50 protein-coding genes (2 of these 50 cut by a window edge) are annotated in these 57,671 nt (G+C 41.1%); 30 read left to right on the top strand and 20 right to left on the bottom strand.

Annotated elements, in window-relative coordinates:
* From E0F88_RS07965 to E0F88_RS07985, 6 genes are all read left to right on the top strand, one after another.
* Positions 1-438 carry the end of an efflux RND transporter permease subunit gene (locus E0F88_RS07965; protein WP_131957714.1) on the top strand. Its footprint begins 2,667 nt before the window's first position, so the window shows 438 of its 3,105 coding nt (coding positions 2,668-3,105); its start codon lies beyond the left edge, outside the window; it ends in the stop codon at positions 436-438.
* 52 nt (positions 439-490) lie between these two features.
* Positions 491-1,822 carry a TolC family protein gene (locus E0F88_RS07970; protein WP_131957715.1) on the top strand — a complete coding sequence of 444 codons (1,332 nt, stop codon included), beginning with the start codon at positions 491-493 and terminating at the stop codon, positions 1,820-1,822.
* Between the two features lie 377 nt (positions 1,823-2,199).
* Entirely contained in the window at positions 2,200-4,599 is a 2,400-nt protein-coding gene (locus E0F88_RS07975; protein ID WP_131957716.1) for a TonB-dependent receptor, read from the top strand.
* Between the two features lie 50 nt (positions 4,600-4,649).
* Positions 4,650-5,489: a CvfB family protein gene (locus E0F88_RS07980; protein ID WP_131957717.1), complete on the top strand. Its 840-nt coding sequence runs from the start codon at positions 4,650-4,652 to the stop codon at positions 5,487-5,489.
* Positions 5,490-5,533: 44 nt separating this feature from the next.
* The gene (locus E0F88_RS34025) at positions 5,534-5,704 is read left to right on the top strand and encodes a hypothetical protein (RefSeq protein WP_220466259.1); all 171 of its coding nucleotides are present in this window, start codon (positions 5,534-5,536) and stop codon (positions 5,702-5,704) included.
* Entirely contained in the window at positions 5,701-6,255 is a 555-nt protein-coding gene (locus tag E0F88_RS07985) for a hypothetical protein (protein WP_131957718.1), read from the top strand. The genes E0F88_RS34025 and E0F88_RS07985 overlap by 4 nt, the downstream gene beginning before the upstream one ends.
* Positions 6,256-6,319: 64 nt before the next feature.
* Here the strand turns inward: E0F88_RS07985 and E0F88_RS07990 are convergent, their stop codons facing one another.
* Complete coding sequence (locus tag E0F88_RS07990) at positions 6,320-7,639, bottom strand: amidohydrolase family protein (protein WP_131957719.1); 1,320 nt, start codon at positions 7,637-7,639, stop codon at positions 6,320-6,322.
* Positions 7,640-7,675: 36 nt separating this feature from the next.
* Positions 7,676-10,696 (bottom strand): amidohydrolase family protein, encoded by a 3,021-nt coding sequence (locus E0F88_RS07995; RefSeq protein ID WP_131957720.1) that lies wholly within the window; start codon positions 10,694-10,696, stop codon positions 7,676-7,678.
* A gap of 168 nt (positions 10,697-10,864) precedes the next feature.
* On the opposite strand from E0F88_RS07995, the gene E0F88_RS08000 reads away from it, so the two are divergent.
* The 4 genes from E0F88_RS08000 to E0F88_RS08015 all read left to right on the top strand — a co-directional run bounded on the left by E0F88_RS08000 (position 10,865) and on the right by E0F88_RS08015 (position 13,165).
* On the top strand, positions 10,865-11,152 hold the full coding sequence (locus E0F88_RS08000; protein WP_131957721.1) for a hypothetical protein: 288 nt from the start codon (positions 10,865-10,867) through the stop codon (positions 11,150-11,152).
* 142 nt (positions 11,153-11,294) lie between these two features.
* Positions 11,295-11,924 (top strand): hypothetical protein, encoded by a 630-nt coding sequence (locus tag E0F88_RS08005; RefSeq protein ID WP_131957722.1) that lies wholly within the window; start codon positions 11,295-11,297, stop codon positions 11,922-11,924.
* 5 nt (positions 11,925-11,929) lie between these two features.
* Positions 11,930-12,676: a DUF3307 domain-containing protein gene (locus tag E0F88_RS08010; protein ID WP_131957723.1), complete on the top strand. Its 747-nt coding sequence runs from the start codon at positions 11,930-11,932 to the stop codon at positions 12,674-12,676.
* A gap of 120 nt (positions 12,677-12,796) precedes the next feature.
* Complete coding sequence (locus E0F88_RS08015; protein ID WP_131957724.1) at positions 12,797-13,165, top strand: DUF4890 domain-containing protein; 369 nt, start codon at positions 12,797-12,799, stop codon at positions 13,163-13,165.
* 69 nt (positions 13,166-13,234) lie between these two features.
* Here E0F88_RS08015 and E0F88_RS08020 read toward each other — a convergent pair whose 3' ends face one another.
* The 13 genes from E0F88_RS08020 to ligA all read right to left on the bottom strand — a co-directional run bounded on the left by E0F88_RS08020 (position 13,235) and on the right by ligA (position 26,821).
* The gene (locus E0F88_RS08020) at positions 13,235-13,819 is read right to left on the bottom strand and encodes a PDDEXK family nuclease (RefSeq protein ID WP_131957725.1); all 585 of its coding nucleotides are present in this window, start codon (positions 13,817-13,819) and stop codon (positions 13,235-13,237) included.
* A gap of 76 nt (positions 13,820-13,895) precedes the next feature.
* On the bottom strand, positions 13,896-15,491 hold the full coding sequence (locus E0F88_RS08025; protein WP_131957726.1) for a peptide chain release factor 3: 1,596 nt from the start codon (positions 15,489-15,491) through the stop codon (positions 13,896-13,898).
* Positions 15,492-15,824: 333 nt separating this feature from the next.
* Positions 15,825-16,436: an inorganic pyrophosphatase gene (locus E0F88_RS08030; protein ID WP_181956080.1), complete on the bottom strand. Its 612-nt coding sequence runs from the start codon at positions 16,434-16,436 to the stop codon at positions 15,825-15,827.
* Between the two features lie 50 nt (positions 16,437-16,486).
* Positions 16,487-17,473, bottom strand: coding sequence for a glycosyltransferase family 2 protein (locus tag E0F88_RS08035; RefSeq protein ID WP_131957727.1), 987 nt, complete (start codon positions 17,471-17,473; stop codon positions 16,487-16,489).
* 61 nt (positions 17,474-17,534) lie between these two features.
* The gene (locus E0F88_RS08040) at positions 17,535-18,257 is read right to left on the bottom strand and encodes a tRNA1(Val) (adenine(37)-N6)-methyltransferase (RefSeq protein WP_131958407.1); all 723 of its coding nucleotides are present in this window, start codon (positions 18,255-18,257) and stop codon (positions 17,535-17,537) included.
* A gap of 4 nt (positions 18,258-18,261) precedes the next feature.
* A complete protein-coding gene (locus E0F88_RS08045; RefSeq protein WP_131957728.1) occupies positions 18,262-18,906 on the bottom strand; it encodes a ribonuclease H1 domain-containing protein in 645 nt (214 codons plus the stop codon).
* Positions 18,907-18,909: 3 nt separating this feature from the next.
* Positions 18,910-20,145, bottom strand: a complete 1,236-nt coding sequence (gene pepT / locus E0F88_RS08050; protein WP_131957729.1) for a peptidase T — start codon at positions 20,143-20,145, stop codon at positions 18,910-18,912.
* 50 nt (positions 20,146-20,195) lie between these two features.
* On the bottom strand, positions 20,196-20,660 hold the full coding sequence (locus E0F88_RS08055; RefSeq protein ID WP_131957730.1) for a pyrophosphohydrolase domain-containing protein: 465 nt from the start codon (positions 20,658-20,660) through the stop codon (positions 20,196-20,198).
* 84 nt (positions 20,661-20,744) lie between these two features.
* Positions 20,745-21,314, bottom strand: coding sequence for a MarC family protein (locus tag E0F88_RS08060; RefSeq protein ID WP_131957731.1), 570 nt, complete (start codon positions 21,312-21,314; stop codon positions 20,745-20,747).
* An 85-nt stretch (positions 21,315-21,399) separates the two neighbouring features.
* Positions 21,400-22,113: an NUDIX hydrolase gene (locus E0F88_RS08065; RefSeq protein ID WP_131957732.1), complete on the bottom strand. Its 714-nt coding sequence runs from the start codon at positions 22,111-22,113 to the stop codon at positions 21,400-21,402.
* Positions 22,114-22,217: 104 nt separating this feature from the next.
* Complete coding sequence (locus E0F88_RS08070; protein WP_310589719.1) at positions 22,218-23,285, bottom strand: aminotransferase class V-fold PLP-dependent enzyme; 1,068 nt, start codon at positions 23,283-23,285, stop codon at positions 22,218-22,220.
* A gap of 252 nt (positions 23,286-23,537) precedes the next feature.
* Entirely contained in the window at positions 23,538-24,428 is an 891-nt protein-coding gene (gene dapA, locus E0F88_RS08075) for a 4-hydroxy-tetrahydrodipicolinate synthase (protein WP_131957734.1), read from the bottom strand.
* A 302-nt stretch (positions 24,429-24,730) separates the two neighbouring features.
* Entirely contained in the window at positions 24,731-26,821 is a 2,091-nt protein-coding gene (gene ligA, locus E0F88_RS08080; protein ID WP_131957735.1) for an NAD-dependent DNA ligase LigA, read from the bottom strand.
* Between the two features lie 204 nt (positions 26,822-27,025).
* On the opposite strand from ligA, the gene rpe reads away from it, so the two are divergent.
* From rpe to E0F88_RS08140, 12 genes are all read left to right on the top strand, one after another.
* Positions 27,026-27,682 (top strand): ribulose-phosphate 3-epimerase, encoded by a 657-nt coding sequence (rpe, locus tag E0F88_RS08085; RefSeq protein ID WP_131957736.1) that lies wholly within the window; start codon positions 27,026-27,028, stop codon positions 27,680-27,682.
* On the top strand, positions 27,679-28,968 hold the full coding sequence (locus E0F88_RS08090; RefSeq protein ID WP_131957737.1) for an apiosidase-like domain-containing protein: 1,290 nt from the start codon (positions 27,679-27,681) through the stop codon (positions 28,966-28,968). The genes rpe and E0F88_RS08090 overlap by 4 nt, the downstream gene beginning before the upstream one ends.
* 159 nt (positions 28,969-29,127) lie before the next feature.
* A complete protein-coding gene (locus E0F88_RS08095) occupies positions 29,128-31,158 on the top strand; it encodes an OmpA family protein (protein ID WP_131957738.1) in 2,031 nt (676 codons plus the stop codon).
* 93 nt (positions 31,159-31,251) lie between these two features.
* Positions 31,252-33,120 carry a glycosyltransferase family 39 protein gene (locus E0F88_RS08100; RefSeq protein WP_131957739.1) on the top strand — a complete coding sequence of 623 codons (1,869 nt, stop codon included), beginning with the start codon at positions 31,252-31,254 and terminating at the stop codon, positions 33,118-33,120.
* 141 nt (positions 33,121-33,261) lie between these two features.
* A complete protein-coding gene (locus E0F88_RS08105; RefSeq protein WP_131957740.1) occupies positions 33,262-34,089 on the top strand; it encodes a transketolase in 828 nt (275 codons plus the stop codon).
* Entirely contained in the window at positions 34,082-36,076 is a 1,995-nt protein-coding gene (locus E0F88_RS08110) for an NAD-dependent epimerase/dehydratase family protein (RefSeq protein WP_131957741.1), read from the top strand. The genes E0F88_RS08105 and E0F88_RS08110 overlap by 8 nt, the downstream gene beginning before the upstream one ends.
* 28 nt (positions 36,077-36,104) lie before the next feature.
* Positions 36,105-37,025 (top strand): transketolase family protein, encoded by a 921-nt coding sequence (locus tag E0F88_RS08115; protein ID WP_131957742.1) that lies wholly within the window; start codon positions 36,105-36,107, stop codon positions 37,023-37,025.
* The gene (locus E0F88_RS08120) at positions 37,022-38,716 is read left to right on the top strand and encodes a hypothetical protein (RefSeq protein WP_131957743.1); all 1,695 of its coding nucleotides are present in this window, start codon (positions 37,022-37,024) and stop codon (positions 38,714-38,716) included. The genes E0F88_RS08115 and E0F88_RS08120 overlap by 4 nt, the downstream gene beginning before the upstream one ends.
* A gap of 2 nt (positions 38,717-38,718) precedes the next feature.
* Positions 38,719-39,837: an acyltransferase family protein gene (locus tag E0F88_RS08125; RefSeq protein WP_131957744.1), complete on the top strand. Its 1,119-nt coding sequence runs from the start codon at positions 38,719-38,721 to the stop codon at positions 39,835-39,837.
* A 73-nt stretch (positions 39,838-39,910) separates the two neighbouring features.
* The gene (locus E0F88_RS08130) at positions 39,911-40,654 is read left to right on the top strand and encodes a glycosyltransferase family 2 protein (RefSeq protein WP_131957745.1); all 744 of its coding nucleotides are present in this window, start codon (positions 39,911-39,913) and stop codon (positions 40,652-40,654) included.
* An 11-nt stretch (positions 40,655-40,665) separates the two neighbouring features.
* A complete protein-coding gene (locus E0F88_RS08135; RefSeq protein ID WP_131957746.1) occupies positions 40,666-43,350 on the top strand; it encodes a hypothetical protein in 2,685 nt (894 codons plus the stop codon).
* Position 43,351: 1 nt separating this feature from the next.
* On the top strand, positions 43,352-44,374 hold the full coding sequence (locus E0F88_RS08140; protein ID WP_131957747.1) for an alginate O-acetyltransferase AlgX-related protein: 1,023 nt from the start codon (positions 43,352-43,354) through the stop codon (positions 44,372-44,374).
* A gap of 42 nt (positions 44,375-44,416) precedes the next feature.
* Here E0F88_RS08140 and E0F88_RS08145 read toward each other — a convergent pair whose 3' ends face one another.
* Positions 44,417-45,658: a cation:proton antiporter gene (locus E0F88_RS08145; RefSeq protein WP_131957748.1), complete on the bottom strand. Its 1,242-nt coding sequence runs from the start codon at positions 45,656-45,658 to the stop codon at positions 44,417-44,419.
* 460 nt (positions 45,659-46,118) lie between these two features.
* On the opposite strand from E0F88_RS08145, the gene E0F88_RS08150 reads away from it, so the two are divergent.
* The 4 genes from E0F88_RS08150 (at position 46,119) to E0F88_RS08165 (ending at position 50,523) form a co-directional block, all read left to right on the top strand.
* Complete coding sequence (locus E0F88_RS08150; protein ID WP_131957749.1) at positions 46,119-46,805, top strand: hypothetical protein; 687 nt, start codon at positions 46,119-46,121, stop codon at positions 46,803-46,805.
* A gap of 176 nt (positions 46,806-46,981) precedes the next feature.
* A complete protein-coding gene (locus tag E0F88_RS08155) occupies positions 46,982-48,715 on the top strand; it encodes a M14 family metallopeptidase (protein ID WP_131957750.1) in 1,734 nt (577 codons plus the stop codon).
* Positions 48,716-48,894: 179 nt separating this feature from the next.
* A complete protein-coding gene (locus E0F88_RS08160; RefSeq protein WP_131957751.1) occupies positions 48,895-50,040 on the top strand; it encodes a DEAD/DEAH box helicase in 1,146 nt (381 codons plus the stop codon).
* A 174-nt stretch (positions 50,041-50,214) separates the two neighbouring features.
* The gene (locus tag E0F88_RS08165; protein ID WP_131957752.1) at positions 50,215-50,523 is read left to right on the top strand and encodes a rhodanese-like domain-containing protein; all 309 of its coding nucleotides are present in this window, start codon (positions 50,215-50,217) and stop codon (positions 50,521-50,523) included.
* Between the two features lie 34 nt (positions 50,524-50,557).
* Here E0F88_RS08165 and dapF read toward each other — a convergent pair whose 3' ends face one another.
* Together dapF and rplS are read right to left on the bottom strand one after the other, a co-directional pair.
* The gene (gene dapF, locus E0F88_RS08170) at positions 50,558-51,337 is read right to left on the bottom strand and encodes a diaminopimelate epimerase (protein WP_131957753.1); all 780 of its coding nucleotides are present in this window, start codon (positions 51,335-51,337) and stop codon (positions 50,558-50,560) included.
* Between the two features lie 255 nt (positions 51,338-51,592).
* Positions 51,593-51,958, bottom strand: a complete 366-nt coding sequence (rplS, locus tag E0F88_RS08175) for a 50S ribosomal protein L19 (RefSeq protein WP_131957754.1) — start codon at positions 51,956-51,958, stop codon at positions 51,593-51,595.
* 260 nt (positions 51,959-52,218) lie between these two features.
* Here rplS and E0F88_RS08180 point away from each other — a divergent pair, with 260 nt between their 5' ends.
* The 3 genes from E0F88_RS08180 (at position 52,219) to E0F88_RS34230 (ending at position 54,325) form a co-directional block, all read left to right on the top strand.
* Positions 52,219-53,700 (top strand): NAD(P)H-hydrate dehydratase, encoded by a 1,482-nt coding sequence (locus tag E0F88_RS08180; protein WP_131957755.1) that lies wholly within the window; start codon positions 52,219-52,221, stop codon positions 53,698-53,700.
* Between the two features lie 41 nt (positions 53,701-53,741).
* Positions 53,742-53,969, top strand: coding sequence for a DUF433 domain-containing protein (locus E0F88_RS08185; RefSeq protein WP_131957756.1), 228 nt, complete (start codon positions 53,742-53,744; stop codon positions 53,967-53,969).
* Between the two features lie 119 nt (positions 53,970-54,088).
* On the top strand, positions 54,089-54,325 hold the full coding sequence (locus tag E0F88_RS34230) for a DUF5615 family PIN-like protein (protein ID WP_262709876.1): 237 nt from the start codon (positions 54,089-54,091) through the stop codon (positions 54,323-54,325).
* A gap of 85 nt (positions 54,326-54,410) precedes the next feature.
* Here the strand turns inward: E0F88_RS34230 and feoB are convergent, their stop codons facing one another.
* Together feoB and E0F88_RS08200 are read right to left on the bottom strand one after the other, a co-directional pair.
* Complete coding sequence (gene feoB, locus E0F88_RS08195) at positions 54,411-56,546, bottom strand: ferrous iron transport protein B (RefSeq protein WP_131957757.1); 2,136 nt, start codon at positions 56,544-56,546, stop codon at positions 54,411-54,413.
* 31 nt (positions 56,547-56,577) lie between these two features.
* Positions 56,578-56,805 carry a FeoA family protein gene (locus tag E0F88_RS08200; RefSeq protein ID WP_131957758.1) on the bottom strand — a complete coding sequence of 76 codons (228 nt, stop codon included), beginning with the start codon at positions 56,803-56,805 and terminating at the stop codon, positions 56,578-56,580.
* A gap of 241 nt (positions 56,806-57,046) precedes the next feature.
* Between E0F88_RS08200 and E0F88_RS08205 the strand changes: the two genes are divergently transcribed.
* Positions 57,047-57,671, top strand: the 5' portion of a protein-coding gene (locus tag E0F88_RS08205) for a heme exporter protein CcmB (protein WP_181956081.1). It continues 38 nt past the right edge of the window; 625 of the gene's 663 nt are visible here — the first part of the coding sequence; the start codon lies at positions 57,047-57,049; its stop codon lies off the right edge, out of view.

A 57,671-nucleotide genomic window follows, 5' to 3' on the forward strand; every position in this document is an offset into this window, starting at 1 on the left:
GCTTTGGCAGGAGCTCTGTTGAGTCTTTATATATTCAATCTGACAATCAACATTTTCTCTCAGATCGGAATGATCATGCTGATTGGACTTGTAACCAAAAATGGTATTCTTATTGTCGAGTTCGCTAATCAAAAAAGGGAACACGATGGTTTACAGCGAATGGAGGCCGTAGTAGAATCGGCAACACAACGTCTTCGTCCGATTTTGATGACCAGCTTAGCCACTGCTTTCGGTGCACTACCAATTGCACTGAGCCTGGGTGCGGCAGCTACAAGCCGTGTACCGCTTGGGGTAGTAATTGTCGGTGGCCTGACGTTTTCGCTGATTTTAACCCTGTTTGTAATACCAGCCGTTTATACTTTTATTTCGCCCAGGCTGAATAAAAAAACGCAGGAACAAAAGATGGCGGAAGAAATGGAAACCGAAAAAGTACATTAACCTAAGGCACGCCCGAACGTAATTTTAAAAATCTCAACTATTGTTTTTTTGCATGAACCCGCTCACAATTTTATCTGCCAGGTTAAAAGTAATCTTCTTTTTTATACTGTTATCAGCTCCGGCATTCAGCCAGCAGGCAGCAGATAGTCTGAGAATGACACTTGATGAAGCGATTGCTATTGCACTGAAAAACAGTTATGAAATTCAGATTGCTAAAAACAATCTTGATGCCAATGCGATCATGAACAATTACGGTGTAGCGGGCGGATTACCTCTCATAGCAGGTACATTATCCAACACGGAACAGATTACCGATGTAAATCAAAAACTGAACACCGGAGTTGAGATCAGCCGGAAAGGTGCAGTGGGTAACAATACGCAGGCTAACATTTCAGCTGGTATTTTGCTATACAATGGGAACAGGGTTGTTTCAACTAAAAAAAGGCTTGGTGAGCAGGAAAAACAAAGTGCCGAGGTACTTAATTCCCAGGTTCAAAATACAATTGCGCAGGTTATGACCAGCTATTACGATGTGGTCCGCCAGCTAAGTTATGTAAATACACTTCGTACCTCGATCACCGCCTCTCAGCAACGACTTGACATATTACAGGTCAGAAAAGCCGCAGGAATGGCTAACAATGCGGATATTTTTCAGGCACAGATAGATTTGAATACACTGGCACAAACATTACAGGATCAGCAAATGGTGGCACAGGTGGCTAAAACCGAGCTTCTGCGATTACTGACACTGGATATAAAATCAAACCTTGCCATTCGGGATACAATAACCGTTGATCAGACATTGCAGATCACTTCTATCTTGGAACGAATAACTGTAAATGCCGATGTGAAGGCAGCAGACCATCAGATCAGGATTAACGAATTGATTGTTAAAGAGACATTAGCACAGCGATACCCAAGTATCAGACTGAACACAGCCTACAACTTTTCCAGAAACCAGAGCGGTGCAGGTCTTACATTGTTAAACCGGACAGTAGGTCCCAATGCAAGTATTTCGGTGGCTTTGCCAATTTATAACGGTGGTATCTTTAAACGGCAGCAGAGAGTTGCAGAAATCAACACGACAAATGCTGAAATCCAGAGAAATAGTGTTGTCAGAGATTATAATGCAGGTGCTGTTAAAATGTTCCAGACCTATGCAAGTTCATTACAGCAGCTGGAAATTCAGAAAGAAAATTACAAACTCAGCAAGCAGCTCCTGGACCTTACTTTACAGCGTTTCCAGTTAATTCAGGCAACCATTATTGATGTTCGTGAAGCACAAAGAAGTTTTGAAGATGCCGGTTACCGTATGATCAACATTAACTACGCAGCCAAAGCTGCTGAAATTGAACTGAAACGATTGAGTAATACTTTGCAGTAATGCGCTCTCCGATACTTTAAATCAGTTATAATTTTTTAAGGGGTGAAGCAATACTCTTACTGAGAGTATTCCTTCACCCCTTAGTCTTATCCAAAGCTTTTTTTCCGAAATAAGAAATTAGCAACCCATCCAACAAATGAAATAGACGGATCAGTTAGGTCCTGCTTACGTTGATTTGTAGCTTCTTGCATTTTATCCCACTTCAAAAGCTATCCCCAAATAACGCCAAACTTCTGTGGCACAGAATTTTACATTCTACTTCGAATTAAGATTAAAAGCGAATTAAACCCTCCTGTCTCTTTACAGTCCAATTTACTTATTGTCTGTCACTCCTAACCTCCGCATATTCGGCCGGGACATATATAAATTTATACGTTATGAAAATTCTTTTGTTTACTTTATGTCTCATTAATCTTTCGTTTACTTTCGTGTTTGCGCAGGAAGAATCCGGATTTATTATTTCCGGTAAGCTGGAAGACTCAGATAAAAAACCTGTTCTGTTTGCAAATGTGGCACTTTACACCGCTAAAGATTCTGTTTTGACAGGAGGAAATGCCACAGACGAAACCGGCAGATTTCAGTTTCCCGCCAAGCCCGGAAATTATTTCCTTAAGGTCACCTACCTCGGCCTGGATGATAAATTCGTCCCTAATGTAAATGTCGTCTCCGGAAATGTAAGTCTGGGTACAATTACGATGAAAACCAGCGCAAAAGTTTTACAGGAACTGATAGTGCGGGGTGAAAAGAGTCAGATGGAGTTACAGCTCGATAAACGGGTATTTAATGTCGGAAAAGACCTGAGCAATATAGGCAGCAACGCGTCAGATATTCTGAACAACATGCCGTCGGTTACGGTTGACGTGGAAGGAAACGTTGCACTGAGGGGTAGCGGGAACGTCAGAATTCTTATTGACGGAAAACAGTCAGGCATGGTTGGGATGAATCCTGCCGAGGCACTAAGGCAAATCCCGGGCGACCTGATAGAAAGTATTGAAATTATTACCAACCCTTCCTCCCGCTATGATGCAGAAGGTGAAGTGGGGATTTTGAATATTGTGATGAAGAAAAATATCCGGTACGGTCTCAATGGATCTTTCACTGCTACTGCGGGCTATCCTGCGAACTTCGGAGGATCATTCAACATTAATTACAGAAGAAAAAAGGTTAATCTCATTGCCAGTTACGGAAATATGTACCGCGAAGGACCCGGAAGAGGAACATCCCGTCAGGAATATAACAGCGCCGATACCAGCTTTGTTTACGAACAAAAAACGACCAGAAACAGGGGTGGTTATTCCAATAACTTCACTGTTGGAATGGACTATTTCCTGAATAAAAACAATACGCTCACCGGAACATTATCTTACCGGAACTCACAGAACAAAAATAATTCGCAGCTGGAATATCGTGATTTTGACTTTCAAAACAACCTTACGCAAACAGTTGTAAGAAATGAACGGGAAACAGAGCCACGCACCAATGTGGAAGCGGCACTGAATTACCGCAAGACATTTGAAACAAAAGGGCGAAGTTTAAGTTTTGATGCCAAATACATTTTCAGTGATGAAACGGAATCTGCCAAATATGAACAAAGTACGTCCGGAGAAGCAGTGGCTCTGAGACAACGTTCATACAATACCGAGGATGAAAAAAATCTGCTTTTCCAGCTTGATTATATCCAGCCAATTGGCAAAGACGGAAAAGTTGAAACTGGTTTAAAGAGTTCGATCAGGATGCTGGATAATGATTTTTCAGTTCATCAGCTTAATGAAGCAATGAACTGGAGTATCCTGCCCGACTTTGATAACAGGCTTGCTTACGATGAAAAAATACATGCAGCCTATTTGATGGCAAGTAATCAGTTTGGTAAGATCTTTATTCAGGCAGGTTTACGCGGTGAATATTCTGATATCCTTACTGAATTAAAAAAGACAGAACAGGTTAACCACAGAAAGTATTTTAACCTCTTTCCAAGCCTTCATCTTTCCTACAAACTTGAAGAAGATCAGACTTTACAGCTGAGTTATAGCTACCGTCTAAGCAGGCCAAATTTCCGGGATCTTCTGCCCTTTTCAAGTTTTAGTGATTCAAGAGTTTTCAGGTCGGGAAATCCCCTGCTTAATCCGGAATTCACACATTCTTTTGAGGCCGGACATTTACTGAATATGGAGAAAGGTTCTTTGCTTTCGAGCATCTATTACCGACACCGGTTAGGTGTTGTTGAAAATATCACTACCGTTGACTCGACCGGTTTTACACGAATTACGCCGGTAAATCTATCAACTGGGGATTCTTATGGTTTTGAATTTAATCTTACATATGATCCCTTTGCCTGGTGGAAATGGACTGCAAATGCCAATATCTTCCGCGCAATCAATGAAGGATTTTATAATGACAAAGTTTTAAAAAGTGATACTTATACCTGGACAAGCAGGGTGTCGTCACGTGTTACGCTCTGGAAAAATGTCGATTTTCAGACTTCTCTTAATTATCGCGCACCCCGGAAAACGACGCAGGGAAAAGATCTATCGCAGTATTCGATCGACCTGGGATTTTCAAGAGATATACTAAAAGGAAAAGGCACAATTACAGCCAGCGTAAGGGATTTGATGAATTCGAGAAAACAGCGACGGATCGTTGAAAATGCAGGATATTACTCGCAATCTGAATTTCAATGGCGTGCAAGACAGTTTATTGTTACATTTTCTTACAGGTTAAACCGCTCAAAGGAAAAAGAAAGAAACCAGGATACAGGAGATGGCAGTGAAGAACAATGATTCTACGCCTTAAACTGCTACCTTTGCACGACAACATAGCAGAATAGACAATGCTTTTTATAGGAAAATATAACAACCTTACCATCGAGAGGGTCACCAGTGTAGGAATGTTTTTGAGTGATGTAGAAGGAGAAGAAGTCCTCTTACCCAATCAATACCTGACCGACGAGATGAACGTGGACGATAATATCAGAGTCTTTGTTTATCTTGATTCTGAGGATCGCCCGGTGGCCACAACCGAAACGCCAAAGATTATCCGTAACGAATTTGCGTTTCTGGAAGTGAAGGATGTTTCCGAACATGGCGCATTTATGGACTGGGGTTTGATCAAAGACCTTTTCGTTCCTTTTCGGGAACAGAGTGTTCCCATGGAAATTGGCGACTGGCATGTGGTATTTCTTTATTTAGATCAAAAATCTTCCCGCCTGATCGCTTCAACCAAAATTGACCGTTTTCTGGAAAATGACAGACTGACGGTTGCAGAAGGTGACGAAGTGGATTTGCTTGTCTGGCTAAAAACAGATTTAGGATACAATGTGATTGTAAATCAGTATCACAAAGGCCTGATTTATGGTAACGAAGTATTCAAAGACCTGAAAATCGGAGATTCTTTAAAGGGTTATGTCAAAAAAATAAGACCGGAAAATAAACTGGATATTTCCCTTCAGAAAGCCAGTGGTGAACAAATTGAACCAAGTATTCAAAGTATTTTGGATGAATTAAAAAAAGCCGGTGGTTTTCTGAATTTGTCGGACGGAAGTTCTCCGGAAGACATCTATAAAACATTTGGAATCAGTAAAAAGGTATTCAAAAAGGCAATCGGCGGATTGTATAAGCAAGGCAAAATCAGAATTGCTGTTGAAGGTATTTATTTGATTTCGGAGGATTGATAATTTGATTAAAATGAATAACTTCAAGTCTTGATTTTGAATTTATGAAGCGCACAGACTTAAAGAAAATATCAAAAGGTATAAGACTTAACTGGACACCTATTAAAGAGGTTAGTTCTGTCGATATATCTACATGGAACCTTAAAGGAATTGTAGTAAGTGATGCTGTGATTAAGTCAAAAAAAACAAATCCTTCAAAAACGATAATTCCTTGACTTTTGATTATCCCGGATACCCTTTAAGATTTATCCAGAAAGACAAATGTACTGACGAGTCTGCACATCTGTTTACTCATATTTATAAGTTTTATTCACCAGTTACACAATACTTCTACATATTAAGAGCAGACTATCATGAGGAAGATGTCTTTTCTATCAAATTTTACTGTAAAAAAGATAGAAAAAGTGACTTTAAATATTCGAAAATTATTAATAAAGGCGACATAGGGAACATACTTTTATCATGCGCAAACGTAATTCCAAAGCTTTTAACTGATTATCCTGCTGCTTCATTTGCTTTAGTTGGTTCGAGGTCTATTGATAAAATTTCCGGAACTATTGAACCATTCAGTAATAATCAACGATTCAGAATTTATGCAGAAATCATTGCAAAAAAGTTTGGAGCTGTCACCTTTGAACATGTTACCTATCCTGAGGTCAGTGGATATTTATTAATAAATAGAAAATCTGGTGATTTACCTCTTAAAGAATCTGCTATAAAGAGAATGTTTGCATTGACTTATAACAATCTTCCAGATATTATTTGATGGCAAACACAAACAAAAGAGGCACCATAACAGCACCTCTTTTGTTTAAATTAAATTCAGCAAATCATTTCTTGCCATACTTTACTTTGTACTTTTCATAAAGACGTTTTTGTTTATCATCAAGGTTAACTTTCCCGCCCTTGATAAATACCATCTCTACTTCATTGCCACGCATATCCAGGATATCTCCGGCTGAAACCAGAAATGAAGCCTGCTTGCCTTTTTCCAGCGTACCAACCATCTTGTCAATACCTACAATTTCGGCAGCGTTACGCGTGATAAATTGTAATGCTTCATCAGCTGTTACATTTCCAAAACCGGATGAAGTTCCTGCCAGAAACGCAAGGTTACGGGTTCTCCACCATTCGTCAGCATAAGTTACGGCGACTTTCACACCAGCTTTATGCAGCAGTCCTGGTAATTCGTAAGGAAGATAAACGTTTTCATCAACGCGTCCGGGAAGCCGGTGTGTTGGATTTAATACAACCGGCACCTGATTTTCTTTCAAATAAGATGCAACTTTATAAGATTCATCTCCACCAACGATCACTACCTTTTTAACACCAACTTCTTTTGCAAACTTGATCGCTTCGATAATATCCTTTGCATAATCAGCACGAATATACAGGTTAGCAGATCCGTCAAACAATGGTTTCATTGCCGCAAGACGAAGGTTTACAGGAGACGGATTGGCTATTGCAGCATAAGCTTTTGCATCGGCAAATAATGAAACAAACTGATCCAGAACTTCCTGGCGTTTATCATTTCTTTTCATTGTTACCGAAAAATCTTCAAAGTTGAAACTTCTTGCTAAAAACGCCGGCCAGTTGATCCAGATGCCATCATCCTTTTTCAAAACAGCATCTTCCCAGTTCCAGCCATCTGTATAAAAAACAGACGATGAACCCGAAACAATACCGCCCTGTGGTACCGCCTGCGAAAGCAAAATACCGTTACCTCTCAGCGTCGGGATTACTTCCGAGTCGGTGTTATAAGCAACCAAAGCTCTTACATGCGGATTCACCTGCCCGATTTCATCAAAATCCAGCGTTGCACGAACCGAAGCGATTTCCTGAATACCAACCGTAGTGTTCAGCGAAATGATGCCTGGAAAAATGTGTTTTCCTTTTACATCAATAACCTCCGCTCCGGAAGTATTACCCGAACCTGCCGGTCCTACCTGGGTAATAATACCTTTGTCAAAAGACAGAACACCATTTTCAATCACCTGGCCGCTGCCGGTATGAATGGTAGCGCCTGTCAATACGATTGGCCGTGTCTGCGGAAGCGCAGGAGCCGGATTTTGTGCGTTAGCCTGTACGGAAAACGCAATCAGCGCCGTACAGACAATCCGGTTAACTATTTTATATTTTTCTATTTTCATTTGATTTAATATTTACTGTAAGACCAGAACTGCTGACTATTTTCCTTCTGCATGTTCGGCATGAACACCAACAATGTCTTCGCAATGCCACATGCGCGGCTGCGTACCCTGTGCGCGCTGTGTTGGTCTGCCTTCCGCCTTGTCACTCAGCATTTTCTGGATCAGCCTTTCACGCTCAACAGCCATTGTTTTCTGTTTTTCCTCATCCTTTTTACGGTCAAAATAAACAGTTCCTTCGATCATAGTGAATTCAGGACGGGCATATACTGAAAGCGGATTTGCATTCCAAAGTACCAGGTCGGCATCTTTACCTGTTTTTACACTACCCAGCTTGTCGTCAACATGAAGTAGTTTTGCAGGATTTAACGTCACCATTTTCCAGGCTTCCTCTTCCGGAACACCGCCGTAAGTAACTGTTTTTGCAGCTTCCTGATTTAATCTGCGCGCCATTTCGGCATCATCTGAATTGATTGCCACTGTTACACCTTCGTGGTACATCAAAGCAGCATTGTAAGGAATCGCTTCTTTAACCTCCATTTTGTAAGCCCACCAGTCAGCAAAAGTAGAACCGCCGATTTTACGTTTCGACATTTTATCAGCCAGTTTGTAACCTTCCAGAATGTGGGTAAAAGTATTGATATTAAATTTCAATGAATCAGCAACGCTCATCAGCATGTTGATCTCCGACTGAACATACGAGTGACAGGTGATAAACCTTTCGCTGGCCAGAATTTCGGCAAGTGCATCTAGTTCCAGGTCTCTTCTTGGCGCCGCTCCCGTTTTTTTAGCATTGTATGTTTTCCAGCTTTGGGCGTATTCCTTAGCTCTGATGAAGTGATCATAAAATACCTGTTCAACACCCATTCTTGTTTGTGGAAAACGAACACGTGTTATATCACCCCAGTTGGATTGTTTTACGTTTTCACCCAAAGCAAACTTGATTGTTTTAACTTGTGGAACCAGCATTTCTGACTGATTGGCTCCCCATTTCAATTTAATCAGGGCACTTTGTCCGCCAATTGAATTTGCAGAACCGTGTAGCAAATGTGAAGTAGTAACCCCACCGGCAAGCTGGCGGTAAATGTTGATATCATCCGGGTTGATTACATCGCTCATTCTTACCTCAGCAGAACTGGTTTGTCCGCCTTCGTTAATTGTAAAAAGTGCAATGTGAGAATGTTCGTCGATGATACCGTTTGTCAAATGTTTGCCTGTTCCGTCAACCGTTTTAACACCGGAAGGAGCAGAAAGACTTTTCCCGATTTTCGCAATTTTACCATTTTGGATCAGCACATCGGTATTTTGTAAAATACCTTCTTTTTCGTTGGTCCATACTGTAGCATTTTTGATCAGAACCGTTTCCGCTTTTGGAAGCGTTTCATTTCCAAAACCTACGAATGGATAAACAATTGAACCGGTTTCAACAGGCTTTTTAGCAGCCGTATCCTTTGAAGCTACTGCTTTGAAAGGCTCAGAAAGTGTGGCAGTCCAGGGAACAACCGTTCCGTTTGGCATAACACCTTCACCTGTAAATCCTGTTCCGCTCTTCCAGCCTGTCAATCTGATATTCTCCTGGCGTTTTTTGTCAGGCTGATAAGTGATGGTCAGCAGTTCATTGGTAAGCACTGCTTTTGGTGTAATTTTTAAAGTATCCTGCAAAACAACTTTATACTCAGGTTTTTCAGCAGAACCTGTAATTTGCAGTTTGCCTGTGGATTGATTGTTGATCGACAAGGAATAAGTACCGCGCAGATCTGCCGTATTTAATGGAGCCAGCACAAACTTTTTGCCTTGTATCCAGTTTTCATAAATGATGTTGTCTTTACTAAACAGATCCGTAGATGTAATCAGGAAGTTAGCCAGCAAACCAGCTTTCAGACTACCTACCTGTCCTTCTGCCTTAATCAGGCTGGCAGGCAAAGTTGTAAGCGCTTCCAATGCTTTTTCTTTTGACAAACCATAATCGATCGCGGTTCTGATATTTTTCCAGAAGTCGTTTTTGGTTTTCAAACCGGCAGTAGTAAGTGCAAAAGGAATTGCGGCCTTTGCTACTTCCGAAGTGTTTTTTGGTGCAAGTTCCCAGTGTTTAAGCTGAGTCATGCTGATCAGATCTGCATCCCAGGGATCCGCAACATCGTAGGCTTCAGGGAATTGTAATGGTAAAATCAAAGTTGCTTTTGTAGCCTTAATCTCATCCAGACGCTGATATTCGTCTCCACCTCCGCGAATGATGTATTGAACACCAAATTCGTCACCGATTTTATCTGCGCGCAGCAAACTGTATTTATCACCTGTTTCAAAAAACGATGGTAGTCCTTTAAGCTGGTTAAATGCATCCAGTGACAGATTCTTTTCTTCACTTTTGCCACTTTTGCCGTACCACTCAGCATCATAATAATTCTGGCGAAGTAAAGCTACCACACCCATCACAGATGACGGATAAGTTTGTCCGGAAGTACCTTTGCTGAATGAAAAATGAGATGAGGCTTTGCCGTTGAGCATCGCCTTGTTAGGAGATTCGTCGGTTAAGGTCAGTAATGCTCCGCTGCCCCGTACAATTCCATCATGTGAATGACTTAAAACGGTACCAAAACCGATTTTACGAAGATCTTCGGCTTGTTTTGTATTTGGTGCAAAAAGCTGTCCGGCTTCTGTTTCCGGCTGTATGGCCTGGTTCCAGCCAAAAGCTCCTTTTTTATTTGATTCAAGCTGAGGTGCTTGCCTTCCGCCTCCGCGGCGTTCGGTTTTCACTTCCGGCATTCCATAGTCAGAATCCAGGTCTATCAGTGAAGGATAAATGTATTTGCCTTTCAGATCCATTACCACAGTTCCGGCCGGAATTTTTACCTGTTTGCCTACTTCACGGATCATTCCGTTTTCGATGAGCAGCGTTCCGTTTTGGATGGTTGTTTTTGGATCAACGACAATGTTGGCGTTGGTAAAGGCGTAGCGTCCGGTTCGTTCGTCGTAGGCTCCGTTTTTCGGGAAAGTTTCCTGCGCCTTACACAGTACACTCACAGTAAGGACAGCTACTAACGTTGATAATCGTTTAAGCATAGGATATTGGTTAAATTAATAATTCGGTGACACAATATACAATGAAAATCAAAAACAACAGGTCAGCGTAGAGGCATTCAGGAGAACATACAATTCGCGCGTGGAATTTTTATGTTCCTTTGTTTTTTCGCAACTTGTGTTCTTAATCCGATTACATTCAAAGTAAAAATGACCTACGACCAATTTACCGAATCTCTTTCTCAGGAAACTCCGCCCAAACAGATATCTGTCTTACTACAAGCACTTTGGTATGATGCCAAGGGAAATTGGGAAGCAGCTCATAACATTGCCCAAAGCAGTGAAGGAACACGGGCCTATGATCATTTACACGCTTATCTGCATCGGGTAGAAGGTGACACCTGGAATGCCGGCTACTGGTACCGACGAGCGGGTGCTGAGGTATTTGAGGGATCTTTAAAAGAAGAATGGGAAACTTTGGTTTTGGCGATGTTATAATTTTTCTTCAGATCAAAGTAGAATTAAATGGTCATATATAAGCTAATAACCTTATATATGAACAATATAAGTCAAAAACCTTATAATTGTTTAACATAAGTTAAAAACCTTATATTTGTAGCTTGTTTAATATTTATCTTTAATGAGCTCAAACATTGCCGTTATTACTGCTGACATGGTTAATTCTACCTTATTTTCCAGGGAAGAGGTTAACTTGTGGCTAACTGATCTGATTGATTTAATAAAAAAACAAAAAGATTTCAACTGGCTGCTGGAACCGGAAATATATCGTGGAGACAGTTTTCAATGTGTTTTAAAAAAGCCGGAATATGCCCTTAAACTGGCAATCATGGCCAGAACGATTGTACGCTCAAAGGCTGACAATACAGATCTTCGAATTGCCATTGGTGTGGGGACATCAGAAACGCTCACAGATCGTCCGGGAACGTCTGATGGTGAAGCATTCCGGTTGTCCGGACATCTTGCAGACAATATCCGAAAACAAAAAGCACGTATTGCCATAGCGCTGCCTATTCCATGCGAGCCGTTAACAGCATCACTGGATCTCCTGGAAGCAGTTATGGGAAACTGGAGCATAGCGCAAAGTGAGGTCATCGCTGCTTTGTTACAGGATCAGACTGTCACCGCTATATCTGAAAAACTTTCCATAAGCCAATCTGCTGTGAGTCAACGTTTGTCTGCCTCGAAATGGTGGGCGGTTGAAAACTTCCTGAATACCTTTCCGAAACATCTGGAACTATACACAAAATAAAAACCATGACAGAATTTCTTTTGCTGCTTCTGGCACACGTTCTGGCCGATTTTTACTGGCAGCCAACTTCCTGGGTTGTGGATAAAAAGGAAAAGTCATTTCGATCAAAGTACCTGTATTTTCATGTCGGTGTGGTAATCATAACCTCATATCTGTTTTTAGGACATTGGGATAATCCAGCCCCCGCTATTATAATTGGCCTTATTCACGGAATTATAGACATTCTCAAAATCAGGTTTGATAAAAAAGGCTCAGCCGGCTGGTTTGTAGCCGACCAGGCTGCTCATGTCATAACTATTGCTGTTGTAGCATCCCTGCTTGCAGGAAGCTTAACGATCAGTATCGATCATTTAAAGGTCTGGTTGTATTCGCCTAAAACGCTGGCCCAGTTGTCAGGCGCTCTGTTATGCCTTTCGCCGGTATCGTTTCTCGTAGGTATTTTAACCCGACCCTGGCGTGACGAACTTTCGGAACTCGTACCGGATGCAAATGATAATCTGGCCAACGCAGGAAGATGGATTGGCATGTCGGAAAGGCTGCTGATTTTTGTTTTTGTGATCGTAAGCCAATTTTCAGCGATTGGTTTTTTAATCGCTGCCAAATCGCTTTTGAGATATAATGATAAAAATGCAAGCGGCGAAATACCTCCCGCATATATCAGTAAAAAATCAGAATATGTTCTCGTCGGAACGCTTATGAGTTATACCTGTGCGATCGCCGTTGCGATGGCGGTCAAACTATTTTATCAGTAACCATTCTCCATAAGTTGCTCAACATAAGCTTCTAAACTTTTAATAAAATAATTTTTTAGAACTTCATTAAACCTTTGTATTGTCACTACACTCTAAGCGTGGTATCTAAACTTTAAAACCATGAAGAAAGGACTGTTTGCCATATTATTGGCTTTTGCAAGTATCACCGCTTTTGCACAACGACCTGACGCCAACGCAACACCTGAACAACGGGCTGAAGCACAAACCAAAACCCTGACTGAAAGTCTTAAATTGACCGAAGATCAGCAAAAACAAGTTTATGCGCTGAACCTGGAAAGAGGAAAGCAAATGATGGAAATGAGAAGTGCACAGACACCGGACAGAGAAAAAATGAGAGAATCGATGGAAGCATATAACACCGCACTCGTCAAAATTTTAACTCCGGAACAACAGGAATCTTACAAAAAAATAATGGAAGAACGCCGTGGACAAGGTGGCGGTGGTGGAGGAAGACGTCAGGGAAATTAAGTCCTGATCTTTCAAAAAGTAAAAAGAGGCTTAAACGGTGATTTGAACTTCGCTTTTTAAGCCTCTTTTTTATATAACTCCTTCTTCTTTCAGAAGATCATTCAAACAAATTTCCAATCCGTCAAATAACGGGATAAATTCATGCCACTCATGAATCGTCCATTTGCGGGATTGATCAGTCACAAGTATTTTGCGACTGCCGGTTAAAATCCAAATAACACGCTCCGTTCCAAACTCAATTAGTTTATCGCTTTTCAGAAAAACATAATCTGTTGGATTAGCTATATGCTCAGCTTCAATTTTAGAATCTACTTCAACAGCAATTTTTGGGGGCACATTGGCATAACTTTCCGAAAAAACATCTTTGATCAAAGCTTTATCAAAAACTGCGATATCGTTAGCTAAATTATTACCAGGAGAAAGATGAAGTCCCGCCTCATTTGAAATCACCCAGTAATCTTTACCTTTCAGTAAACCTTTAATGTAAGAACCAACGATACTTACAATCAAAGCCTGAATAAAACTGCTGCCCAGAATATCTTCCAGGGATTTTTTATTATCCAAAACCTGTCTGTAACCCTTATAGTACAAGGGCTTGCCATCCATTTCTTCAAAAACCAGCATAGCCGGTATTACTTCTGTTGAAGATATCATAACAATAGAATCAGTTTCAAACAAATATAATCAAATCCCGTATCAGGAACACCTGACTATCAGCGCCGCGCGAATTCTAAGCAGTAATTTCTGTTTTAAACTCCGAAGTAAAATGGAAGTGAATAGCCGGATTATTCTCGCGGTTCATTCGTATCATCCATTCCGATTCAGCTAAAAATACAGGATTACGGTCTTTATCATAAGCAATCTGGTTTCCTTTCAAACGTACAAACTGATCCATGGCAGGTTTTTCATCAGCAGTAAGCCAGCATGCTCTGGTCACGCTCATCGGTACCCAACGGCATTTTGCACCATATTCATGTTCCAGACGATACTGAATTACGTCAAACTGAAGTTCACCCACCGTACCAACGATTTTTCTGTTTCCCAAATCCAGTGTAAAAAGCTGAGCCACACCTTCGTCAGTCAGCTGCTGAATACCTTTTTCCAGTTGCTTCGACTTCATCGGATCCAGGTTGATCAATTCCTTAAATATCTCCGGAGAGAAACTTGGAATACCTGAGAACTGAAGTTTTTCGCCCTCAGTTAGCGTATCGCCGATTTTAAAACTTCCTGTATCGTACAAACCCACCACATCTCCAGGAAAACCTTCGTCCATCACACTTTTATCCGAAGCCATAAAGGTAAACGGACTTGAAAAACGAATGTCTTTGTTCAGACGGACATGTTTATAAAACTTGCCACGCTCAAACTTACCCGAACATATTCTCAAAAACGCAATCCGGTCACGGTGACGCGGGTCAAGATTGGCGTGTATTTTAAAGATAAATCCGGTGAACTTAGGCTCTGTGGGTTCCACCTCGCGAACGTCAGTCGGACGTGGCTGAGGAATCGGTGAAATTTCACAGAACGTATCCAGCAGCTCTTTTATACCAAAATTGTTGATCGCACTACCAAAAAATACCGGAGCAAGTTCTCCTTTCTGATACGCCTCTTCGGAGAATGCATCGTATACACCTTCAACCAGTTCTACATCTTCCAACAACTGGTCTGCATCGCGTTTCCCAACCAGTTCTGCAAGATTGTCATCTTCCAGGCTTACTTTGGCTACGTTGCTTTCAATTTTAGTTTTGTTGATTTTAAAGAAATACAGCATTTGTTCATACAAACTGTAAACTCCTTTAAACTGTACACCCATGTTGATCGGCCAGGTAAGCGGACGAACCCGGATTTTCAGTTTAGTTTCGAGCTCATCAAGCAACTCAAAAGGATTGCGGCCCTCTCTGTCAAGCTTATTAACAAACACAATCACAGGCGTATTACGCATGCGACAAACCTCCATTAGTCTTTCCGTCTGCTCTTCTACACCTTTTACACAGTCGATTACCAGAATTACACTATCAACCGCTGTTAACGTACGATACGTATCTTCTGCAAAGTCCTTGTGACCAGGTGTATCCAGAATGTTGATCAGCAAGTCATGATATTCAAATGTCATTACAGACGTAGCAACAGAAATACCACGCTGCTTTTCAATCTCCATAAAGTCGGAGGTAGCCGTTTTTTTAATTTTATTTGATTTTACCGCACCAGCCGTCTGGATCGCTCCCCCGAAAAGCAGAAGTTTTTCAGTAAGCGTTGTTTTTCCCGCATCCGGGTGACTGATAATCGCAAATGTGCGGCGTTTTTTTATTTCCTGTAAATTACTCATCTATCGTTTATTAGGCCAATAAACAATTTCAAACCACATAGTAAATTCGAAATGTTCTTTTTATAATTGCAAGGCTTAGAAAGTAAAAACTGATTTATTCCGTATTCCTCATTTTAATCTTTGTGTAACTGTTACCAGCCGCTCTTTAAAATTTTGCACAAAGATACAAATAAACAAAAGCCGCCCCTATTCGCGGCGGCTTAAATTCATTAAAAATCAGCTATTTAGTATCACCGACACTTTTAACAATCTCTTTCAATAAGTTATTCATTTTCAATCTGTCCTATCCTTGCCAGATTCAGAATAATCCTATTTGTCATTCAGAAAGAAATCTCAGTAAAATGAATGTTTATAATCTTCCACAGAAGTCATAATCACTTCATGCGCTTCATCTCTGCCATACACATTCGTAATTTCGATATGTGCTTTTTCGCCTGGAAGGTTTTTGTAAGTCAGGAAGTAATGTTTCAAACGCTCCACGATACCTTCGGGCAATTCGCTAAGATCCGAAAACTGACCATAAACTTCGTCTCCTTTAAGTACTGCAATGATTTTATCATCTGCTTCACCACCATCGATCAAACGAATTCCACCGATTGGTTTAGCCTGGCACATGATGTCTCCGTGTGAAATAATTTTTTCACACAAAACCAAAATATCCAGCGGATCACCATCACCTTCTGTAACATCGCGTCCGGAACGTTCGCGGGCCAGTGCAGCGATTTTTTCCGCGCAGTAGGTTTTAGGAATGAAACCGTAAAGAGCGGGAACGATATTGGAATATTTTTGAGGGCGATCGATCATCAAATAGCCCGTAGCTTTATCTATTTCGTATTTTACTGTGTCAGTCGGAACAATCTCAATAAATGCGGTTACCAGTTCGGGTGCATTTTCTCCCATTGGAATACCGTGCCAGGGATGGGCTTTGTGTACGTTAGCGATCATTATTAAATTTTATAAAAAGGCTTAATTGGTAACAACTTATTTTAGTGACTTTAAATCTGGTTTGTCTCCCCCACCTTCCCCGAAACCAGGTAGTCACCTGTTTTGGAAATGGACTGTTTAACAAACAATTCTCCTATAAATCCTGCCAGAAATAACTGCGAGCCGACGGTAATAGCAACAAGTGCCAAAAAGAACATCGGATTCTCTGTCACATTTCTGAAATGTTCATGTGAAATATAAATCTTGTATATCTTGGTAAATATCAGCCAAAGGGCAATAATACTGCCAAAGAAGAACATCAATGTACCCAAACTTCCGAAAAGGTGCATCGGCCTTCTGCCAAATTTATTGACAAATGCAATCGAAAGTAAATCTAAAAAGCCGAAAATAAACCTTTCCAGGCCAAATTTCGTGTAGCCATACTTTCTTGCCTGATGTTGTACAACTTTTTCTCCGATTTTTGCAAAACCATTCCACTTGGCAATCACAGGAATGTATCTGTGCATTTCTCCATAAATCGTAATGTTCTGGACAACCTCTTTCCTGTAGGCTTTCAACCCGCAATTAAAATCGTGAAGCTGAACACCGGAGATACTTCTGGTTGCTGCATTGAATATCTTTGTGGGAATTGTTTTGGTGATCGGGTCATATCTCTTCTTTTTCCAGCCCGAAACCAGATCATATCTTTCCTCTGTGATCATGCGGTAAAGATCGGGAATCTCGTCGGGACTATCCTGCAAATCGGCGTCCATGGTAATAACAACCTGTCCTTTTACTTCCTGAAAACCGGTTTGGAGTGCAGCTGTTTTTCCGTAATTACGAACGAATCTGAATCCACGGATATTCGGATTTTTTCCTGACAGCTCTGAAATAACAGCCCACGATTGGTCCTTGCTGCCGTCGTCAATGAACAGAATTTCATAGGAAAAATTATTGGCCAGCATCACACGTTCAATCCATGCACTAAGCTCCGGCAATGACTCTTCTTCGTTGAACAGCGGGATTACTACGGAAATCTGAATAACAGAATCAATCATGAATAATAATAACGGGGAAAACACCAACTTTACTAAAACGCAAAGTTCGCACTTTTCCTGATCAAAATATCATATAAAAGTCTTTCATTAACGCTTTAAAATCAGAATTGTACGTTCTGCTATCTTCATCATAGATATACAGACTATCAATAATTAACTGATTTTCAGTAATTTTTTTACGCCCAAAGCTCATCAGCTGCCGAAATGGCTTTTTGTTTTTATCGTGATACAGAGTCAGTTTGGTATTTAAAAACCAACCGGATATTAAAGATTTGACTAAAAAACCTTCCGCTTCATCCGTGGGCAGCAGAATAAAAAATCTACCATTTTCTTTTAAAAGCCTGCCAATCGAGATCAATAACTCGTCGAAAGAGAGTGAAGTCGCATGATGGGCGTTATTCTTCTGCAAATTGGGAGAAAGAAGATCCGACTGAAAAAAAGGCGGATTTGTAATAATACAGTCGTACGGCAACCCCCGGTCAAAGTTCTGAATAGCGGAATTGAAAACATCAATTCTTTCAGAAAAAGAACTGTTTTCAACATTTTCACCCGCCTGAATAAAAGCATCCGGATCCAATTCCACGGCATCAATTTTTGCAAATGGATTTCTCTGAGCCACCATCAGAGAAAGCAATCCGGTCCCGGCCCCTATGTCCAGAATACTTTCAGCCTCAGCCACATCTGCCCAGGCACCCAGCACACAGGCGTCCGTGCAAACTTTCATAGCGCACTTATCCTGATGAACCGTAAATTGCTTGAAACGAAAAAATGAGTTTTTGGCCATAATTCTATTTCCTGCCAAAATCGGCCGGATTTTCTCCCCAATACTCCGTCTCCCATTTCAGAATCGGGTTGGAAAATTTGTTGGTGGCCAGCCAGCGTTCGGCACGCTGAAGCATTTCAAAAACCGGCTTATTTCTTGGTGTAAGAACCAGTTTAGTATTCGCGTGTTTTTTTTTCACCCAGGCGATAGCTGTCCGGGAATCGCTGTAAATGGGAAGTTCGCTTTCTTTTTTTTGCAGATATGCCAGCCCGTGCACAATCGCCAGAAACTCTCCGATGTTGTTGGTTGCATCTTTAAAAGGTCCCTGTAAAAAGATCTTCTCGCTGGTTTGCAGATAAACGCCCTGATATTCCATATCTCCGGAAGCTGTGTTCCAGGCAGCATCCACCGCAATGGCGTTTTTGATTGGTTTACCAATGCTTGCAGGAGCAACTTTGGTAATTTTGGTTTCTTTCGGACCTTGTCCGGCACGGGCTACAAACTCCCAGTAGTTTTTCTGAATAGCGGCTTCTGCTTCCTGCAATGAGTCAAAAGATTTAAAACGCGCATCTTCAAACCCTTTAATTTGTGCCTCACACTCCTTCCAATCAGTAAACACACCCGTTTGCCTACCCTGCCAAACCACGTAAAATTTTGTCTTTTTTGCCATCTTTTAAGCTTCTTCCTCCCAAACCTGGCTAAGCGCCACGATTACTTCAACCGCTTTTTCCATATCCTGAACAGAAACCCATTCCAGGCGCGAATGAAACGCATGTTCTCCTGCAAAAATATTCGGACAAGGTAAGCCCATAAAAGATAACCTGGATCCGTCTGTTCCGCCTCTGATGCTTCTTGGCAAAGCGGCCAGTCCACAGCGTTCCATTGCTTTCACAGCGTTGGCTATCACCTGCGGATGTTTGTCAAGAACCTTTTTCATATTCCGGTACTGCTCTTTTACTTCAAATTTGGCAGTTGAATAAGGATATTGATTTAAAACAGTGTTTAAGATATCCTGTAAGAGATCTTCCTTTTCTTTTAAACCTTCATCTGTAAAATCGCGGATGATAAATTCTACAACCACTTTTTCCTGAATTCCTTCCACATGTACCGGATGAATAAAACCTTGCTTACTTTCCGTTGTTTCAGGAGAAAGGGAATCTTTTGGTAATGCAGCAAGTACATCTCCCGCTATTTTAAGCGCGTTTTCGAGTTTGCCAATTGCATAACCCGGGTGCGTGCTCACACCATGAATGGTGATTTTGACGCCATCGGCGGAGAAAGTTTCATCTTCCAGCGTACCCACAGACTCACCGTCGACGGTATAACCGTAATCCGCACCCAGTTTAATCAAATCCACTTTTTCGGTTCCGCGTCCTACTTCTTCATCCGGTGTAAACAGAATTTTGATCGTTCCGTGTTTTACCTCCGGATGTGTGATCAGATATTCAGCGGCCGCCATAATTTCAGCAACGCCTGCTTTATTGTCTGCTCCCAATAATGTGGTTCCGCTTGCCGTAATGATATCATTCCCAATTTGATTAGCCAGATCATTTAACTCACCTACCTTCAAAATCTGAGTCGGATCGTCAGGCAGAATTATATCACTTCCGTTCCAGTTTTTATGAACAATCGGTACTACATCGGCTCCGGTTACATCGGGCGAAGTATCTACATGTGAACAAAAACAAATTACCGGTATATCGGTTTTATTTGAATTTGAAGGAAGCGTTGCATACACATAACCATGTTCATCCAAATGCGCATCTTCAACACCCAGCCCCTGCAATTCAACCACGAGTAAATTGCTCAGATCACGCTGTTTGGCAGTGCTCGGAAAACTTTCCGATTGCGGATCAGACTGTGTGTCAATTTGGACATATCTGAGAAAACGGTCTAGAACGGAAGTCATCTGTTAAGCAGTTAAGTTCAATTGAAAGGAGTTAAGAAGTTACGCTAATCTCATCCTATTATTCCTGAAAGATTGGCGGGAGAATAGTTGATGTTTTTTAGCGTTTTATCATCGGCGGTGCGGTAAACCAGATATTTATCTCCATCCTGTTTGTAATAACACTCAGTTCCTTTTGCTGCGTAATGTGCAACGGTTGCCTCAGCTTCTTCAACGTTCAGGCAGGCTTTTGACATGTTTGAGCGCTGTACTTCATCGAACAATTCACGGAATTTATCTCCAAGACCAAATTCCAGAACTGCTCCTGAAAGTACATACTGCAAATCGCAAAGTGCATCGGCAATTTCAACAATGTCTTTTTCAAGAATGGCTACTTCCAGTTCTTTCAATTCCTCGGCAAGAAGCGCAACCCGTAATTTGCTTCTGTCTTTGGATGGAATGGTAGGTTTATCTAAAATTGGATGTTTAAATGTTCTGTGAAATTCTGCGACCTGATTAAGGCTGTCAAGTTGTTGCATGATTTATTATTATTAGATTTTAAAAAGACTTATCAGGATATTCGTGCACAATTCGTGCATTCGTGGCATATTTAAAAACCAGCTCTAAACCACAAGATTGGTTTTAAAAAGTTTCACTGCAATAGCCAACAAAATTACCCCAAAAACTTTTCTTAATACCTCTATACCGCCCGGACCAAGTTTGGTTTCGATCCAGTTGGAGGATTTTAATACAAGGTAAACGAAAATCAAATTGAGTAAAACGCCGATCAGAATGTTTTGGATTTCATAGGCCGATCTGAGGGCAAGCAGTGTTGTCATCGTTCCGGCCCCGGCAATAATTGGGAAAGCTATGGGTACAATCGAAGCGGCCCCGGTGTCCAGACTGCCGTGCTTGAATATTTCACGACCCAGAATCATTTCCAAACCCAAAAGAAAAAGAATAATCGCGCCTGCAACGGCAAATGAAGCGACATCAACTCCAAAAAGGTTCAGCAGTTTTTCTCCCAAAAAAAGAAACAGGATCATAATGAAACCTGCTACCAGTGTTGCCTTTTCGGATTCGATTTTACCCAGTTTTCTTCTAAAATCGACAATTACGGGAATGGATCCCAGCACATCAATAACCGAAAAAAGAATGAGAGAGACGGATACGATTTCCTTAAAATTGAACATTATGCTGGCGATTAGCCCGCAAAGTTGAACAAAAGCCGTTGCTTACACAAACGTTTTGCACCTCCCGGGTGCAAATAAAACCTGCTCAGGCGTTATTCCCGGGAAGAAAATTCAGGAATGTATTAAACTGCTTTTTGTATTTATCTTCATCAATTTTATAAAAGTAAGCACCCTTTTTCGAGTAACCCTTCTGTTTTTCATCCAGTTTCACCAGCAAATTTGTCGACAATAGTTTCCGGCTGAAATTCCTTTTGTCCAGCTCCATTCCGAAAATAGCTTCATAAAGTTTTTGCAGCTGCGGAATAGTAAATTTTTCAGGGAGCAATTCAAAACCAATCGGGTGTTGGGAAGCTTTATACCGCAAATTCTGAATTGCCATGTCTACCATAGCACCGTGATCAAAAAGAAGTTTTGGCAAATCCTTCATCGCAAACCATTGTGCTTCAAAGCTTTTAGATATTTTATGGTCGTAATCTTCCACATTAATCAAAGCAAAGTAAGCAACCGAAACTGTTCTTTCAACAGGGTCACGCGAAGGATTCCCGAATGTGTGCAGTTGCTCCAGGTAAATATCTTTCAGGTCGGTTAATTCAAAAAGTATCCGGTTTGATGCCTGTTCCAGACCTTCGTCGGGCTGTACCCACCCTCCCATCAGCGACCAGGTATGCTGCTCCTCTTCAATGCCTCTTTTAACAAGCAGCAATTTTAGCTGCTCACCGTCAAAACCAAAAATAATAGAGTCAAGGGCCACCAGACATTTGGTCTGGCTTTCATATTGTTTTAATATATCTAAACGCACAAATTCTAACCGAAGGATGATTAATGTGTATAGGAAGCGCTTCAATCACTATGAAATGTGCCTCCTAACCTATTAAATGCAAATATTTAATTTTACTACTCAACTTATGAGCGGGAAATTGTAAACAAAAAATTCCTGAGAAGTGAAATTTCTGTAATCGTTATGGCAGGAAAATTGGCAATGCGGAAACTGGTTTCCTTCCATTTCCCATAACCGTTGCCTAGTTGTAAGCCAGCCTGTCTGGCCATGCTTTTTATTCTGGTGACCTTTTCTCTGTCGGCCTGAACCGCAATAACAGTGTCAGACTGCACTGACCGATGGTTTACCAGAAGTTCGTATCCGTTTTCAGGCAGGAAAGCATACCATTCCCTGGCGCGCTCATGAATTTCCGACGCTACGTTTACGATCGGAGCAACATGCTCCATTACACGGCCCAGCAAATATATTCCAAGCGCATTGGGCGTGTAAGGCGTCTGGTATTTTAAAAAGTTTTCTCTGGTAAATAAAAGACTGTTATAAAAAGACCTGTCTGCAACCTGTTCAGCGCGGTGAATTGCAGCAGGAGAAACGACCATTACGGCCATTCCGGCAGGAAGCCCGAAACACTTTTGCACGGAAGCATACCAGACATCTGCGTCCTTCCAGGGTAAAATTGCTCCTGCCATAGACGAAGTTGCATCAACGGCGATAATCTGGTTGGTCAGACTGCGCAGGTCAGAATGAAACAAAAGCGGAAGGGCGGTTCCGTTGGACGTTTCATTGTGCGTGATGCAGATCACGTCATGACCCAAATCGATATTCAGTTCTTCAATATCAGGAGCTTCATTCAGGCCAAAGGAAAATCCTTCCGCACCTGGTTTTATTTTAGCTGTATATTCGAGCCACTTCTCGCCAAAAGCTCCGTTGTAAATATGCAAACTGGATGAGCCGATCAGCGACTGGGCGATAATTTCCCAGCATTCCGTAGCAGACGAAACGAAATAAACTTCGTAATCCGCCGGAATATCAAGCTTCGCCTTCACTGATTCAATTGTGCTGCGCAGCATTTCCATAAACACATCACTTCGGTGGTTCACGCTTAATATGCCACTATGGAAAGCATCCTGCAAATACTTTTCAATTTGCGGATATACTTTTGAAGGGCCTGGATAAAAGGTGATCATCTGGCTCATTGTCGTTTTGTGAAAAGTAAAAGGTAAGTAGTGAAATGAACCGAATCTGTTGTTTTTAAAGATTATAAGTGAATTGAATCTGTTGTGTAAAAAGTAAAATGTGAGAAGTAAAAATAAAACTGTCAGACCTGATTGGAAAATTAACCTGACCGTTTTACATCTCACCTTTCACATCTTACATTAACAAAAAATCACAGGCAAAGAGGAATTACTCCGTACCTGTGATGCTCTTTATTTTGAACCGGTATCGGGTTACATAAATCCTTCCCTCTTCATAGCGTTTTCAAGTTGTTCACCAAGTTTGTCAGATGCCTTCAGCAACGGCAAACGAACGTCGGAACTACAAATACCCTTGATTTCAAGACATTTTTTTATTCCAACCGGATTTGATTCAATATATAATAAAGTGTCAAATTCTAAAAATGCAAGCTGTAATTTTGCTGCTTCCTTAAAACGGCCTTCCAGAGCGTGCCAGGTAAGGTCTGTAAATTCCTTTGGAAATGCATTGGCAATAACCGAAATCACACCATGCCAGCCAACACTTACCATCGTGGTAACCAGGTTGTCATCCCCCGAAAGTAACAGAAAATCGTCTCCTACCCGGGAAGCCAATTCCATGCTTTGTTCGATACTTCCGCCTGCATCTTTTATACCGATGATATTCGGGTGAGCCGATAACGTGACAATCGTATCTGCTTTCATGTTAATCACAGTACGCCCCGGAACGTTATAAAGCAAAACCGGAACAGGCGATGCATCTGCAATGGCAGTGAAATGCGCAATAATTCCTTCCTGGGTTGGCTTATTGTAATATGGACAAACAGAGAGAATGGCATCAACGCCAGTAAAATCAAGTTCCTTTATGCCATCTAAAACCGACTTGGTATCATTCCCGCCTAATCCGTAGACGATTGGGAGTGATTTGGTATTGTGCCTGATCGTGAAAGCAAGGATGTCCTTTTTTTCTTTTGAAGAAACCGTTGGCGACTCGCCGGTAGTGCCCTGCACCACAAGATAGTCTACCTCTCCTTCCGTCACAAGGTCAATCAGTTTTTTCAGACCAGGGTAATCGATTTCATTCTGCTCATCAAAAGGTGTAATCAGCGCTGCTCCAACCCCTTTGAAACGTAAGTCCAATGGCATTATATTCTTATATTATTGTTTGATTTTAAAGTGCAAATGTAAGGAAGTAATCCGGAATTCGCATTTTAAATTGGGTGAGTTTAGGGTTAAACAGAACTCACAAATTTATTAGTCATTTCAGGAGGCTCCTAAGGAACCTTCATCCAAACATTATTCACCTTATCTATAACCAGGTGGCCCCGTAGGAGCCATAGATTCATTCAAATCAGCTCTGTAAGAGCTTCCTGTTTATAGAAATTCGTTCAAACGGCAAATCTTATGCTCCGTAGTGCATCCTGCATCCAAATTTCACAATCTCCGCATCATTCCCCACCAATCATTGCCAAAAATTCTTCTTCGGACAAGATGGTCACACCTAGTTTTCGTGCTTTTTCCAGCTTGGCAGGACCCATATTTGCACCTGCCAGCAGGTAGTTGAGCTTTCCGGAAACCCCGCTTAATATCCTTCCTCCGTTTACTTCAATTTTGTTCTTCAGGTCATCCCGTTCAAAATTTTCGAATACTCCTGATATGACAAACGTTTTTCCTTCCAAAAGATCGCTCTCTACCTCTACCGGTTTTTCATCACTTTCCATCTGTACTCCGGCAGTCTTTAAACGTTCGACCAACACCTGGTTTTCAGGTACGCTAAAATAAGACTCAATGCTCATGGCAATTCTTCCTCCTATCTCAGGAACGGCTGTCAACTGATCGTAAGTTGCTGACTTGATGGCTTCAATAGATTTAAAATAAGCTGCGAGTTTTTCTGCAACCGTTGCCCCGACGAAGCGTATTCCCAAGGCAAAAAGTACATTTTTAAAAGGAACCGTTTTAGAAAGCTCAATTCCTTTCAAGATATTTTCTACCGTCTTTTCGCGAAAACTTATTTTTTTGACCTTACCGGTTTCTTCATTTACAATGCTTTTTTCAAGCCCAAGCAATTTTTCTTCTGTCAGATCATAAAGGTCTGCGGGCGTTCTGACCAGATCAAGATCAAACAAAAGTTCAATTTTACCTTCTCCCAAACTATCCAGATTCATCGCTTTCCGGTGGATATAATGTTCAATCCTGCCTTTTAGCTGCGGCGGACAATGGCTGTCATTCGGGCAGAAAAACGCCACTTCACCTTCATTACGTAACAGGGCAGTTCCACATTCGGGACAATTGGTGGGAAACTCAACCGGCTGCGTCATGAACTCCGCTCTCTTTTCAAGATCAACACCGGTAATTTTTGGAATAATTTCTCCGCTTTTTTCTACAAAAACGGTATCACCGATCCGGATATCCAACCTCAGGATTTCGTTTGCATTGTGAAGGGTCGCCCTTTTTACTCTCGTACCTGAAAGATGAACGCCTTTCACTTTTTTATAATCAACATCTCTTTCCGTAACATCCGCCAGGTTTGCTACCGGCGTAACTGCACCGGTCCGCCCCACCTGAAAGTTGACCGAACGTAAAATGGCCGGTTTATTTTCTGCCTTGTATTTAAAGGAAATTGCCCAGCGCGGACTTTTTGCCGTAAAACCAAGTTCCCGCTGCTGTTCGAATGAATTGATCTTAACAACAATCCCGTCGGTAGCCAAAGGAAGTGACACCCTTTTGTCTTCCCATTCGTGTATAAACTCAATCACCTCATCGATCGTCTGTACTTTACGCCAGCCGGGAGAAATGTTGAACCCCCACTTTTTTAAACCAAGCAAACTTTCTTCATGACTTTTAAAATGGTTGTCATCCGTCAGGAAAGAATAAATGTAACAATCCAGATTGCGTCTTGCCGTCTCCGCGGAATCCTGTAATTTGAAAGACCCTGAGGCTGCATTTCTTGGATTCGCATATTGGTTTTCACCCAGCGTGTCCATTTCATCATTTAATTTTTGAAAAGATGTGTAGGGCATAAATCCTTCACCACGAATTTCAAAAACCGGCGGTAATCCTTCCGCCTTTACCCGCAGCGGAAGCGAGCGAATCGTTTTCACATTATTTGTTATATCATCTCCTCTGGATCCGTCTCCCCGCGTGATGCCTCTAACCAAGACACCGTCTTCATAAGTAAAACTTAGTGAGATACCATCGAATTTGAGTTCGCAAATGTATTCATACTCCTCACCATCCAGCCCTCTTTTTACACGATCGTCAAAATTCCGCAGTTCCTGTTCATTATAGGTATTATCCAGCGAAAGCATCGGATAACGATGATAAACTGTTGCGAAATTTTTCGTGATCGTACCTCCTACTCTTTGCGTAGGTGAATCGCTTTTCTTGAATTCCGGATGTTTATCTTCCAGATCTTTCAACTGTTTTAACAGCTGATCGAAGTCATAATCAGAAATTTCGGAGACACTGTCCTGGTAATAGCGGAAATTATAATGATCTATTTTCCTGCTTAGGTCATCTATTTGTTTTTCAGGATCCATATTTTCAAGACTCTTTAGGTTCAAAATCGGGTGTCAGCCGGTTGCTGATGATCATTTCGCCAAATTTACAGTTTTCAGAATATTTATCATTTTTATATTCCTTTTCTGAGCTACAACTGTTTTAGAAATACATCAATTCTTAATTCCTGAGCATAATTCTCTAATTTTGATACATTATATTGTATTAGTAAAATTATTGAATCAATGTCCGGAATTGCTCCTTCTATACTTGCCGCCGACTTTGCCAACTTACAGCGCGACGTCGAAATGCTGAATGCCAGTGCGGCAGAATATATTCATGTGGACATCATGGATGGAATGTTTGTTCCCAATATTTCATTTGGACTACCTGTTTGTGAGGCAATTAGCCGTCATGCAAAAAAACCTCTGGATGTTCATTTAATGATCGAACAGCCGGATCGCTATCTCGCCGATTTCCGCAAAGCCGGCGCATCCATTATGACCGTTCATTACGAAGCGTGCCCGCATCTGCACCGTACCGTTCAGCATATCAAGGAATTAGGAGCCCTCGCAGGTGTTGCATTAAACCCACATACACCGGTTGAAGTACTTACCGAAATTCTTTCAGAAGTGTCGCTGATTCTGATCATGTCAGTAAACCCGGGTTTTGGCGGACAGAAATTTATCGAAAACACTTATAAAAAAATTTCCCGGTTAAATCAGCTCCGCAGGGAAGGCGGTTACGACTTTAAGATTGAAGTGGATGGCGGTGTAAATCTGTCAAACACGCCCAGACTTACTGAGGTCGGTGCCGACATTTTAGTTGCCGGAAGTTTTGTATTTAGCTCTGAGAACCCTTCACAAACGATACAGGCTATGAAAAATGCGCAGGAAATATGAAGTTGAGAAATATTTTTATCCTGTTATGTTTGCTTGGAATAGGCTGTTTTGCAAGTGCCGCAGGGATTGAACCACAAATTAAGACCGCGAATCAGTTTCCCCTGAGAATCCATCCAAACGGCAAACATGTTACAGATGGAAACGGAAAACCGTTTCTGATGGTTGCGGATGTAGCCTGGCAACTGCTTAGAAAACTGAACTACATTGATGCGGTTCACTATATGGATATTCGTAAATCTCAGTCCTTTAACACTTTCGTTTTGCAGTTGTTGCCTGCCCTGCCAAATCAAAAAAACTATAACAAAACTGCTCCTTTTCAGGATAATGACATTAGTAAACCCAACAAAGCCTATTTCGATTATCTTGAAAAAATAGTAGTTGCTGCAAAGGAACGGGAACTGGTTGTTGGTATCGTTGTGTCCCGAAAAAGCTGGAATGTTGTATTTGATTTATATAAAGAAGAAGCCTGGAAAAATTACGGTGAATTTGTGGGAAAACGTTTTGCAAAATATCCGAATATAATCTGGATCGTCAGTGAGGAAGAATATCAAAGTGCTTCACAATTTAAAGCCATTGCGGAAGGATTGAGATCCGCTACGGAAAATAATAATCTTGTTGCTTCACTATCCACCTGTTCTCCATCAAACCTAGCACCGAATTCCGCCAATCGTTCGGATTTGAAATTTGTAATACCTGATTCAACCGTGACTTATGCAGAATATGAGAACCTTGCCAACTGGCAGAAAAATTCCGGACAGCTCTCACAGCAGCCGTTTCTGATTTCCAATTCTGAATTCCCAAAAGAAATAACAGACCAGTCTGTACTGATCAGAAACCAGGCTTACCAGTCCATCATGAGCTCGGCCGCCGGCTTCTGTCACATGAGTACGATCAAAAATTTTTATCCGACCTGGAAAGTAAATATTAATAAAGACGGCGCCGAATACATTCATCATTTCGTTAAGATTTTGAAAGGAATTCCTTGGGAATACATGTATCCGAATCATACTCCGGGATTACTACCTGATTCAACCGATCAAAAGCGAATTGGTACCGTTTCTCTGACCAATGACCGATTATCAATGCTTTATATTCCTGAATCCAGATCGATCCGCCTGGATCTCACAAAATTGAGAGGCAATGATTTCCGGATTGTATGGTATAGCCCGCGTACGGGAAGAAGATGGACCGGTGTCACCTTAACCTCATCGACGGATGCGCTGATAACCCCACCTGATGCACAAACCGGGTGGGACTGGATTTTGCTGGTCGGGGCACAGGATTAGTATCAGGTTCATTTTTAAAAGTCATGCAGGAAATGAGCAATAAGAAGGTTTGTTTTTTATCTTTTCCTGAAAAAAAATTTAATATTACTTTTCGAAAGAGAAGAAAAAAGAATAATTCTCTTAGATATATAATTGAAGATGCCGGTACCTGCAACCCTGATGAGCCTGTATAAAATTACACTTTCTTTTCTTTTTTTAGTTTCAACCGGCAATTATGTTGTCGGGCAGCAGATACTTTGGGCCAACAAAGTGCTTGGTTATTCTTCCGAATCCCGTCCTGATCAGTATGGCAATGCGAACAGGTCTAAACAAATTCTTGGGGAACCAAATAAACTTCCGGCTTTTGGTAAAAGTCCCTGTGCCTGGTCACCGGCAGACCCGGACGGCAGAAGTGAAGAATGGATCAAAGTCGGATTTGAGAAAAGTGTTGCTTTAAAACAGGTTGCAATTGGAGAAAATTTTAATCCCGGATCCATTGCAAGGGTTTATGCATACGATGAAGATGGCAAAGAATATTTGATTTGGAAAAATAATCCCGCACCCGTGAACGTCGCCGGAAGAATGCTTAATATTTTTCCTGAGCAAAAAGATATTAAGGCAAATGCTGTTAAAATTGTTTTACAGCCGGATAAGGTTCCTGGCTTCAATCAAGTTGACGCCATTGCCATTTCAGATCAGACAAAACCCGTGGAAGCTGTAATTAATCTGGCAACAGGAGCCTCTGCATCGAAATTGGTAAAAGAAAACCTAGGATCGGCTGTTAATACTGCGGGCTTAGAATTAAATCCTGTTATTTCTCCTGATGGAAAGACGCTATATTTTACGAGAGAGGGACATCCGGAAAATATAGGAGGTGATTTAAAAACTCAGGATATATGGTACTCGACTTTGGGCAATAAGAACCAATGGGGCAAGGCAGTAAATATGGGCCCACCATTGAATAACAAGGAAAATAACGCTGTTATAAGTATATCATCCGATGGCAAAACCCTTTATTTGGTAAACCAGTACCGGGTTAATACACCTATGGCGTATGGATTGTCAGAATCGCTTTTTTCCACAAACACCTGGACCTTCCCCAAAGATATTAATGTTGCAAATCCATATAACTTACAAGAAGGTATGGAGGTCTCTGTTTCTCCAAAAAGCAATGTAATGATACTTGCCACTGAACGCCGGGATACAGAAGGAGACAAGGATCTTTACGTTTCTTTCCTTCAAAAGGATAACAACTGGTCGGAGCCACTAAATATGGGAAATGTACTTAATTCCGCAGATTATGATGGATCACCTTTTATTTCCCATGATAATCAAACTCTTTATTTTTCGTCAAGCGGTCACAGTGGCTATGGGCAAAGTGATTTCTTTATGTCAAAACGGTTGGATGATACATGGACAAAATGGTCAAAACCGGTAAATCTGGGTCCAATAATTAATTCACCAAAATGGGATTTATACATTAGCATTCCTACTTCCGGAGAGACTGCTTATTTTAGTTCAATTGATAAATCACTTGGCTCATATGATATTTTTAAACTTGCTCTCCCAAAAGAACTAAAACCAGATCCCATGGTGGTCGTTACGGGAAACGTAACCATTGCCGGAACAAACAGTCCTGTTCATTCAGATCTTGTTGCTGACATTAAAAAGAATAACACTGTGTTCACAACGGCTACTTTTGATCCCGAAACGGGCGATTACAGGATTTTACTTCCTGCCAAAGAAGTTTACAGACTTACCGCAAGCGAGAAGGGCTATTTCCCTGCAACAGAAGAAATTGATTTGTTAACCGACAGCGTTTTCACTACAATTAAAAAGAATCTGGTATTGCAGCCAATGAAAGCGGGGCAGCAGATCAGATTAACTAATACTATTTTTCAACAAAGCAGTGCAGAAGTCAATGCCACGTCTTATCCGGAGCTCGACCGCATTGTGGCTGCCATGAACGAGTATCCTGCAATGGAAATTCTCCTTGAAGGACATACCGATAATCAGGGCGACGTACAGAAGAATGTAAAACTATCGGAAGACCGTGTTCAGCAGGTAAAAAAATATCTTTTGTCCAAAGGTATCGCTGCAAGAAGAATACAAACCAAAGCATGGGGACCGGCCAAACCCATTGCCAGTAACCAAACCGAGCAAACCCGTCAGAAAAACCGGCGCGTTGAATTCACTATCCTGAAAATCTAGAAACACCGCTTCACAATAAATTGCTTATTTTCGCAAAAATTCTTCGGTCATCTTAAAACTGACTTTGAATTTGCAGAGCAACTTTACCAGACAATGACTCACACATCTACAACGGAAAATCGAAAAACCTGGTTTATACTTTTACTTATATTAATCGCAGGTTTTCTTCTGAGGCTTTATCATCTTGATTCTTACAGCATTTTCTTTGATGAGAAAAGCACAATGGTTGTAAGTCAGGGAATTGTACTGGAAGGGGCCAATCAGAAAGAAGCTTTTTCAACGATAAAAGTATCTGCACGGGAATTCTGGAAGGCACCGTTGCCGGCCCCGCATCAGGCTCCTAAAATGTTATATTCCTTTACTTATCAGGAGCACTTTACACCCAAAGCATTTACTCCAAAAGAATTCTGGTCTCCTAAACACATTGCTGACTACTACGAAGCAATGACCAGAAGTGATATTGGCAACAGTCCGTTTTATTATCTGCTGCTTCACTACTGGCTGGAAGTATTCGGCATTTCCGATTTCACATCCCGCCTGTTTTCCGTTTTTTTTAGCGTGTTGATTATCGGGCTCACCTACAAATTTGCCAAACGCTTTTTTTCCGTAAATACCGGTTTGATTGCAGCAGCGATTGTAGCCATCGAACCGTTTTTTATCGCATACAGTCATCAGGCAAGAAATTACTCGCTTACCTTTTTCCTGACTTTGCTGGCTACCTATCTTTTTTTACGGATTATTGAAGGCAGTAAAACAAAACGAAATAATTCTGGATTATATCTGGGCTATATTTTATCGGCAGGCCTCGGACTGCTCAGTCACTTTCTTGTAATTGTCGTTCTGGCGGTGCATGGACTTTATGCGCTTTTCTTTTTACGATCTTTTGCAGGATGGATAAAAATGGCAGTTTCAGCCATTGCCGCTTTATCAGGACTTACCTGGTGGTTGCTTTACGGAGGCGGGCAATACACACTATATTCTTTAAACCATCAGGCAGCGGAGTATAAAAGGTTTGCAGCAACAAGCCCTGGCAACAATCCATTCGGCGTTTTTCCGGCCACTTTTTTCTACATTTATCAAAAATCCCTGCCTATCTTTTCCGATCTGCTGATCTTTACAAACGGCATGGCGGATTCACTTCCTGGCAAACGAAATTTCATTGTTTCCGTCCTGGTTGGTATTTTGCTGACGGTCTGGTACAGGTTCAGGGACCGTATAAAACTTCCAGCGCTGGTTATTACGGGAATGCCTTTTGTTATTGTTCTTATAAGCGCCGTTATCTACACAAGTAATAAACTGCAATTCTGCGTTTTATCCATTGTCATTTTTACTATGTCATTTTTATACGACATCCATAGGAATGCTGATAAAATGAAGCGCAAAAGATTGTGGCTGCTCTACATGATGGCCGTTATTCCAACGTCGTTTCTTATCCTGATGGCAATAAAAGGCGGACATACAAATAGTATTCAGCAGCGTTACTCAGGTTTTTCATTTCCTTATGTGATCATTTTGGTTAGTTTGCTGCTTCAATATGTGTACTCATTAAGATCTGAGATTAAATATTTGATCTTCTTTTTCCTAGTTGTTCAATCTTATTTTGTGGCTCAGCGTTTGCAGGAATTTTACGAAGACCGATCGTTGAAATACGGTGGGTTTGTAAAACCAAGAGTACCCAATCCTTACGAAAAAGCAGCATTAAAAATCAGGGAAATATATCATCCTGGCGATACCATTTTATACCCCGCCTTTAAGCTTCAAATCTTATCAGAAATGGACCGTACCTATTTGCCTTACTCCATACAGGATGCGCAGCTTACAAATTTGTACCTGCCTAAAACTGCAAATTATGTTCAGGTAATGGATACAACTCAGGTTGACCGAATATTAATTAAACGTAATACAGAAAACGATACCCTGGAAATCATCAACTTAAAGGGTTTACGCTACGGCTCCCAATAGCAGAAGTGACTTCCCAAAGCACATCCGGCAAATAAGAATTCGTATATTGCCGACTTATTTGTACCATTAAAGTTGTTACTTTACCATATTTTAGTAGTACAAAACAGCAACTACATCAGCACATCAACATACGCAATGGCGATGACCATAGAAGAAATATTGAACGATCCCAGACAATTAAGCGGCGATCTGCGGCTTAAAATACTGGGTTTATACCATCAGGCCAATGCCGGACATATCGGCTGTTCACTTAGCTGTATTGATCTGATGATAGCGGTTCTTTTCCTGAATAAATCTGCCGACGATACCTTCATTTTATCCAAAGGACATGCCGCTGCCGCATTATATGCCTGCCTTAATATATTGGGTGAAATATCAGATGAAGAGTTGGCTACATTTTATATGGATGGTACCACATTGCCTGCTCATCCGGCTCCGCGCCAGTATAAAAGTATTCCTTTTGCAACCGGTTCGCTTGGACATGGGCTTCCAATAGCAACCGGAATTGCCCATGCGGCTAAAATTGGTGATGAAGAAAGTTATTCATTCGCCTTGCTCTCAGACGGAGAAACCAATGAAGGAACCACCTGGGAAGCTGCACACTACGCCATTCAGAATCAACTTGATAACCTGTTTATGATTGTCGATAAAAATGGTTTGCAGGGATTTGATTTTACTGATAAAGTTCTGGGAGAGACGGCATCTGTTGAAAAATGGAAAGCGATCGGGTTTGAAACAGTCGAAGTAGACGGTCACAATATTCTTTCAATCAACGAGGTTATACAGGAACTGAAAACGCATAAAAACGGATTGCCCAAGGCGATTATCGCTCAAACGGTAAAAGGAAAGGGAGTTTCTTACATGGAAAATAAACTGGAATGGCATTACCTGCCAATGAATCCGGAACAATTTCAACAGGCTACTCTGGAAGTAAAAGAACGCTATCTTAATGAATTAACGAATGCTTGATCAGTTACCGGTCTACCAGGAAAAAATAAGAAATCTCAAAGGACCTATTTTTGTTTTCGGCGCAAGTGGTTTCATCGGCGCCAATCTTTTCAATGATATTTTCAAAATCCGAAAAGATTGTTACGCACTTACACACGATGCAACCAAAGCATGGCGGTTGAAACTTTTGAATGTGCCTTTTGAAAATATCATTCACTGCGACATTCTTTCAAATAACTCTGTATCGGAGGTCTTTGAAAAGTACAAACCTCAAACAATATTTAATCTCGCTGCTTACGGAGCGTACAGCAAACAAAGCAATGTAAACCTGACTTACGAAACCAACGTAATCGGGACGGTGAACATTCTTCAGAACTGTACCCGTGAGATGGTTTATATCCATGCCGGAAGCAGCTCGGAATATGGTTTCAATTGCACTTCTCCAAAAGAAACAGATCGTGTAGAACCAAATAGTCACTATGCCGTCTCCAAGGTATCGGCAGCATATTTACTCGAATATTATGCAAGGCTATTCGATTTAAAAACGCTGAATCTCAGGCTATATTCCATTTATGGATATTGGGAAGAACCGGACAGACTCATGCCAAAAGTGATTGAAAGTGCAAGAAAAAAGCAATTGCCATCACTTGTTTCACCGGATATCAGCCGCGACTTTGTTTTTATTGAAGATTGCGTGGAAGCCTTTTTGGATGCTGCACTTAAAATTAATAGTGAAACCTCAGGAAGATCTTATAACATTGCCACCGGGAGGAAGACCACAATTGGTGATTTGGTTGAGACCTCAAGAAGTACCTTTTCAATTCCACAGGAACCACAGTGGGGAAGCATGTCCAACCGGAAGTGGGACCTGGCAGACTGGTTTGGAGATCCGACAGCTTTTGAAACGGATTTTGGATGGAAAGCAAAAACTTCTCTGGAAACAGGTTTGTCTAAAACCAAACAGTGGCAGGAAGCGGTTAACTACGAAGAAACGATTATTCCGGCCTTTGAAAACCCAAAACTAAATCCGGTCATAACGGCTATAATTGCCTGCTACAAAGATGCACAGGCGATTCCGTTTATGTACGAAAGGCTGGTTAAAACTTTCAATGAATTAAAAGTACGGTACGAAATCATCTTTGTAAACGACAGTTCTCCTGATAATCAGGAAGACGTGATCAATAAAATTTGTGATAAAGACCCTAATGTAGTTGGCATCAGCCATTCTCGTAACTTTGGTTCACAATCCGCATTTTTGAGCGGAATGGAAATTGCTACCGGCGATTGTGTGGTGTTGATGGATGGCGACTTACAAGATCCGCCGGAAATTATCCCCGCCTTTTACGAAAAGTGGATGGACGGAAACGATGTAGTTTACGGCGTTCGTGTGCAACGTGAAATGAAACCACATATTCACTTTTTTTACAAAACATTTTATAAGATTTTTCAAAGCCTGAGTTATATTCCGATCCCCCGCGATGCCGGAGACTTTTCCATGATCGACAGGAAAGTTGTTAAAGAACTAGTGGATTTACCTGAAACTGAGCAGTTCCTGCGCGGCCTTCGCGCCTGGGTGGGTTTCAAACAGACCGGTGTACCATATGTCAGACCGGAACGCATGTTTGGTGTTTCGACCAATAACTGGACAAAGAACATCTGGTGGGCAAAAAAAGCAATATTCTCATTCAGTTTTGCCCCTCTTGAACTGATGAGTTACGCAGGATTCGGGTTGACGGGTTTATCGATACTGGGAATTATCTGGCAGATAATGGCCAAATTCATTTTCTTCCCTGATACACCTCGCGGTATAAGTACAGTCATCGTTCTGGTAACATTTTTTGGCGGACTTACCATACTGGGAATTTCATTCTTGGGAGAATACATCACAAAGATTTTTGAAGAAACAAAAAAACGACCGAAATACATCCGGACACGTATCAGACGAGGATCCAAATCATACAAAACGGCTGATGAAATACGAACGCTGGTAAAACAGCTGAGAAAGTGATACTTCATTTCCTATAGGCCATAAAAAAATGAGAAAAGAATTTTCAAATGCGATGGAACAGCTGGCAATAGAAGATGATTCTATTGTCTTCATCACCGGTGACCTGGGATACAATGCCCTGGAAAACCTGAAAGCCAAATTAGGAAAGCGGTTTATAAATGCAGGTGTTGCCGAACAGAATATGGTTGGTGTCGCTGCCGGTTTTGCTCACAAAGGGTATAAGGTGTTTTGCTATAGTATTGCGCCATTCATTGTTTATCGCTGTCTTGAGCAATTCCGTAATGATGTCTGTTTCAATAATTTACCTGTTTTTTTAGTAGGAAACGGAGGAGGTTATGGCTACGGAATCATGGGAAGCAGCCATCATACCCTGGAAGATATTGCGTGTCTGAGCGGTCTTCAGAACGCCAATGTATGGGTACCCGCTTTTGCAGATGAGGTAGAGCCTGTTCTTCAGCAAATTACAAAAGATGCAAGACCAGCTTATCTCAGACTTGGTGCCGGTAAAACAACACCGGATCACGCTTATCAAACGGGATCGTTTAAAGTGATTCATAAAGGTTTGAATGCGGAAACAACTGTTTTTGCTCTTGGTCCTGTTGCTAATAACGTTTTATCAGCATTATCCATAGCTGGTGAGCTTGCAGAAAAAGTCAACGTAATTACCGCCTTACGCTTCCCATTAAAAATGGAAGCAGATTTGCTTGAAATTGTGAAAAATGCACCAAACATTCTGGTAGCGGAAGAACATATCGGTACCGGCGGACTTGCACAACAACTGTCCGTACAGCTTATGGAAAAGGGCGTTTTCCCAAATTCTTTCAAAAGTCTGAAAGCTGAAGGTTACCCGAACGGAAGATATGGCAGCCAGTCGTACCATCAAAAACTCTCCGGTTTGGATCCTGATTCAATTATTTCGCATATCAACCAACTTTTGATTCCGGCATGACAAAAGGAGCTTTGCGCTTATTTATCATCCTGATCATTTTGGTCCCTGTCGGCATCTATTTTGTGGCCTGGGATTATTATGCCATAAATATTCCGAAATGGGACGATCATCCGCTTAAAGGTTTCATTGTCAATTTTGCCACAGCAGACAACTGGAAAGATAAAATCTCAATACTCTATAAGCAGCACAATGAACACCGCATTGCGATTACAAGACTTATTTCCTGGATAGACTTTTCGCTCTTCGGAACGCTTAATTACCGGCATCTGATGCTGGCCGGCAATTTGCTGTTACTGGGAATTTTACCCTTGTGGCATATTCTGCTAAAAAACAATAAAAAGCCGCTTTTTGCGCTTGTCCCGGTACCCTTCATCCTGCTTACGCTGGGAATGTGGGAAAATATGTATTGGGGAATGGCTTCTATCCAGAATTTTGGTGTTGTAACCTTTGCTGTCTGGACCATTTATTTATGCGTGAATCCCAAGAACTGGCTTTTTGCGCTTTCAATACCGGTGGCTTTGTTAACAGTATCCACAAGTCCTAATGGCTTTTTCGTATTCCCGATTGGAGCCCTTCTTATTTTTCTTACCGGAAACAGGAAACGCCTGGCACTTTTTCTTGCAACAGCCGCCGCCGCGATATTTTTATATTTTCATTCCTACACCAGAGTTGAATCTAATCCGGTGGCCAAGGCCTCTGTTTTACAGATCATCAAAGGTTACATGGCGTTTTTGGGCTCATTTGCCGAGTCCTTCCCGGTTCTCGATAATTTCCGGGTTTGTTTCCTTCTTGGAACGGTCTTATTTTTGGTTGCCGTTTCTATTGCCTCCACTACACTTTTCAGAATCATCAGAAATAAATATCCTGTCAGGTTTGAAAAGATTACGGACCTTTTTTGTCTCGGAACGATTCTCTTTATTTTGGGTACCGCTTTGATTGTAACTTACAGTCGTGCTGGTTTTGGAATTGAAGGCTTAATTACCAGCAAATACAAAATTTATTCAGTGTTACTGTTGATCGTTGCTTATCTGTATGTGGTTATTCCGATACGCGGCAGCTTTTTATCTCCTTACATCACTGCAATCGTGTTTTTTGCGATTTTATTTAATGTGTTTAACTACCATTATCATCTTGTGGACGCCTATAATCTTCGCAAGATGCTAATTTCCGAACAGTTCAACTGGACTTACAAGGACAAAAGCCTGAGGCCTGCTGATGACAGTACCTTCGCCGGCAGAGTTGTTGCCAAAACACCGGTAATTTACGACAATTGGCTGCCGTTAATCTCCATCGCAGAAAGGCAAACCTACGCAGGAAGCTCCCGTGGCCTTATTCAGTTATACGATAAAACAACTTTTACTAAAGGAGAGAAATCTTTTAAAGTTGAAAATGCAACCTTTACCAGTCAGCGTTTGCAGGACAGTGGTATTTATATTCTTTTTAAGTCAAAAGACAGGTTTTATATTTTTGAGGCATCACGCACACGTAACAAGAGCCGCAAACAATTGTTTTTAAAACAATACTACTTTGCACCCGGATTTCATGCGGATATACCCTTTTCCAAAATGGATCAGGGAATCTACAATGTAGCACTGATCAGGCAGGAAGGAGATCAAACAGGAATTCTTTTTAAAAATCAGAAAGTAGTAATTCCTGAAACAAAAGAGAATAAAGTAAAAGTAAACTGGTAACTATGCACGCAACCTCTAAGGGCCACATTATTCAATTGGACGGAATTCGCTTCATTGCTGTTGCCCTTGTACTGATCGCCCACCTTACTGATAGTTCTCTTCCGCTAGGGGAGCTGGGTGTAACGATGTTTTTTGTTTTGAGTGGTTTTTTGATCTCGAGGATTCTGATGCAAAGCCGGAATAAACTGCAAAATGAACCGGGAGGATTCAAAAAATATATCCGCAAGTTTCTTATCCGGCGTACCATCAGGATTTTCCCTGTTTATTATCTCTGTCTGCTGATTCTTTATATTCTGGGCGAACCATCTGTACGTGAATATCTTGCCTGGCTGGTATTGTACGGCACCAACATTTATATGGCAAGCCATGAAGGATGGATGGGATCGGTAGATCATCTCTGGTCTTTGGCGGTTGAAGAACAGGTTTATCTTATTTTTCCATTCCTGATATTTTTCGTTCCAAGGAAAAGCCTGCTTACCGTTTTCGGTATTATGGGTGTTTTGAGTGTTTTACTTCGCCTGTATTTCTATTTAAGTGGTAGGTCCTGGATTGTGTCGTATGTTTCTATGCCGGCTTGTCTGGATTCATTTGCATTTGGAGGTTTTATGGCATGGCTTCAGCTTTATAAAAAGGAAACATTTAGTAAGTTTTTCAATAAATCGTGGCTGGTGGTTTTAGGCCTGCTGGTTTGGCTGCTGGTTTATTATTGGTCGTATTATACCGGGCAGAACTCAGTTCCGGTTACCAAACATAATTTGATCAAAGTAGTTTTTGATCGTCTGGCCGCTTCTGCATTTTGTTTCTTTCTGATTGGCCACGCAGTGACAGGTTATACAGGTTTAATGGCCGCCTTTCTCGAAAACAAAGTAAGTGTTTATCTGGGCAGGATAAGTTATGGCATTTACCTCTATCACAACTTTGTTTTTAATCATTACCATAGCGGCCCAAATCACCCGGTTGTAAGGTTCTTTAACAAGGTTTATCGTCATTTCCCTGAATTGAAAGATTTTGCGCCTTTTCAGTTTACGGCTGTTTGTGTGTTTACCGTTTTGGTAGCGGCAGTATCCTGGCATTTCTTTGAAAAACCCATCAACGCTTTGAAAGACAAGTACGCTAAGTAAATAATGGATAAGCAGTACTGACTTTTAAGCTTTATTTCTTAATTTCGCGCAAACATACCAAATAAACTTCTGCATGTCGTTCCTTTTAAGCATTGTAATGCCCGCATACAACGAACAGGATTGTATCGAAAAAGTAGTACACAGCTGGACTAGCTTCTTAAAAAATAAATTTCCTAATGATAACACCACACTAATCGTTATTAATGACGGATCCAAAGACAACACAAAAGTGCTTTTGGACAAACTTGAAAAAGAAGTAACCAACCTGACAGTTATAAATCAAAAAAATGGGGGACATGGAAATGCCGTTGTAAACGGATACCACAAGGCCCTCGAACTGGATTCACAATATGTTTTCCAAACAGACAGTGACGATCAGTTCGTTTCTGATGATTTTGATAAACTTTGGAATAAAAGAGATCAATCCCAGTTTATTTTGGGTTATCGGGAAGTACGGCACGACGCTGGTGTTCGTCTTTTCATCACCAAATTTCTTCGGGGTACCATATCTCTTGTTTACGGTACTTACATTATGGACAGCAACATTCCATTCCGTTTGATAAAAGGAATATTCCTGCAAAAACTGATGAACCAGCTGCCTAATCCTGAGCCTTTTGCACCGAATATATTTTTATCGGTTATGGCAAAAAAATCGGGACAGGAAACATTCGATATTCCAATTACTCATAAGGACCGTGAAACAGGAACCGTTTCTATTGTAAAATGGAACCTGTGGAAAGTGTGTATCAGAAGCTTCAAGGAACTATTGCGGTTCCGTCTTGAACTTAATCAAAAAGTGAAGGCGATCCGTGCTTAAATAATTAAGCTGTGCTGAGAAAAAAAATTTACATTATCCTGCTGGTGTCAATTATTGCATTAGCAGGATATTTTCTATTCAAGTGGTTCAGAGGATCGTCTGCGGCCTGGAAACACATTCCGTCAAACGCGGTTGTAGTTATTACAAGCGAGCATTTGCAGGATTCGCTTTATACTGCGACAGAAGCAGGCATTGATGTCAAGAAGCTGCCGTTAATCGATTTTGCCAGCGACAATCTTTCGCTGCTTAACCTGCTTTCTAATAACCCAAAGAAAGTATATGATTTTCTGAAAGGCAAAACGATCACTTATTCTTACCATCCCAGGACCAGTACGGAATGGGGGATTTTGATGTATATTCCCATAGAAAAGGACGACGAAGCAAAATGGCTTGCTGCTCCTCAGCACACCAATATCCGCGCTCTGCATCATACCTTTCAGGATTATCGCATAACCGACATCAACGACACACAATCGCGGCCATTATTTTCTTATCTGGTTAAAGATAATTTTCTGATTGTCAGCTATTTTGGAGATATGATTGAAGACGTGATCCGATCGTCCTCCCTTAATATTCAGTCTTTTAAATTAAGATCCCAGTTTTCAAAAATTGAAGATTCGGATTACGGGACCAATATTTATCTTAAAAGTGAAGCCTGGAGAGCGATTATTCCTACCGGAAATGATAACGGTACTTATAAAGAATTCGCTAAAAATTTTCCTTACCTGCAGGATTTCCATATTGATAAGACTTCTGAAAAGAATTCCCTGATTTTAGAATCCACAGGCTCTGATACACCGGATTATTACCTCGCTAACTTATTAAGTGACAATCCCGGCGCACCATTTACGGGACACAAACACATCTCTCAGCAGACCTCCTATTTTTACAGATTTGCCGCAAGCGACAAGGAAATGTTTAAAAAGCAATTCCTGAAATGGCACGGTAAAACTAAAAATGAAGCCTGGGACAAACTGAATTATTACATTGGCAAAGAAAGCAGTTTGCTTACCGGTAATTTTGGATCGGAACTGATACTCTGCCAGCTTGAAGAAAATAACAGCATCAGCGATGGAAAGATATTACTGGCTGAATTTTCTAATTACGACAAACTCAGACCGGTACTTCAAAAACTTGCCAGGTTATCAAATCAGGAGGCAAATGTTTCGGTAGACAAATATCAGGGTTATGATATTTATGCTGTTCCTATCCCAGAACTACCCGTTGGATTATACGGCCCTATGTTTACCGGATTTCCGGTAAGTTATATTACCTATGTTGCACCCTATCTGGTTATCAGCAATAATTCACAGGTTTTGCAGAATTACATTGTCGACTATGAAAACCACATTACCTGGCAACAGTCACCTGAATATGACAGTATCCTGACAGGCGACAAAGCCGATGCACAACTTTCAATGATCGTCAATTTACGGAAGGCTCAGTCGCGCTCGGGAAACCGTGGAGGTAAAAGTTATACCGATCTTACATCCAAAATAGAATCCGTTGTTATTCAATGCCGATATGACGGAAAAGATGCTTTTCCGGAAATCACGCTTGTTCCCAAGAAAAGGCAGACAGCAAAGAAAGTGCTGAACCGTACATTTTTGAATATTGATATTGAATGGCCGCTTCTTTATGACAAACAGCTGGCAGCACTTCAAAATCCGGTCGATGGGAGTTCGGAGATTTTGCTTACCGATGAAGTAAGTAATCTGCTCAGGACAAATGATCTTAAAACCGGTAAAACAGAAACCATTGCAAAATTAAACGGACCGATTTCAACTTCCGCCTATAAGGTCGACTTCCTGAATATTGGTCGGGAGCAGCGAATTTTTGCTACGCAAAGTACCGTTTATGCGCTGGACCAGGATGATTCAACAAGAATTACTACCTTCTCCGAAACTGTACCCTCCTCCACACCTGTTTCTGCGCTGTATCTGATTGACGGGGGTTACGATGGCAGTAATCGGTTCATTATACAAAATGAAGCACAGGAATTATTTTTGTGGGAAAGCGTTAGCAAGCCTATCAAAAGATTAAACAGAAACAATCGCTTTGAAAATATTCAAAGCCCCGTTGTAGCACTTAATCAGATTGGAAACAGAGGTTTTATCGTAACGCAGAAAAACGGAAAGATCTTTCTGTTAAAAGAAAATGGTGCTGTAAGATCAGGCTTTCCGGTGGATATTTTAACCCGGACAGAAAGTGCATTTACCTGGGCACAGAATCTCGCGAGCGGTCAGCCGGAACTTGTTGGCGTGAGCGTTTCCGGTGAGTTGATAAGAATTAACCTGGATGGTAAAATAACTTCCCGCAGACAGCTTTTGAGACCTGAGCCCGGCTCTAATTTTAAAACACTCTTTGACAGAAATTCTCTGGATTGGATTCTGGTACGTTCTGCTTTTTCGAAAACAGCCATCCTGACTAAGGAAGGTGAAGAGCTTTTTGAAATAAAAGATATTCTTCCAAATGCAGATATTCAGTATCATTTCTTCGGTGTTGACAACCGTTTTATCACGATCCGTTCCGGGAATTACACGACTGTATTTGACATGACAGGGCGACGGCTTGGAGATAAAGCAATTCCGTCTGAGATGCCGGTTCAGCTAACTTACCAGCCAGGATATTATAAATTGTTGATATTTAGTAAGTCAGAGAAAAAAATCCAGGTGTGGTCCATTAAGCTGAGATAGAATGAGATATCTGAGATATATATTTTTATTGATAGGTGCCGCGATCTGGATCGTGGCTTTAAGTCCTGACCTGAGTTCGAAAATGACAGCTCAGGATAGTTACAGGTTTGGCGACCTGTACAGACTTTCCAATTTAAGTCAGTTTAAAGATCCAAGAGCAGCTTGTCCCGACTATAAAGCACCTGCCAAAAGCACTTCAAAGAAAGTTCACCTTTACCTGATTGGTGATAGTTTCACGGAAAAAGAACGCGTAGGCCAAAAAGATTTTGCGGCAGATGCTTACACAAATGTGCGCTGGGGAGAAGTTCTGCATTTCAAACCTGACCCTGCGGAAGTAAACATCTTGCTGATTGAATCAGTAGAACGTCATTTCAGGGATAAATTCACTGCCGGTCCGCTAACCAATCTGGTTGCTGATTCCGCAACATTTGTTAACAGAAATTTCGATCAGCCTTTCATGAATAAACTTGATGATGCATTCAGGTCGAAATCCACAGAAGGAAGATTGGACGAAATTTTGTTTCAAAACGATTTTGTCCTTGCTTTGAAACAGCTTAAAGCAGACTTTAATTACAAAATTTTTAATCGTGTAAATAAAGAAGTTACCCGGGTTAACGATGACAAAAACATTGTCTATTACATGGACACAGATACCGATACCACAAAACTGACCTCCTCATTTTCAGAACTATCCAATTCAGAAGTCGATTCTTTGGTTATTCACTTAAATAAAAGCAGGGAAATCGCTTTGAAACTGGGTTTTGATGCTGTGGTTCTTTCCATTATTCCCAACAAAGTTTCGGTATTAATGCCTGATTATGGGCATTATAATAGTCTGATAGACAAAGTTTACTCCCACCCCGCCCTTGAAATTCCATACATTGATGTGTATCAGGATTTCAGAAAAATGGGAGACCGTGCTTACCTTAAAGGTGATTCGCACTGGACTTGCGCAGGACAGTATTTATGGCTGAATAAGGCCAATCAAACAATAAATCAGCTGGCCAACAAACCAATATTATAGATTTGCTAATCAGCTGACTTCAGTTCTACAAACTCAGGTTTCTTAAAGATTTTCCATTTTCTTGGTTAATTTCCCCACCGTAAGTCCCTGTACAATGATTGAGAACAGGACCACAAAATAGGTTATGGCTAGAAATAGGTCTTTGTGTAAGTGATCATCGATTGATAAGGCCAGGGCAACGGAAACACCTCCCCGTAAACCACCCCAAACCAGAATCGTTATTGATTTACGGCCAAAGCGATTTTTAAAAGGTATAATTTTAACAGGAATATATATAGACAGAAACCTTGCCAGAAGCACTACTACAATCGCAATCATACCAACCACTGCATATTGTTTAAGATCAGGTATAAGTAATAATTCCAGGCCAATAATAAGGAACAAAATCGCATTCAGGATTTCATCGATAAGCTCCCAGAATTTGTCGATATAATCACGCTCATCTTCCGAAACGCCACCCAGATTCTTACCATAATTACCTACAACCAGACCAGCAGCAACCATCGCCAGCGGACCGGACATGTGGAGTGCCTGCGCAGCAAGATGGCCGCCCATCACAATGGCCAGGGTAATCAGCACGTGTACATTGTAACCATCGACCCGGTAGATCATCTGAGAACCTACAAAACCAAGCAACAAGCCTAATACAATTCCTCCGAGCGCTTCTTTCGCAAGCAGCAAAGAAATCCCGCTAAATGACGTATTCACTTCTTCACCTCTGGCAAGAGCAAGCATCACAATAAAAATCACTACGGCCATTCCGTCGTTGAAAAGCGACTCACCCGCAATTTTTGTTTCCAGGGATTTTGGTACGCCTGCTTGTTTTAAGATCCCCAAAACAGCAATGGGATCGGTGGGAGAAATGAGCGCTCCAAATACCAGACATTGAATAAAAGGAACGGTCATTCCAAAAATCGGAAGAATATGATACACAAGGAAACCAACTATAAATGTGGACATCACCACACTTACGGTTGAAAAAACAACAATAGGCATCCGCTGCTCTTTCAGGTCTTCAAGATGTATGTGGATAGCGCCGGCAAACAGCAAAAAGTTAAGCATTGCTCCCATCAGGATTTCAGTCAGATCGACACTTGCGATAAGCCTGGTGATCCTGTCAAAGGTATGAGGGAAAATATTATCTGTTGCCAGCAAACCAAGTGAAACCAGTAGCGCAATGACCATGATTCCGATAGAAGCAGGCAGCTTTAAAAACCGGGCGTTAATGTAAGAAAAGATTGCAGAGAGAACGATGAGGGCAGAAAATGAATAGTATAATTCCATAAGACTAATATTTGTACTAGCCCAAAATAGGAAAATTATGGCAGATATGAAAGGTGAAGAAGGAGTAAAAAGGTACTTCTAATGGTATTCTAATTTTAGATTATTTATGGATAAATAACTTAATTCTTTATAGATTGGGAGTATCAGGATTGTCGGAAAACCACCCTCCTTTTACATATTAATAAATGCTTTCCCATAATAATTTATTCAAAATATATTTATCTTCCCATATATAAAGCCGCAAATATTTGATTTATATCAGTTGTTCTTACAATTATAATTGTGCCTCCATTGTGGCTGACGGTGAGGTTGGTCCGTCCGAGAGTAGGATTGTTAAAAGCCGGACATACCTGAAGCGGCTTCGAATGGCACAGTTTTACTACATCTTATTTCTGTAATGTGGCAATTGATAAGAAACAGAAGCACTTACATTTAGCAACCAGCGATAACCAAAGAAAATATGAGTTCTTTTAAAGTTGAAATTCTCTCTTTTAATACAATTAATGAATTGCCAGGCTCCTGGGAAACGACCGACTATCTTGCCCTGCTGAATAACATGGATTACTCCAATCCGGAGGAAATCAAAGAAAGCGAACTTAAGGAAATGTGCCTGATGTCACTAACGGACTATGAACCGGCCGAATCCGCCAAAATCGTTTTAGACTACGTAATTCAGGATAGACTGACAGACGGCCAGATAGAAAATCTTTCTCATGAAATCCTCACTGAAAAACTTTGGGAGGAATATCCGGAACTGTCTTTACACCCGGATTTTTTCAGAGCTACACAACTTTTATATCAGGCCTACAATGGTAAATTCCCAAGGGCGGAAGGCGTTCAGTTTCAGATGAAGATTACTGGGGACGTATCCATTTTTGAGGAAAACCCGGAAGCTCCGGTTGTAAGATTGCTGGCTGCAGGCATGTCGGATCACAGTCTGATTCACCGGTTATTTTCTGATCAGGTGGAAGGTACCAGCTTCAAAGAGGCCGAAAGCATACTTTGGCAGCTAAACACAATTTCAAAGGAAGCTGATTCGGTAACTTTTGAAGTAGTGAGCTCGTCTTACTGGCTTGATGAAATCAAATACGCAGATTCTTTCGAAGCAGAGTCTCACGCAGATATTGCGGTTGAAGAAGAGGACTAATTAGTTTTAAAACGAAGAAGCCGGATTTATGCGGAAAGTCTTTCTGTATTTGTCCGGCTTTTTTTATGATGATTTTTATTAATAAATAACAAACCATATTCCGGCAATAAAATTTAAGAAAAACTGCTTACTTTCAGACCAATATCTTTTCACTCTGCAAATATTGATCTGAACCTATGTCCTTTTTCCGACTCTTCCTTTGCCTGATTATTTCACTCCCTTTAACTGCACAATATCAAACTCGTTTTGAAAAAAGTGGCGGAAAGCAGACACCAACTTACGAAGAGGGCATTGCGTTTTATAAACTTCTTGCCAAGAACTTTCCTCAGATACAAATTGCAGAAAAAGGTCTGACTGACAGCGGCAAACCATTGCACCTGGTACTCTATTCCCGAAACAAAAACTTTGACATAAAAAAACTAAAATCCCAGGGAAAAGCTATTCTGTTGATTAATAACGCCATACATCCGGGAGAACCAGATGGTGTGGATGCGTCGATGATGCTGTTACGTGACATCGCCCTTAATCCGGGCAAATTCCCTGAAATGGACAGCGTTGTATTGGCAATCATTCCTTTTTATAACATTGGCGGTGCACTAAACAGAAACAGTACAACACGTACCAATCAGGATGGCCCGGAAGAATATGGCTTTCGCGGAAATGCCAGGAATTTTGATCTCAACCGCGATTTTATCAAAAACGACACACGTAATGCAAAAAGTTTTGCCGGAATTTTTCATGAGCTCGATCCTGACCTTTTTGCAGATACTCACGTAAGCAACGGCGCTGACTACCAATATGTAATGACGCTGGATTACGCACAAAAGGACAAACTTGGAGGGCCGCTGGGCGATTTTAATGACAAGGTTTTTCTTCCTTATATGTATAAACATTTAAAAGAAGCAGGATTTGAGTCCACACCTTACGTAAATGCTTACGGGCAAACACCCGACAAAGGTTTTGTTCAGTTTCCGGATTGGCCACGTTACTCGACAGGTTATGCGGCGCTGTTTCATACGATTGGTGTAATGACGGAAACACATATGCTAAAACCTTACGAACAGCGTGTCAAATCCACTTACGCTTACCTGCACGGAAATCTGAAATTCCTGGCTACAACACGTTCACAGATCATGCGGTTACGTAAGGAAACAAAAGAAGCAGTAAAAACACAGGAAAAATTTGCTGTTACCTGGCAGGTCAATAAGGACAAAAAAACAGATATCACTTTTAAAGGTTTCGAACCCGAATATATTCCAAGTAAAGTAAGCGGGCTTAACCGCCTTCACTATGACCGTACCAAACCTTTTACCAAAACAATTCCTTTTTATGACACTTACGAACCGCTTGATGTCATAATAAAACCTGAGGCATATATCATTCCGCAGGGTTGGTTCAATATTATCGATCTTTTGAAACTTAACAAAGTGGAGATGAAAAAGCTTGAGAAGGATACGGAAATGGATGTGGAGGCTTACTATATTACCGACTATGAATCTCCCAAACAGCCTTTCGAAGGACACTACTGGCATACCGGCGTTACATTTAAAACAGTAAAAACAAAAGTAAGTTTCAAAAAGGGCGACTGGTATATTCCTGTAAACCAATGGACTAACCGTTATATCATCGAAACGCTTGAACCTAAGGCAGTCGATTCTTTTTTCAAGTGGAATTTTTTTGATACTATACTTCAGGCGAAAGAACATTTCTCAGCTTATGTTTTTGAAGACCTTGCCACAGCGCTTCTGGAAAAATCACCGGAATTAAAGAAAAAGCTGGAAGACAAGAAAAAGACTGAACCTGAATTTGCCAAAAGCGGAGAAGCGCAGCTTAATTTTATTTACGAAAACTCGGATTATGCAGAAAAAGGATATCGCAGGTATCCGGTTTTCAGGGTTATGGCAAAATAAAAATCAGATTTTCAAACGGTTAGGTCTGTCCGCCCAGCCCTGAACGTTACAACATTGAACGTTTAAAGATAGCATGCTGTTATGAACCCGATGTCAGCTGAGACTTATTCAGTTGACATCGATACATTTTTGCTCTTTCCATTTTGAATTGATTTGGTGGAGCGTCTTAACAAAACCAAATGACATTTCAAGATTTAGAACTCATCGAGCCTATTTCAAAGGCTCTGACAGAAGAAGGCTACACAACACCCACCCCAATTCAGTCAAAAGCAATTCCCCTTATTTTACAGCAAAGAGATCTTTTGGGATGTGCGCAAACGGGAACAGGTAAAACAGCCGCCTTCGCAATACCAATTTTACAGCTGCTCACGAATAGTCCGATCAATAAGTCGGAAAGAAGCAGGATCAGAACATTGATCCTGACACCTACCCGCGAACTTGCGATTCAGATTGGCGAAAGTTTTGCTGCTTACGGTCGCCACACGGGTATCAAACATACGGTAATTTTCGGCGGTGTAGGTCAAAAGCCGCAGACAGATGCTTTACGAAGCGGAGTTGATGTGCTGATTGCAACACCCGGACGTTTACTGGATTTGATCAACCAGGGATTTATTAAATTAAACCAGCTGGAAATATTTGTTTTAGATGAAGCAGACCGTATGCTGGACATGGGTTTTGTCCATGATGTAAAAAAAGTTATTAAACTTTTACCTGCAAAACGTCAGTCTTTGTTTTTCTCAGCTACCATGCCTCCTGCGATTATGGTCCTTGCAGACACCATTCTGACTAATCCAGCGAAAGTTGAAGTAACTCCGATTTCATCAACTGCGGATACGATCAAACAATCTCTTTTTTATGTAGACAAATCAGACAAAAATTCTTTGCTGCTGCATATTCTTGAAGATTCTACGATAGCTACTGCTTTGGTTTTCACACGTACCAAACATGGTGCTGACAAGGTGGTAAAAGTGCTGCGTAAAGCGGGTGTTACTTCCGAAGCGATTCATGGTAACAAGTCTCAAAATGCACGTCAGAATGCGTTGAAAAACTTTAAGAGCCAGACAACACGTGTCCTTGTAGCAACCGATATCGCCGCAAGAGGAATTGATGTTGATGATTTAACACACGTGATTAATTACGAAATCCCTAATATTCCGGAAACATACGTTCACCGGATAGGAAGAACAGGCCGCGCGGGTGCAAAAGGAACAGCACTTTCGTTTTGTGATGTAGAAGAAAAACCATTTCTGAAAGACATCCACAAACTGATTGCTAAAAATATCCCGATCGAGAAAAACCACCCTTTTGATACCGGAAGATATTAAGCTGCACACAGCAATTGAACTGTTGCAGGCATAAAAATAAAGACCACAAAGATTGATGAACTTTTGTTCGGTCCGTCTTTGTGGCTTTTATTGTGAAAAGTGAGATGTGAAAAGTAAAACGGTACAAGCTTACATTTCACTTCTCACTTTTCACATTTCACTAAATACCGTAAAATGACAAAAAATACCTACTCCGACATATCATTAAGTCAGATGCAGGAAATAATCCGTAAGCGGAGTGACGCGGTTTTGGTGGATGTAAGGGAAGTATGGGAGTTTGAAGAATTTAATGAGGGCGGCTTAAATATTCCCCTTGCAGAAATCAGAGAAAAACGTGAGCTTGTTTCTCGATACAAAACCATCATTGTAATCTGTACCAATGGCGTAAGAAGCAAAGTTGCCGCGATGGATTACTGCCGTATATCGGAATGGAACGACAAGGTCATATTACATGTAAAGGGAGGGATTATTGAGTCGGAGTAACTTCACGATCAAATTCTCCGTTCATTCCTATACATCAAACCTCAACTTCTCCTTCATAAACCTTCACAGCCGGTCCAATCAGATAAATATCATCAAACTTTCCGGCAGCCGGTTCATTGTAATCTACTTCCAGAGTTCCGCCAAGCGTTTCAACGGTAATCGCTCCCTCCCATCCTTCACGAATGTGCGCAGATAGTGCACAAGCAGTAACGCCCGTACCGCAGGAATAAGTCTCATCTTCTACGCCACGTTCGTACGTTCTCACACTGAGATGATTGTCGTCAAGAACCTGAACAAAATTTACGTTGGTACCTCCGGCCGGACCGAAAACAGGGCCATAACGAATATCTTTCCCAATATCCACTACTTCTACATCCTTAATATTATCAACGTAGGTTACGTAATGAGGCGAGCCGGTATTCATAAAATCGTACTCATCATGCAGCTCCACAGCATTCACAGGAGACATTCTCAATCTGATGATGTCCGTAGTTGCTGTTGCCTCATGAGGCCCGTCTACCGCTATAAACGACGTACTGTTTTCAAACAATCCCAGATCATGAGCAAATCTGACCACGCAGCGACCGCCATTTCCGCACATACTTCCTTCACCTCCATCTGCATTGAAATAAACCATCCGAAAATCGTATCCGTCTGCATTTTGCAACAATATCAATCCATCGGCTCCAATTCCAAAACGGCGATGACAAAGTGAAGCTATCAATTCCTGTGAGGCTGGAAAAGATCCCGAACGGTCATCGATCATAACGAAGTCGTTGCCTGTTCCCTGGTATTTATAGAAGGTAGTTTTCATAAAAAGCTTTTAGCTGATAGCTTTTAGCGATTAGCTTGCGCTAGTATTGTAAAGAAAACAAAACAGTGTAAATCCATTAATTTAATTGGAAGTCCAATTTTTTAAACAGATTAATTCTACTAACAAATTAAAAAAACTGAATATTAGTTCACACCTGAAAAGCTAAATGCTAACAGCTCTTGGCTAATGACTAATAAAAAGCCCTGCAAGAGTTAAATCGTTGCAGGGCTCCAAATTTCTAAGCTGACGGCTGTATTAAGCTTTTGCTACTTTAAGCTCCTTAATACGAGCAGCTTTACCCTGACGGCCACGAAGGAAGAACAGACGTGCACGGCGTACTTTACCGCGACGAAGCAATTCGATTTTAGCTATACTTGGGGAAAGAATTGGGAAAACACGTTCTACCGCTATTCCGTTTGATATTTTACGTACTGTGAAAGTTTCACCGCTCGCGCTAAGGTTACGGCGTTGCATTACAGTACCCTGAAATTGCTGAATACGCTCTTTGTTACCTTCTCTGATCTTAACGTGTACGTTGATCGTGTCGCCTGATTTAAATTCAGGATACTCGGATTTACGATTTTCAATCGTAGCTTCTACGAGTTTAATAAGTTCGCTCATGACGAATGATTTTAATAATTTAAATAAATTGAGCTTGCTTCCAGCGGATGAGGTGACGCCCCTTCATTCAAAACAGCTTTTGAGAAAACGAGTGCAAAGCTAATTTTTTTTATCGTTAAAAGAAAGTGTTACACAGTTTTATCAGGAAATAAATACTGCATTCCCCGATAAATAATGAGCAGAGCCGCAGAGCGGCGCAATATTTGTGGAAATTGCAACTCAGGAGAACAAAAAGTGCATCGCACCGTAATATTAGCCCAATGAAAATATTCAAAACAGAACAGATCAGACAAGCCGACGCATACACGATTGCCAATGCACCCATTTCATCACTCGACCTGATGGAACGTGCTTCAAACACTTTTGTGCGCTGGTTTTGCAACCAGTTTGTAAATACCCGTCCGATAGGTATTTTTTGCGGAAAAGGAAATAATGGCGGCGACGGCCTCGCCATAGCTCGTTTGCTTTCAGAAAAAGCCTATCAGGTAAAAGTATATATTGTTGAACACAGCGAAGATGCCTCCGAAGACTTTCACGCAAATTTTATCCGGCTCGAAAATCATTTAACCTCGTTCAAAATTCATTCAGAAGTAGACCTTCCTCAAATTCCGGCAAACATGGTTATTATTGATGCCATGCTTGGATCAGGACTTTCAAGAGCCGCAACTGGGATTCTGGCAGAGGTGATTCAAAAATTAAATGATGCTCCAAATAAAATTGTTTCGGTAGACATCGCCAGCGGATTGTATGCCGACAGGCAAAATGAAAAGGAAGACGCCATTATCAAACCGCACTGTACAGTTTCCTTTCAGTTTCCCAAACTCGCCTTTATGATGCCTCAAAATGCGGAGTTTGTTGGCAATTGGTTTGTAGCTGACATAGGTTTGTCCGAAAATTTTATTTCAGCTACGCCGACTTCCTATTTTTACACGGATAAATCTGAGGCTGAATGCAAAATCATCCCCAGAAAAAAGTTTTCACATAAAGGCACCTTTGGACATGGACTTATTCTGGCCGGTAGTCATGGAAAAATGGGAGCGGCAATTCTTTCAGGACGGGCGTGTTTACGATCTGGTATCGGTTTACTGTCAATGCACATTCCCGGCTGCGGTTATGAAATTATGCAGATTTCAATTCCTGAGGCAATGGTAACAGTTGATCCGGATCATAAACATTTATCCAAATTACCTCAAATCGAATCTTATTCTGCGATTGGAATCGGACCGGGTGTAGGAAAAGAAAAAGTTACCGTACAATTACTGGCAACATTATTAAAACAAATAAAAACCAGGCTCCTCATCGATGCGGACGCACTGAACATTCTTTCTGAAAACCCCTACTTACTTGACCATCTACCCGAAAAAACAGTATTAACCCCGCATCCAAAGGAATTTCAACGACTCGCCGGTGAAAGTAAAAATGAATATGAACGGTTAGAGTTAGCTCGTGATTTCGCAAAAAAACATAAAGTTATCATCTGTCTCAAGGGAGCAAATACCGCAGTCGTTTTAAGTAACGGAGATGTCCATTTTAATTCAACCGGAAATGCCGGAATGGCCACCGGCGGAACCGGAGACGTTTTGACAGGAATTATAACTTCTTTGCTGGCACAAGGCTACGAACCGGAAGACGCTGCCATTTTGGGTGTTTACCAACACGGACTAGCTGGCGATAAGGCATCAGAAATAAAAGGACAATCAGCTATGATCGCTTCGGATGTAATTGATAAGCTGGGTTGGTAGAGAAAAAAATATTATATTTAATTTTGTCAAAACTTATCTCAATGGAACATCTCGAGAGAATAACTGTAAATCCCTTAATCGCACATGGCAAGCCGTGTATTAGAGGAATGCGGTGGCCGGTAGAGGTCATTATGGATATGTTAGGTTCCGGAATGTTACCTGGTGAAATTATAGAAGATCATCCTGAGTTAGAATTAAACGACATATTCGCTTGTCTTAATTATGCAAAACTTTTGGTTTCCGGCCGTACCATCAGTGAAGCTGCGTGATGAATTTTTTATGTGACGTACATATTTCAATTAAACTGGTTAAATATTTAATCAGTGTTAATCACAGCGCACTCCATGTGAATCAGATGCCGGACAGGTAGTTTACTGCCGATGCAGCGATCTGTCAATTTGCCGATGAACAAAACTTAATTGTCATCACTAAGGATGAAGATTTCAGAAACTCCTTTTTACTTTCGCGGACACCGAGAAAATTGGTAAAAATAGTTCTTGGAAATATCTCTAACCAGATTCTCATAGAGTTAATCGAGAAAAACCTGCCGCTAATTTCTAAGTTAAATAACGAAAATGGCTTTTATCTGGAGTTAAGCGAGTATCCAAGTGTTTACACTTTCTAGAAAATTATATTGACCCCGGCAAAAAAGAAAGAAGGTTTTCTAAAATGTCTCAAATGGTATAAAAAAAACTTAAATGTTGAAACATCTAACTCATCAGCTGGTAAACTGCAAATGCGGAGACATACGCCAATACAGTTAGATAAGCCAGCTGGATCATTGGCCATTTCCAGCCATGTGTTTCGCGATAAACTACTGCGATGGTGCTCATGCACATCATGGCGAAAACGTAAAATATTAAAAGGGAATAACATACAGCCGGTGTATACATCGGGCCTCCTGTTTCAGGATTTTTTTCCTGAATTAGCCTTTGCTTTACAGTCAGCACATCTTCTGTATCACCACTGATACTGTATATCGTTGCCATCGTTCCAACGAAAACTTCCCTTGCAGCAAAAGAAGCCAATAAGGCAATTCCAATTTTCCAGTCATAACCCAACGGACGAATGGCCGGTTCGATAAAACGACCGAAACTTCCTGCATAAGAATTTTCCAACCTTGCCGAAGCAATGGCAGCGTCAATTTGTTCCTGTGGTTTTTGAGCCATTTGTTGCTGTGCCTGTGCTGCTGCTGCTTCCATTTTATCTCCCGGCCCATAGGAAGCAAGTACCCAAAGAATAATAGATATGGCCATAATGATCTTACCTGCCTCAAAAACAAATGATTTTACGCTTTCATACATCGTAAAACCCACATGTCCCCAGCGGGGAAGTTTGTACGTTGGAACTTCAAGCATAAAATAACTTGGCTCTGTTCTTTTCAAAAAAAGAGATAACAACCAGGCTGAAAGCAACGCCCCGACCAGGCCCAGAAAATACAAACCCAGCAAAACCAAACCCTGCATGTTCAAAATTCCAAAAACCTTTGTTGACGGGACAACAAGCGCTATCAGAATGGCAAAAATCGGTAAACGGGCAGAGCAGCTCATGAGAGGCGTTACCAAAATCGTAATCAGGCGCTCATAGCGGCTGCTGATACTGCGGGTTGTCATAATTGCAGGTACAGCACAGGCCACACCTGAAATCAATGGAACAACACTCCTGCCGTTCAATCCAAACTTACGCATCAGTTTATCCATGATAACCATCACACGTGCCATGTAACCGGATTCCTCTAAAATGGCAACCAGACCAAAAAGAATAGCTATTTGCGGAATGAAGATAATGATACCACCAATTCCAGCCAGAATCCCGTCTGTAATGAGATCATTTAAAACGCCTTCCGGCAAGATGCCTTTTACCCATTCAATCGTTGCTGCGGTACCGGCATCAATCAGATCCATCGGATAAGATGCCCAGGCAAAAATGGCCTGAAATATAACCAGCAGCACAAAAATAAAAGTAACATAACCCCAAAACGGGTGAAGCAAAATAGCGTCCAGCTTTCTCGTCCAGTAAGGTGGTTCAATACCCCCCTCCGACTTTACTGCTTTTGATACAATGGGTTTTATCTTTTCATATCGCGCAATTGTCTCAGTAGCCAGAAAATGGTTTTCATCAAAACCATATTTCTCGATCAAACCATCCAGTTTAACCCGAGCAGGCTGTTCCAGAAAAGAAAAATTGTCGTGCTGACAAACATATTGAAGGGCCACATAATCATTGTCCAGATGATAATATGATTTAACCTCTTCAATCAATTTTCCTTCATTTTCCGTTGGCTCGTAAAAATATGTGAGTGCAGGTTTAAACTTTTGATCCAAAACCTGTGAAACAGCATCATTAAGATTGACAATTCCTTCACCCGTACGCGCGTTGATTCTAACCACCGGGACCTTCAACTGCATAGCCAGCTGAACCGCGTTGACAGTTAAATTCATGCTGCTAGCCACATCCAGCATGTTTAACGCCAAAACAGCAGGTATTCCCAGATCATTTATTTCGGTAAAAAGAAGGAGATTTCGTTGAAGATTAGAGGCGTCGGCCACTACGATGATGACAGACGGGAAATCAGGATGCTTTGGGTTGGCAAGAATATCCATTACCACAGTTTCATCCTTTGATTTAGGATAAATACTATATGTACCAGGCAAATCTACAAGTGTCACTTCCCGGATAAGCTGATTGCCTGAACCTTTTAAATTATATGTCCCTGATTTTTTCTCAACAGTTACCCCCGGAAAATTTCCCGTTTTTTGACGTAATCCTGTTAAAGCATTAAATAATGTAGATTTGCCGGCATTGGGGTTGCCGACAAGCGCAATTTTGATATTTTCTGATTTCAATGGAAAGCAATAAATTAAAGGGGATTCACACTCACTCGATTACTATTGCCGATGCTTCATTCAGGCGAAGAGAAAGACAATAATTACCTCCAACGTTAATACAAATCGGATCTCCAAACGGAGCAATAGCATCCAGACGAACCTCACATCCCGGTAAACATCCCATTTCCAGTAATTTCAAAGACATTACTTTATCTGAAAACGATTTAATTATCCCTTTTTCGCCCTTTTTAAGATGAGATACTGTTTTGACCGGCATACACCCCCTTATTTAGATTAAATATACTTAAACTGCAAATTAAGCATTATCAGTCCGTAATTCAAACTATTACTTTGCATTTGACTCAAAACCTCATCTTCATCATATAAAATCCTGACTATTTTATTATCACCCTGAGCCTTTATGTAGTACTTTTGCAGCACGAAAACGAAGAAGGGAAGAGAAGAAGATTAACCACTGTGCAGATAGCCAGGCGCCAACTGCCGACCGTAAAATTGTATTGAACGAGATAAAAACCCTCATTTGGAAGGAATTCACGCTGGAATGGCGACAGAAATACGCTTTGAGCGGTATGTTACTATACGTCGTTAGTACGGTGTTCGTTTGTTATCTCAGTTTTAATCTTCGCCGTAATCAGCTTACACCAATTGTCTGGAACACGCTTTTTTGGATTATCATACTTTTTGCTGCGGTTAATGCAATTGCAAAAAGTTTTTCCCAGGAAAGATATGGCCGGCTGATTTACTATTACAACCTTTGCAGCCCGCAGGCAATCATTATATCCAAGATTATTTACAATTCATTTGTAATGCTTTTTTTGTCGGGTATAGGTTTTATTTTTTATGCTTTTGTAATGGGTAATCCGGTAGGTGATATCGGACTTTATCTTATTTGTATCGCTCTGGCAGCGATCGGCTTCGCATCCGTGCTGACACTTGTCGCAGGAATTGCATCCAAAGCCGACAACAGCGCCACGCTGATGGCCGTGCTAAGCTTTCCTATTATTTTGCCAATGCTTTTAATGACGATAAGACTGGCAAAAAATGCGTTGGATGGCCTGGACTGGAGTGTCAGCAATGATGAAATAATCACACTATTATCAATAGATTTAATTGTGGTAACGT

The sequence above is a fragment of the Dyadobacter psychrotolerans genome, from assembly GCF_004349265.1.
GTDB lineage: Bacteria > Bacteroidota > Bacteroidia > Cytophagales > Spirosomataceae > Dyadobacter > Dyadobacter psychrotolerans.

Bases quoted from the DNA above. Each gene is read 5' to 3' on its own strand.
- E0F88_RS07970 (WP_131957715.1), top strand. From the start codon at position 491: ATGAACCCGCTCACAATTTTATCTGCCAGGTTAAAAGTAATCTTCTTT.
- E0F88_RS07975 (WP_131957716.1), top strand. From the start codon at position 2,200: ATGAAAATTCTTTTGTTTACTTTATGTCTCATTAATCTTTCGTTTACT.
- E0F88_RS07980 (WP_131957717.1), top strand. From the start codon at position 4,650: ATGCTTTTTATAGGAAAATATAACAACCTTACCATCGAGAGGGTCACC.
- E0F88_RS34025 (WP_220466259.1), top strand. From the start codon at position 5,534: ATGAAGCGCACAGACTTAAAGAAAATATCAAAAGGTATAAGACTTAAC.
- E0F88_RS07990 (WP_131957719.1), bottom strand. From the start codon at position 7,639: ATGAAAATAGAAAAATATAAAATAGTTAACCGGATTGTCTGTACGGCG.
- E0F88_RS07995 (WP_131957720.1), bottom strand. From the start codon at position 10,696: ATGCTTAAACGATTATCAACGTTAGTAGCTGTCCTTACTGTGAGTGTA.
- E0F88_RS08000 (WP_131957721.1), top strand. From the start codon at position 10,865: ATGACCTACGACCAATTTACCGAATCTCTTTCTCAGGAAACTCCGCCC.
- E0F88_RS08005 (WP_131957722.1), top strand. From the start codon at position 11,295: ATGAGCTCAAACATTGCCGTTATTACTGCTGACATGGTTAATTCTACC.
- E0F88_RS08010 (WP_131957723.1), top strand. From the start codon at position 11,930: ATGACAGAATTTCTTTTGCTGCTTCTGGCACACGTTCTGGCCGATTTT.
- E0F88_RS08015 (WP_131957724.1), top strand. From the start codon at position 12,797: ATGAAGAAAGGACTGTTTGCCATATTATTGGCTTTTGCAAGTATCACC.
- E0F88_RS08020 (WP_131957725.1), bottom strand. From the start codon at position 13,819: ATGATATCTTCAACAGAAGTAATACCGGCTATGCTGGTTTTTGAAGAA.
- E0F88_RS08025 (WP_131957726.1), bottom strand. From the start codon at position 15,491: ATGAGTAATTTACAGGAAATAAAAAAACGCCGCACATTTGCGATTATC.
- E0F88_RS08030 (WP_181956080.1), bottom strand. From the start codon at position 16,436: ATGATCGCTAACGTACACAAAGCCCATCCCTGGCACGGTATTCCAATG.
- E0F88_RS08035 (WP_131957727.1), bottom strand. From the start codon at position 17,473: ATGATTGATTCTGTTATTCAGATTTCCGTAGTAATCCCGCTGTTCAAC.
- E0F88_RS08040 (WP_131958407.1), bottom strand. From the start codon at position 18,257: ATGGCCAAAAACTCATTTTTTCGTTTCAAGCAATTTACGGTTCATCAG.
- E0F88_RS08045 (WP_131957728.1), bottom strand. From the start codon at position 18,906: ATGGCAAAAAAGACAAAATTTTACGTGGTTTGGCAGGGTAGGCAAACG.
- pepT (WP_131957729.1), bottom strand. From the start codon at position 20,145: ATGACTTCCGTTCTAGACCGTTTTCTCAGATATGTCCAAATTGACACA.
- E0F88_RS08055 (WP_131957730.1), bottom strand. From the start codon at position 20,660: ATGCAACAACTTGACAGCCTTAATCAGGTCGCAGAATTTCACAGAACA.
- E0F88_RS08060 (WP_131957731.1), bottom strand. From the start codon at position 21,314: ATGTTCAATTTTAAGGAAATCGTATCCGTCTCTCTCATTCTTTTTTCG.
- E0F88_RS08070 (WP_310589719.1), bottom strand. From the start codon at position 23,285: ATGAGCCAGATGATCACCTTTTATCCAGGCCCTTCAAAAGTATATCCG.
- dapA (WP_131957734.1), bottom strand. From the start codon at position 24,428: ATGCCATTGGACTTACGTTTCAAAGGGGTTGGAGCAGCGCTGATTACA.
- ligA (WP_131957735.1), bottom strand. From the start codon at position 26,821: ATGGATCCTGAAAAACAAATAGATGACCTAAGCAGGAAAATAGATCAT.
- rpe (WP_131957736.1), top strand. From the start codon at position 27,026: ATGTCCGGAATTGCTCCTTCTATACTTGCCGCCGACTTTGCCAACTTA.
- E0F88_RS08090 (WP_131957737.1), top strand. From the start codon at position 27,679: ATGAAGTTGAGAAATATTTTTATCCTGTTATGTTTGCTTGGAATAGGC.
- E0F88_RS08095 (WP_131957738.1), top strand. From the start codon at position 29,128: ATGAGCCTGTATAAAATTACACTTTCTTTTCTTTTTTTAGTTTCAACC.
- E0F88_RS08100 (WP_131957739.1), top strand. From the start codon at position 31,252: ATGACTCACACATCTACAACGGAAAATCGAAAAACCTGGTTTATACTT.
- E0F88_RS08105 (WP_131957740.1), top strand. From the start codon at position 33,262: ATGACCATAGAAGAAATATTGAACGATCCCAGACAATTAAGCGGCGAT.
- E0F88_RS08110 (WP_131957741.1), top strand. From the start codon at position 34,082: ATGCTTGATCAGTTACCGGTCTACCAGGAAAAAATAAGAAATCTCAAA.
- E0F88_RS08115 (WP_131957742.1), top strand. From the start codon at position 36,105: ATGAGAAAAGAATTTTCAAATGCGATGGAACAGCTGGCAATAGAAGAT.
- E0F88_RS08120 (WP_131957743.1), top strand. From the start codon at position 37,022: ATGACAAAAGGAGCTTTGCGCTTATTTATCATCCTGATCATTTTGGTC.
- E0F88_RS08125 (WP_131957744.1), top strand. From the start codon at position 38,719: ATGCACGCAACCTCTAAGGGCCACATTATTCAATTGGACGGAATTCGC.
- E0F88_RS08130 (WP_131957745.1), top strand. From the start codon at position 39,911: ATGTCGTTCCTTTTAAGCATTGTAATGCCCGCATACAACGAACAGGAT.
- E0F88_RS08140 (WP_131957747.1), top strand. From the start codon at position 43,352: ATGAGATATCTGAGATATATATTTTTATTGATAGGTGCCGCGATCTGG.
- E0F88_RS08145 (WP_131957748.1), bottom strand. From the start codon at position 45,658: ATGGAATTATACTATTCATTTTCTGCCCTCATCGTTCTCTCTGCAATC.
- E0F88_RS08150 (WP_131957749.1), top strand. From the start codon at position 46,119: ATGAGTTCTTTTAAAGTTGAAATTCTCTCTTTTAATACAATTAATGAA.
- E0F88_RS08155 (WP_131957750.1), top strand. From the start codon at position 46,982: ATGTCCTTTTTCCGACTCTTCCTTTGCCTGATTATTTCACTCCCTTTA.
- E0F88_RS08160 (WP_131957751.1), top strand. From the start codon at position 48,895: ATGACATTTCAAGATTTAGAACTCATCGAGCCTATTTCAAAGGCTCTG.
- E0F88_RS08165 (WP_131957752.1), top strand. From the start codon at position 50,215: ATGACAAAAAATACCTACTCCGACATATCATTAAGTCAGATGCAGGAA.
- dapF (WP_131957753.1), bottom strand. From the start codon at position 51,337: ATGAAAACTACCTTCTATAAATACCAGGGAACAGGCAACGACTTCGTT.
- rplS (WP_131957754.1), bottom strand. From the start codon at position 51,958: ATGAGCGAACTTATTAAACTCGTAGAAGCTACGATTGAAAATCGTAAA.
- E0F88_RS08180 (WP_131957755.1), top strand. From the start codon at position 52,219: ATGAAAATATTCAAAACAGAACAGATCAGACAAGCCGACGCATACACG.
- E0F88_RS08185 (WP_131957756.1), top strand. From the start codon at position 53,742: ATGGAACATCTCGAGAGAATAACTGTAAATCCCTTAATCGCACATGGC.
- E0F88_RS08200 (WP_131957758.1), bottom strand. From the start codon at position 56,805: ATGCCGGTCAAAACAGTATCTCATCTTAAAAAGGGCGAAAAAGGGATA.